Here is a 49,110-nt window from a genome sequence, read left to right on the forward strand (position 1 = left end):
CGGACCGCCCGAGCAACCCTCGGACGCGCAGTGTAGGGTGAGCCACCTCACCGGCAGAAGCGGACATACGGTCTTACCGATAACTGATGTCTTTCCTCCGTGAATTTCTAAACCTACCTCAAGGTAGGTCGTCCGTAACGCAGAAAGCAGTCGTTCTGCATCACCAACAGTTTCAGTTCCTATTACCCAATCATCCTGCAGGCGATCGGCTGCGCCGCGCTGAAGACCGGTCCTCAGCATCGGTCTGCTGTCGATGTAGCCTGAGAGAATATCCGCGACTATACGGGATGTATCGGGCCCTATCGGGATGCCCACGGACTGACCTCGATTACATTTACGGAGAAGTACGTCGATTCGATCACCCAAGCTGTCGTTATACTTCTTGCGGTTTTTCTTGACCCGTTCCTTACCATAGGCCGCCCAAAGCACCGAGTGGGTGTATATGGATGGATAGAAGCGAAGAACGTCTGATTTGACCTCTACATCGTAGGTAGCTCGAATGAGTTGTTTGTGCACCGCGTTGCTCTTGAAGTCGGGCTCCTCAATCGCCCTGTACGATTTGGATGAGATCATGGTTCTGGAGAAGCTAAATCGCTGCCGGTCCAGCCAGCGAGATATAGTCGCCCAGTTCCTTGTCATAACCGAAGCGAGCAGAAGCTGGGGCACTGGGTTTGTAATGTGCAGTTGTCGACGCTCGTTCTTCGCTTTTGGCGTCGAGTAGAGTTCGGGTTCAGTCTCGCTTATCTCCCAAAATTTCTGATGCTTTGCATGGCTGGGCTTCAGCGGGCCGCTCGCGGCCCATATCGCCAACAATTCCCGCGCATACTCGCCGAAATCCTCGGTTATAAAGGGGGCGGCAGCTCTTTTGGAAAGTAGCCCTTCGATAGCATGACTTGAAGCTTGTCCAAAAATACGCTCCCCGAGCCCACGATACGGAAGATCAGGGTAATTCACATGGGTTTCCTAAAAATTGCCAACGCCAAATGATGGGTTTCCAAAGGTGCGCTGGACTTGCCGACCTCGCACATGATGCTGAAGACCGAGGACGCCTTCACCGGACCCATGTTCGACGCCATCAACGGGATGCTGGTCGACATGCTCGCGGCCATTGTCCGCAAGTACTATGACGACCGACGCGCAGGCAGGCTCAAGGGGATCGCCAAGGCAAAGGCCGAGGGTCACATGAAGGTCCGTCCCGAAGACGCCGAGCGTAGCGAGGCGATCATGGACATGCTGCGGAAGGGCCAGAGCTGGGACACCATTGTGCGAGAAGGCGTCTTATCCTATCCGCACCAAGGGCGGGGCGTTGGCGGACAGCTTGTAGAGCCGCAGGCGAACGGGACGGCCAGCCCCTCTGACACCAATATGTCGCCCACATCTTGGCCATCGGCAAAGAGTGAGCCGCAACTTCGCCCGTAGTTGCACCTGTCGGTGCCCTCAGTGCCTGCCGGGCAGGAACATGGAACCATCTTCAGCTCAAGCTTCGCCGCAGCAACCAACTCTTTGAGGCGTGCCTTCGCTCGACGCCCGAGGTTTCCCTCAGAGTCGCACCTTGGCTCGATGCTTTCGGGTGCGTTGAAGCCAACCAGCCGGGTCCCCTTCGCGGAACTGTTGAGCCGAATGGTATCTCCGTCCGTTACGGTGAACTGGGTTCTGGCAAGTGGCACCCTGTAGCCTGCTGCGTCTGACCTCGCGAAGGAGGGCATGCTTGGCCAAGTGATTTGGCCGCCCTTGACAACGAACGAATAGATCAGGGACCCGACGACCAATGCGAGAGCGATCCCAAAGGTTCTGACGAACCTGCCTGCCAAGTATCGAACCTCCCGAACGAGTGGGTTGCGCCAACGGCGCGGTCGCCAACGCGGCGATGGGGGCTTGTAGGTGCCTGGATGTGCGGGTCCTATCGCCTCATAGAGCTTCGCCCACTGCTTCGCGCTCAACCGCGTGCGCGGGCCGTATTTCACCAATCGGTCACGCATATCGAGGAGGAACTGGCGCTGCCATTGGCTAAGGTGGCCGCGAACCAATGCAGCCTCGATACGGGATTTCAGATCGTCCTCAGGCTCCATTTCGGTGGCCCCGCCCCTTCGCAACAATACTGGGCGGCCGGTGCAGCATACAAGTCCGATGTGGGACGCGGGAGAGGACCGAAATCATGTGCGCATGGCCCAAGGAGGCCTAGAAGAACGGCTGTTGCTTGATGATCGGAATTGCCGGATTGGTATTGTGCACCGTAACGCCCCTGCACGATGCTGCTGACGCCGCCGGTTGCGACGGCATTGGCGACCGAGAACGGGCCGATCCACGGGAGCGATGGTTCCGTCCCACCGTTAAAGGCGAACGCTACGCCAAGCTCGGCATGCAAGAAGAGATAGTTGTCAGCGGACGCGTTAAGGGAGAGCGCATTGCGCTTGGTGAGCGCTCGCCACGGTATTGATGGCAACAACGTTCGCAGCAAAGGAAGCCTTCTCGCGCGCGATGGCAGCTGCGGACTCATCCGCGCTAATTGCGCCGATCGCCTGCGCCATCTTAATGTTTTTGAGACTCCCAAGTATGTTTGCTGGGCGGCAAACAGCGGGCTGTATTTCGTTCGCAGAGCCTCAAGCTCACGCCCCTGGTCCGCTAGGACGCCGTTCCGCTCCTTGCTGGCCCTTCGCACCGATACCGACCATGTCGTTGATGCGCGCCTGCAGCGTAGAGAGGTCGGTCGAAATGCTAATTAGCAGGTCGTCGCTACTTGCAGCCATTGCTTACTCCATGGCGGTCGATCGCGCCGGGCGCGGTGGGTATTTTGACATCTGCGGATTGCTGTAAAAAGGAAATGATGGCGCGCCGCGTTCAAAGGATTGGGCGGACCACGAGGTAGTGACGATACGACAGCAAAGCTGACTATCTCAGCGTCACTATATTGTTAACAAAACGTTACTGGCCATTTACTGGAATGCCATTTTTGCATAAAAAAGAGGCAGACGGTGATTCGCCGTCTGCCTCTGTCTGTTGCGTACTCACGGTCTTGTGGTGCCGAGTGGACGAACAAGACCGCGTGTCCGCTCCATAGCAGGTCGGTAACTAGCGTCCTGAGGCGTTTTTGACAAGCCACAGGAGCTACGTAATGGTCAGACATCCTCCCAAGCCCTGCCATTCCCAATTGCTCCGCAAAGCGCTCGAAAGGAGCAATTGCAATGGCAGACGTGCAGGTAACTTGCATCAACAAAGTCCCACGTGAGAACAAGCACGAGGCTATTACAAACCTCGGCAACTCCACCGGGAAATGGTCGAGATCACAAGTGATCCAATGGATCGAAGCGGGCACGCATACTTTCTACACATCGGTAGGCGGAAAGCGCGCCAACGTCGCTGTGGTCAATGGCCCCAACGAGAAATACGTCCGCACTCACGCGGATGGCCAGTGGAACGATAATTTGCTGGCGCTTCCTGAGTGTCCGTAACGCTCTAACGATGGCGGGTTTCGGCCCGCCATCACTTTCTTCTCGGAGATTATCCTATGACCAAACTGCCGACATACACTCTGTCGTTTGACAAGAAAAAACAGGACTGGAAACTGCATAAAGATGGTGCCGACCGCGCTACTAAGCGGTTCGAAACTAAAGCGGATGCCACCGCTGGCGGCGTTCTATCCAGCGCGATTGGGAAAGATGGCGGCTCTGTCCGGATTGAGAAAAAGCGCGGCGGATATGAAGAGGAGAGAACGTTCCCCCGCGATCGCGACCCTAAGAAAACGCCCGGTTAGCCGCATAGAGAAAGCCCTCGGCATGGTGACTTCTGATTGGATTGCCGCTGTCGCGGTCGCTGTTTCTTTGATCTCCGCCCTGCTAGCATGGCTGTCGGCCGCACAAGCCAAACGGCAAGCTGACGCCGTGCTTGGTGAGGTGAATCCTACGTTTGGCGTCTACCAGGCTGAGTATGTTGAGTATTCACGGCAGGCTAGCCTAAAATTCGAGATTCTGAACCACAACAGACGAGCGTTGCTTGTCCATGAGTTGTCGTTTCAATACCCGGACGATGTAATCGTGTTTACCGATCATGACGACCTGACCGGTGTGATTGGGTCTATCATCGAGGCAGTCAAACAAGGCGGGCGAACAAAGAAATTTGCAATCCCGCACCGTGTGAAGGGATGCGGGATGAACGCTGTGCCGCATGAACTGGTCATACCCTTTAGATGTGGGTGGAGAACTGACGTGAAGCCGAAGTCATTTCGCTTTTGCTTCAAGGCAGAATATAGGCAGGAAGGCGGCTTGGCGACGGACCGCGCCTATGGCTGCGTTGACGTTGAGCCGCCGAACATTCTCCCTTGAACGCGCCTATCGAAAGTACTCGGCTGCAGAATCGTCGTGGTCATCCGAAGGCGGCGCCCAACCTACCTTTGGGAACGACGCCGGCGTGGCTCCAAGTGAGCCCAGGCATTGGTTGAGCGCTCTCAGGCCCGCAACACCCAGATCTCCGCTGCGCATTTTCCCAACTAGTAGCGCGGTAAGACCGACAATCCCGCGGCGGCAATACCGCAGCAAAGTCGGCGCCATCTCTTTCCAGGCCGCTTGCCCTGGCGCCGACAGCCATTCGTATGGCTCACCGATCGGCCGATCGTCGGGCGGCTCGAAGTGATTGACGTATCCGGATTCTTGGCAAGCGTCCCGGAAAGCCGCAATTGCTCAACGCTTTTTGCAGCCACCACCGGTCCTTAGGACCATCGGCCCTAGATATCCGACCACCCTACACCGTGGGCCAGATCCTACCTTTCCAAACATAACTTTCGGATTAGGTCTTGCGCGCTTCTCGTCGCATCTAGTTCATCAAGATCGTACCCAGCCCTCCCCTCCTTCAGTAGGGAAACAGGTGCAAGATACGACATGCCACCAAAAAGGCGGACACAAACATCGTTCCTAGTGCGACTTGCGAGGACCACAGCAAGTGTTCGCTACTGCTCTTCATGGCAGCCTTGTTGGATTTCAGCATCTCATCGTAATGGGCGCAGACTTCAGCTAGGGCGATGTGGAGCGGCTTCCCACTTTCTGCATCAGATGCCCAGCCGGAGGGATAATTGCCCACAGCATCAAAGTCTATCGGCTTGGCCGCCTCAAAAGCGTAAAAGGATGAAACCGACATCCCAAACGTCGCAAATAGTCCAACGGCACCAAAGAAGATGTCGACGTGTTCGGACTTATAGATAGCAAGCGTGCCAGCGACGACTACGGCGACAACCGCAACCATGAAACCGAGCAACGTCATCGCCCTCAAATCTGCTGCCAAAGCCATTGTTAGTTGTGCATCAAGTCGGCTCTCAGCTTCCCGCAAGATTTCCTTTAGCGTATCGTTGTCTGCCTTTTCGAGGCGAGAACTAAGTGAGGAAGCCATGATTCCATCTTTCGAATTTCAACCTGAGAAACCGCCGGGAGAACGCAAAGGTGTTAGGCACGAGGCCCCCAGACCTTCTCCGCCACCGCCACCCAAGCCTGCGCCGCCGCCACCGCCCAAGCCACCTAAGAAGTAACCTCTTACACTAGTCTTCCACAAATAACTCCACCGCAGTCGGCTCTGGCGTGCGTACGTTTACGCACGCGAAACTCCGGCGCTTGCCGGTTCATCTATGGGAGTATGCGAATGGCAAAACGAACTGTATTTCACTCGTCGCCGTCAAAGAGCGGTTGGAAGGTGACGCAAGGCGGAAACACCGTATCCGATCACAAGACCCAGAAAGCATCTGAGGCCGCCGCAACGGCCGCAGGTCGCGCTGTTCATAAGGCTGGCGGCCTCGCCCAAGCGGTTTTGCACAAGGCAAAGGGAACAATTCGCGAGGAACGCACCTACGGTGCAGACCCACGAAAAACCAAAGGTTAAGTTGCGGCGTCAGAGCTTGCGTAGCACAAAGTGGTCAACCTCTGGGTGCGCCAAACAAAGCCAACTGGCCGACGCTCAACTAAGCGGTAGACCTTGTTGCCTGCCGCATCGTAGAGGCCCGTAAAGATTGGCGCCGCGTCAGCCTCACAAGGCGGCCCGGTCAAATAGCTGAAGCGAGCCGTGGAAGACCGGCAGGCCGGTGACGCTAGACCATGACCTGATCAAGGCCCTGAAGGCCGAGGGACGGTCTGTGAGGCAGCCAAAGAGGCCCGGTGTTCACCTTCTGCGGTCCAGAAGGTGCTGACGTCGGCGTGAGGGGGCTTACCCAAGCCATAGCAGCGGCGCGACAGGCGCACGGGCTCTAGTTCCGTCCGGCGCTGACGGCGCCAGATTCTGGCCGAGGATAAGATTGGTGCAGTTCCCACACCGGCGAGCGAGACCTAGACGGCCCTCTTGTTACCCCAGAGCAGAACATGCAGCTGCGGCAATACGCGGGCTTCGAACCATCTGTCTCGCGTCACCTTTTCGATCAGCCACTCCATGCGCCTCATGATTCCGGCAAGGTCGACAGCTGCGTCTTCCTCGCCACGGCGCGGTGGCGTGTGATTGCCGGGTTGCAGATAGACCGGGAGACGTGGAAATCGGGCGGCGGCGTCTTTGGCGAAGGCGTAGTCACTCTCGTCGAAAACGACGAGCTTGAGCACGACTTGCGGCTTCTCCCGCGCCGCTTCGATGCAAGCCTCGAATGCAACCCAATCGGTCCTCATTTCGCTCGACGGCGGCTTTGGGCTGAGGACCAGTACGTCAAGCTCGGCAAACCAGTCCTTGGCCACCGAAGCTTGGGTTTCCAGCGCGAAGCGGTAACCTTCAGCATGGCCCCGCTCGATCAGGCCGCCGAAGGGCTGAATGGCGGGGTTGCCGCCCGACAGGGACACCATAACTGGCCGGGCGCCGGAAAGCGCAACCACGTTTTGCCACACCGCGTCCACTGGCATCATCTTCCATTCATCGCGGAATTGGTTGTCAACCGCATGGAGGCTGTCGCACCAGGAACAGCGGTAGTCACACCCGCCGGTTCTGATGAAGACGGTCGGCAAACCGATGAGCACGCCCTCGCCCTGGATCGTCGGCCCGAATATCTCGCTGACCCGGATTGCGGGCCGCGTGTCGGTCACGGCCGGTACTCCGCCCAGGTTTTAGGGGTTTCGCTCACCCTCACGGCGGCGGTTTCCGGCAGCCGTGCCTTGCACCATTCATAGAAATGCCTGGCCAGGTATTCCGCTGTGACCTGCTCATGCGCGAGCGCGTCGTTGAGGTGCCGGTGGTCCAAGCTCTCGTCGATATAGTGTTTGAGCGGCGCCAGATCGTGATAGTCGCGCACAAAGCCGTGCGAGTTCAGCTCCTTGGCCGAGAGCTCCACTACGACGATGTAGTTATGCCCGTGCAGTCGCGCGCACTGGTGCTCGGGTGGCAAGGAGGTGAGCTGATGCGAGGCCGAGAAGTGGAATTCCTTGGTAATGCGGAACATCAGGCGCTCCGCCTCCGCAGCGCCTCAAGCCAGAAATCGGTGTCCTCATAGTCGGTCGGGTCGGCGTGCTGCGCCAGATGAAACGCTTCGCGCCGCTCGACGCAGGTCCCGCACCGTCCGCAGTGACGTTCGCCGCCCTTGTAGCAGGACCAGGTCTGCGCAAATGGGGTCCCGTGCCTTGCTCCATCGCCGACGATGTCCGCCTTGGTGAGGTTCACATAAGGCGTATAAAGACGGATCTGCGCGTCTCCGTCGAGCGCTCGGTTCTGCATCGTCTGGAAAGCCTCGATGAAGGCCGGACGGCAGTCTGGATAGATGAAATGGTCTCCGCCGTGAGCGGCCATCCCCACTGCTTCGAGCTGCTGCGCGGCGGCGAGTCCGAAGGCGATGGCCAGCATGATGGCGTTTCGGTTCGGCACCACCGTGATCTTCATGGTGTCTTCGGCGTAGTGGCCGTCCGGCACGTCGACACCATCGGTGAGCGCGGAGCCGCAAAGGCCGCGGCCGATTTGGCGGATGTCGATGATCTGATGCGCAATGTCCAATCGCTGCGCGCACATCGCGGCGAATTTCAGTTCTTTGCTGTGCCGCTGGCCGTAGTCGAAGGACAGCAGCCCGACAAGTTCGTGCTCCGCTGCCACTTTGTGGGCAAGGGAAACGGAGTCCAATCCGCCGGAGCAGATGACGAGAGTCTTCATCGTGGTATCCTTGTTTTGACCGGGTAAGGCTGCGACCGGAGATTTCTCTGCGCTCCCCCTAGCCCAGCCAGTCAACTTTGTGAACCCTGTGGCGCTGACTCGCCGAGGGTGCGGCTGGGTCGCGACACCGCGCAGCCTCCTTAGGTCAATGTTCAAACCCGGGCATACGCTTAGAATCACAAATGCGAAGCCTCGCGATATGGCTTGGGAAGAATTCCCGTACTCGTGGGAGAGCGGAGGCTGCGGAGGCCACGCGCTGCCTAACAAGAGCAAGGGAGTGAGCGTGGTGCCGAGAGGTAGTTCAGTGGGCGTGCCCCCTCGCTTCAGCATCAGTCCGAATCGGACAGCACGATGGGCGGCAGAACCCCGGTTAGGATCGGTCGTCAGCCGACATCTGTGAACAAGCCGCATGCGTCGTTGCAATCACCCCTCTACTACGCGCAATTGCCGACATGGCCTCGCAGGAACTGGATTGGGCGATTTTCCAGATGGCGGTCGAAAGCGTCCGCTCTCTCTCATCAAGTTTCAGCGAAAGAGCCGCGGAGATAGCCGCGAGGAGCCAGGGTACATTGGTTTTCGACGTGCGGGTCGACGATGACCCGCAGGTGCAGCGAATCGCGGCAATCCGGTATCGAGGCGAACAAACTGGCGTGGTCGCGTTGGACAGGCAGGGCCTTCTTACCCACTATTGCATGGTGAATGACACGTTCTCAGATCTGATGGCGCCTTTGGAGAACTGGACAAGCATGCCCCTCTCAACGCAGGCAAAGATCGATATCACCGTCCATGCCGGCCCCTTCCTCGCCGCCCTACGAAATGCCGGTCATCTGCTTGGCAGTTAGCGTGACTGGAATGCATGTGTGATCCTGCATTCCCCCCGAACGCGCCGCGAGCGGCGCCCGAGCTAGGCTCTCCGGGCGCGTATGGCACCTGCTGCTCGCGTTGGTGATATCCTGGGCAAACGGACCTGTGGCGCAAACGCTGGGTTCCAACAATGCGAAAACGAGAGACCTGTTTCCCGGCAACCAACGGGAAACCGGCCTTCCACCGATCAGGCAGCGTCCAATATGTCCGCCTCCGTCTCAAGAATTCCGGCGGGTAGGGACAGCGATTTTGCGATCCGGTCCCTATAACCCTTGTTGTATCTCAGACCGGACTCAATGTTCAGGATTTCCTCAGCGGCAAGCCCGCACGCCACTGCCAGGTCCTCGACGGAATATCCAAGGTGCTCACGATAAGCACGGGTGATGTGGGTCCCCGCCGACATGGCCGTCAACACCGGCTCGGGAATGCGTGAATCTTTCATAAACACCTCGAAGAAGAGCAAAGATGCCCGGCACCTCGGGAGAGTTCCTCTGGACCCGGACAGTCAAATGAATTGACTCAATTCAGCCTGGAGGTCTGGTGCATGAGGCACCTAAGACCAGCGGCCGGAGGCGGTATATGGTGGCTCAACCGGGTCCGATCAAGTCGTAACAAACTGACCGCCGCAACATGGTCTGATCGACTGCGCCGACCATGCCCGCGCCACCCAGTGGGGCTGATCACCGCCGACGTTCCGGGGCAGTAGTTCGGCTTGCTCAACCCTGGATTCGGTGTTCCTGCTGGCCTGCTAGCCATGTCGAAGCAGCCGCCCCGGGCCAACGGGAACGGGCAAACGAGAGTGCGCCCGAGACCCGAGCTGATTGGTGCCATAGATGACGCCACGCTCGCCGCAGACGGCCTATCCACGCCATGGATGATCATCATCCATACAATCACTTTGGCCAACCATTGCCGAATGCGTTACTCGGGCCTCGCACAGACCTCCCGAAGGCATGGATGAGAATTGGCCTCTTTCACAATCGTCATCCCTTTTTATCAGAAAAAAGCGGGGATTCTTCGCCGTTCGCTACAGAGCGTATTTGAGCAGACTTATACGGGCTTTGAGGTTCTGGTTATCGACGATGAGTCCCCTCTTCCGGCTGAGGTCGAGCTGGAAGCGCTTGACGCCGATCAGAGGTCGCGCATCACGGTCATAAGGCAGGCCAACGCCGGCCCTGGTGGCGCTCGCAACACCGGGCTTGAGAACGTTTCGCCTTCGACGCGTCTCGTCGCTTTCCTCGATTCAGACGACACCTGGCTGCCACATCATCTGCACAACGCTTTTGAGAGCATGTTGTGCTTCGGAGGGGACTGTTACTGGGCCTCAATTCAAGCGAGCGAAGAGTTCTATTACCACCTCGCAATATCCGAACTTGCAGGGGCGGACGGGTGATTCGATTGGGGGAGCAGCCGCTTGTCATCGAAGTTCCTGACCTTGCAAGCGCAATGCTGAAGGACTGGAGCTTTCTCCATCTTTCTGGAATGGTGATCGGCCGTACCATCTTCAAAAAAATCCGTTTCGACGCCACTCTTCGGCGCGCCGCAGAGGACGTGCTTTTCTTCTGCGATACAATCCTCGCCTCTCGGCGCAGCCTGCTCTGCGGTGATCCGGGCGTCGTGCGCGGCTTGGGCGTCAATATCTTTCACCGCATCGACCGCACATCGCGCCGCTTCCTGCAGCAGCAATTCAACACCTGGGCAGCGCTCGACGCGCTCGAAGCTTGCTTTGCCTGACGGCCAGAGGAAGTTGAGTCAATCGCCACCCTCCAAGGGCAGAGCGCGTCGCCAGGCGCTTTGGAGCCAGGCCGGACTTCTTCGTCGCGGCAAAGTGCCAAACGTCGGCCTGCTCGCGCGTTGGGCGTGGCGTGACCCTGAGTTGCTGCTGACACTGAGGGAACTCGGGACAGCTAAGTTTGCGGAGGCGAAATGACTCCATATCATTGGGAATCGAGCCACGGCAATTTGGTGACGACCTCAATCTCTGGCTATGGGACTTTCTGTTGCCTGGATTCCGGGAGGTGCACCAACAAACAATGCTCGTGGGCGTCGGCACGGTCCTGAATTCGGGCCTGCTTCCGCGCGGTGTGCACAAGCTGGTTGTGGGAAGCAGCCGCGGGGAACCGCAGCTTAGTCCCGATGGCTCGCTCGACGGCTTGAAAAGTCGCTTTGGTGAGGTGCTGAACGGAATCCGCAAAGATTATCTTTAAGCAACGGGACGCTCCAGCAAATGTCGAAAATCAGCGTGGCGTGCTGCTCGCGGCCAGACGAGGTCGCGCGATTGAAGACACGCGATGACAAAGTCCGCGAGCAGCGACTCGGGCCGGAAATTCCGGAACTCCGTGGTGCTGAGACTTGGCGAGAGGTGCGTTGGCGGGTCCCACGCAAGTCACGCCGTTCTAGCGCGAGGAAGCTTTGATCGCATCCATGGCGAGACAGGCGCGGTGCCGAGCAGTTGGGCATAGAGGACACCGACAGAATGGGGCTGCAGCCTGGGGCAGACCCGGACCCTGTTCGTGCGTGATACACAGATGCTTCTTGTCCGCATACCGGTGATTTCGATCGGTTTGGGGTGCTGGGGGCTTCCGGGGCTGATATTCAGCCGGGTGCTCACCGGTCTGTTCAGCGCTGTCGTCAACATGGTGGTGGTGGAGCGGCTCATCAATGTCTCGGTCAGGGCGCAGTTGTTGGCGAATTTCAGGGCGCTCGCCAGCTCGGCCGTTCTGGCCGCAGGTGTAACGCTCGCCGATCATTGCATTGGCGCTCAGACCACGCAGACCGGCTTGGTTCTCCAACTCGCCGTCCTCATCTGCCTCGGCGGAACTCTCTATTGCGGTTTCAGTCTCTTTCTCTGGATCGTTATGGGCCGTCCGGATGGGCCGGAAACCGAAGTGAGAAAGCTCGCTTTCAAGGTGCTGTCCAAAGTCAGCCACGCGTGATCTCCAGCTCGTCAATTCAAAAGAGAGGTACGATGCCAGGTGCTCAGGAACTAGAACTGATTGCTGCGCTGCAGGACATAACGCATGATTGCCTAAAGATGTTCGTCAGGCCCGATGAGCCGATAGCGATACTGGATTTTCCCGACATCAAGAACTGTGGCGACTCGGCAATATGGCTGGGATTGCCTATTTGAAGGATCGTTACGCAAAGCGGCCTTCCTATGTCTGCACGACGGACGATTTTTCCCATGATGAACTCAAGGGGACGGCTCCGAGTGGGCCCATATTTATCCATGGGGGCGGCAATTTCGGCGACTTATGGGTATCTCACCAGGACTTCCGGGAACATATACTGGAGTTGTTTCCCGACCGGCAGATCGTCCAGTTTCCGCAATCGATCCATTACAGCTCTCCGGAACGGCTTGAGCAAAGCAGACGCGCCATTGGCCGACATAAGAACTTCGTGCTGCTGGTGCGCGACGAGGAATCCCTTCTGTTCGCCCGGGAAAAGTTCGATTGCCAGGTGCATCTCTGCCCCGACATGGCTTTTTGCATCGGCAGTGTGCAGCCTGATGCGCCCCGCTTCCCGGTGCTCGCGATGCTTCGCCAGGACAAGGAGCAGGTCGGAGCGGTCGATTTCTCTGTCTATCCCCATATCCCAAGGGAGGACTGGATCACCGAGCGCCACTCGAGGGTGGGCGTTGCAAAAGCGCTCGGTGCGGCATCTGCGTTGCTGCACCTCAGCCCCTCAGAAGTGCGGTTGCGCAAACTGAATGCCGCGGCCAACAACCGCTTTCGACGCGGCATCCGGCAGATTTCCCGTGGCAAGGCCATCCTTACGGATCGCCTGCATGTGCACATCTGTTCGATTCTCATAGGGCGCCCCCACGCGGTGCTGGACAACAACTACGGAAAAATTCGCCGGTTCATGAACGCTTTTTCAGGGGGTACCGATCTATCCTACAAGGCAATGTCGAATGACGACGGCATTAGATGGGCAAGAGAACAGGCGGTTGGCACAGTCAAAGACTGGAGACTGTCATGACTGCCGTAACGTTCATTGTTCCTGTCAGGCATCAGGATAACGCGCGTGATTGGGGCCTCCTGAAGAGGAACCTCGCCCAAACCGTCACATCCATTGCCAATCAAACCAACCCCGATTGGCGAGGCATAGTGGTTGCCAATGACGGGGCCGATCTTCCTGTCATGCCCGATAAGTTCTCGGTGGTCCGGGTGAGCTTTCCACCGAACGACATTCATGAGCGAGGCGATGCAACTGAGAACGACTTTCTGGATTCATTCCGCGCCGACAAAGGCCGCCGTGTTCTTGCCGGCATGCTCAATGCCGCTGGCAGCCGCTTCTTCATGATCGTTGACGACGACGATTTGGTAAGCTCTCGTATCGTGCAGTATGCTTCTAAGCATCCGAACGAAAACGGCTGGAGGATTGACAAGGGGTATCGCTGGGACGATGGCGGCAATGTTCTGCTCTGTCGTGACCAGTTCAGTCACTATTGCGGAACATCGCTGATCATTCGTTCGGATCTGTACGGGCTGCCGGCAAAAATCGAAGATGCCCCCATCGAATGGATCAAAGATACGCTTGGCAGCCACGTCCGTATAGCACCAGCTCTGGCCAAGCGCGGAACTCCCTTGAATTGCCTCCCGTTCCGGGCCGCTGTGTACCGTGTTGCACACCAGGGGTCGCACAATAAGACTCCGAGCCTCATGCAGATGTATTTCGTAAGCAGAAGCGCTCTGAAGCGCCCCTTCCGTGTCGCGAGAAATCTCGCCGGGTTGCGTCTGTTGTCAGCTCGCCACAGGAAAGAGTTCTTCGGACGACCGGAATAGACGGGCGGCTGCAAAGTTGTAGCAGGGCTTGAGCAATATTGGCGTTTGCGGCTGCGCTCTACGGCCTTAACGCGCGAGTTCGACATGCCTGATTGGTTGCCTGGCCTGAATTGCGTAACCCATTGTCAGCCCAGGTAAGGGAATCGACTCACTATCGGTCAGGGGCAATTCAGGAGAATCTTGGCCACCGCTTCAGCATGAGCGGCCATTAGGCGGGGACTCTATTCTCCAGCTTCTGACATCCGCAAAGGAGGGTATCGCATTCGCGATCGAGGGCCGAAGGTCTCTCGGTGGCACCGGCTGCGCCAAACCATACCTTAGCAAGCCAGGCCGAAGCGCTCTGTCAGTTGGCATGGCTTTTGCGCTTGAACCGTCCAAGCCGACGGGCGCTTTGCATCTACGGTATGGATGAACACCATGCATAGAATCAGTTTTGTCGATCGTACCCGAACCGACATAAGCGACAGCACCTGCGGTGCATCGGCCCGTATCGCTGCTTCAATCGCTGAGGCACGAAACGTCCGAGTCGGGCAACGGCACGCCCGGGAGTCTGAGGCGGCATCGAGGAGTTCAACCAATCGGCGTCGGCGGTCAAGGACGCCGCGACCTGATCAGACATTCGAGAGCGCCGTCCTTTGCGAAAAGATGGAGAAGCCGTTGAAGCTTGCCGGTAAAACCGTTGTCGTAACCGGTGTCTGCTCCGGGGTCGGCGCCGAAGTCGCCCGTCTCGCCCGGTGCGAAGGCGTGCGTCTTATTGGAGTCGATCTGGAGGATCCCGTCGTGATGCTGGACGCGTTCTTTCGCATCGATCAGGATTCTCCCGAAGAAATTGATGCAGCGCTTACCCAGTTCCCCGAACGCATCGACGGCCTCGTCAATGCCGCAGGCGTCTCGGGCACGCTGGATCGGGACATTGTCGCACGCGTGAATTATCTCGGGATACGTCATCTGTCACATGCACTTGCCTTCCGAATGCCCGAGGCCTCTTCGATCGTGAATTTCGCCTGCCTGCATGACCCCGAATGGCCCAAGCGGGTTGATCTGCATAAGGAACTTGCCGCTACTCAGAGCTTTACGGATGGACTGGCTTGGCCGGCCGCCAGCCCGGTGCCGCAGGAACCTGCTATCGCTATTTCAGGCGCCAGCATTGACTGGATACAACTGGCCGGCGGCCTGATCTTCGCCGCGCTCATGGCATACCCGCCAGCGAAGACCGCCGCCGGGTCATCAGACCTGACGGCAACTCCATTCGACTTGACGATCGCGAAATGGATGCGATGGCGGACAATTCACAAACGAGCACAAGGAAATCCTTACATGAGATCCTCACCGAAAGAGACCGCCACCGCGGCCATCCCGATTCATCGAGTGCATCCCCCGTCTTTCTGGAAGGGGATGATCCTTGCTGCGACCGTGATCGTCCTCGTACCGAGTAGTCAGGTTTCGGCTAAGGGCAAGGGACAAACCGTTCACCACATAGATCAGGCAGCCTCAGTTGGTTGGGAGAGGAAGAAGATGGAAGAACTTCCGGCGGGAACAAAGTTCAACCACGCTAACAGGGATGGGGTGTGGGGCGGTCGCGGGCAAAGCGGGCACACGGGCGACGCAATTTGGATGACCTCAGAAAACGATGTAAACACGGCACGCGGCTATGCAGGTAGTTCTGGAAAGTACTTTGTTGTCGAGGCGAAAGAGCCCCTGAAATTAGCGGTCATGGACGAGCAGGGTAATCAAGTGTTCCCCGATGAACTAGGCGCATGGGCTCCCTTGGCGCAGAGATACGGCTTGGATGGAGTGAAGACGGAATATGGAAGCTCGTACGAGGTGATTTTATTTCACAGAAGCAAGATTGCACCTGTGGAAGAACGTGGTTTCGATTAGCACAGACGCCAGCGCACGACGCCATCGAGATAGGTGCCGTCCTCGTTGAGGGGGATGAAGTTTGCGAGTTCGGTCATGGTCTGTGTCCTGAGTGTGTGTTTCCCGACGGGAAAGCCCTTTCGAGCGAAGCCTCCCCGGTCTTTCCGGGGGGATGGCGAGAGCCCGCCCCACTGCGGCGGGCGGGACTGTCAAGTGGCGTGGTGCGGAAGGTGGGGGACCTTCTCGGTCCGCTCGCGGACTGGGCAGAAGATTTTCCACCTTCACGGGCCGCTTGACCGGCCCGGCCGGCGATGCCCCCTCCTCGTCATCGCGCAGTGGCGCGCTGCATCGCTTCACGTAGGTATCAAAGCCGTAAGGCTGATTCCTTTAGTAGCTCCGTTGGAAAGCGCGCGGGCGGTGATTGAGGTCAGCTTCCTGTTGCGCACCGCTCCCTTGCTGGAGCCGCCAGCCTTCGCCGCAATATGGACCCCCCGGACCGTCGATAGAGGCCTCATGTGAGCTTCTGAAACGCCTTTGGCCAACGGCAGCGCGATGACGCCTTCAAGCGTGGGAAGATCTTAAGCGTATGCCGACAGGCCGAGAACCGGCTGCCATAATACAGGTCCGTTCAAACGTCCCCTCCAGCGGATGCGCATGAGGCTAGCGTGCGAAACCTCGAGAAAGCCGGCGACCGCCTCCGTGTTGCCCACCGCCTTGGGATGCCCGATGCGCGCCAACGGCCAAGTTGCAAGACGCAGGATCCGTTCCATGCGCGTATCGGTCACTGTCACGATCCGAGTGAGTTCGTTCGACAAGCCGAATTCGATCATGCCCGCGAATAGCTCGTAGGTTGCTTGGGCCAGCCCTCCAGCCTTGGGCGTTGATGCAGGGAGATCGAGTGCGAAACGACTGCTCTCCCAAATGCGGGCACTCGCTGGCGCCGCGGTCTCGCCAAGCAGCATCGGAAACGTGTCGCGCAACATTGTCGGTCCCGTCGTCGGCAAAAAACGGACGCAACCGCGAATGCGCCAGTCGGATCCTTTGAGAAGGAGATAGACGGGCCTCAGCCCGTCATATGCGTCTGTTTCCAGTTCCTCTTCGGTCTGAACATCCCAATCCAGCCTTTCCTTGAAAACGCGATGCCTCAGTCCGTACATTTCTTTGAGCTCGCTTGAAAACTCATCGTAGAGCTCAGGTGTGATTAGCTGCATCATTTGTCGCCTCCGTGCAGGATGTGGTCCCGCCATCGAAGAGCAAAGCCGACAATCATGCAGCCTGTAGACCTTTACAGGTATCCGCAGAAAGGAATCAGGATCTCGAATGTCGGGAAGAAGCCAGCCGTGCTACGGCTTGGTTGATGGTTCGCACGCCAAGTTTTGCCTTGGCGTTTTCCAGATGGAAGGTCACGGTTCGTTTCGAGACGCTGAGAATCTGGCTGATATCCCAGGCCGACTTGCCGTCCGCCGCCCATTTCAAGCATTCGAATTCTCGCGGGGTCAGGATTACGCCATTGACCACGCAATCTTCGGCGAGCCTGCGCCGGGCAAATATATGAAAGCTGATCGCGACCAGCTGCAATGCTTGCTCGTACCGTGTCAGTGACCGCAAGAGAGGCGGACGGGGCTGGTCGGAAGCCAAGGTCAGCGCAGCAAAGCGGCCGCGATGGTCATGTATCGACATGGTCAACCCGGAACGAATGCCAAATCGAGCTGCTTCTTCCAGAATCCGTTGCTGTGAAGCCGGGAGATGTTGCCGAGCTAAATCCACACCCCAATCAAAGGTGTCCCAGCCTTGAAGCCCGCGCAGGATCACCGGATCATGCCTGTGGTAGCGCAATTGCATATAGCGCGATGTCCAGGATGGGGGATAATTCGAAATCAAGCGCGGCTTCCGGCCGGAAGCTGACGGGCAACTGAAATAGGCAAAGAGCGGAAAGTCTAACGCGGCTGCGGCAGACGCCATTGTCTCACACAGATCGACAGCATCGACGCTTTCGGAGAGTTGCTCGAGGAAATTTTCAAACACGCGATGCATCTGCGCTTTGCATAAACCTCCGTGCCGTTGCTCGGCGCAGACCTTCGTCTAAATGATTGGCGATCCATTCGACGTTTGCGAGCTGGTCGGCTTAATCGCGGGCATTGCTCTGCTCCTGGTCAATGAGCCTGTTGTGCGGCGATGCAGCGCCGCGAGCCTCTAATTTGTTGCACCAATTGGTGACATTCCTATGTTGTCGATAAGCCGTATGTCGCCTAGCCATGCCGCGACAAGCAAGCGTGCCGGTTGGTCAAGGCTCGTCAGCGGTTGCAGATCTGCCTCGCGGCGAAGTTCCAGGTACTCGACTTCGCGATAGCCGGCAGCCAGGATTGCTGCGCGCGCTTCCGCAAGAGTGGGAAGGACAGGAGCGCCGCGCGCAAGCCGATCGGCCACCCCCAGCAAGACCGCTGCCAACTTTGGGGCAATGGCGCGCTGTGCTGGCGAGAGCCGAAGATTGCGCGAGGACAGTGCAAGACCGTCGGCTTCGCGGATTGTCGGACAGGCCAGGATGGTGATTGGAATGTCCAGGTCGCCGACCATGCGCCTGACCAGCTGAAGCTGCTGAAAGTCCTTTTCGCCAAAACAGGCCAAGTCAGCGCCGGTCTGCAGGAAGAGCTTGGAAACGACTGTCGCCACGCCGTCGAAATGGCCCGGCCGAAAGCTGCCGCACAGGCCCTCGCTGATGCCGGACACCGAAATGCTCGTGGCGAAGCCTGGCGGATACATCTCTTCTGCATCCGGCAGATAGAGCAAATGCACGCCGAGCGGCGCAAGCCTTGCAGCATCTTGGTTTTCCGTGCGAGGATAGGCATCAAGATCGGTGGCACTGTTGAATTGCTTGGGGTTGACGAACAGCGTCACGACTACCCGATCGGCCTTCTGAAGCGCAGCACGCACGAGACTGAGATGACCTTCATGCAAGGCCCCCATGGTCGGTACAAGGGCGACCTTGGCGCCTGAGCGACGCCATCGCGCGGTAACAGCGCGGAGCTCGGCAGTGCTTCGAACGATCGGCACGCTCATGTGACGTCTCCGGCCCTCGCCTCGTGTGTGTAGAGATGTTCCGCCGCCGGAAAGCACCGTCTCCTGACGTCAGCGGCATAAGCCGCAATCGCTGCATCGGCCTGTTCGCCAAGTTCGGCGTAGCGCTTGACGAATTTCGGCCGGAAGGAGCTGAAAAGCCCGAGCATATCGTCGCTCACCAGAATCTGGCCGTCGCAGGCGAGTGAGGCGCCGATGCCGATGGTGGGGACGGCGATCTCCGCAGTGATGCGTTTTGCGAGGGGTTCGGGCACCTTCTCCAGCACCACGGAGAATGCGCCGGCCTCCGTAACCGCATTGGCATCGCGCCTGATGCGCTCGGCATCTTCTCCCCGCCCCTGGACGCGGTAGCCACCGAGCGTATTGACCGCCTGAGGCGTTAAACCGACATGCGCCATGACAGGGATGCCGCGGGCGCAGAGGAAGCGGATGGTCTCGGCCATTTTCTCACCGCCTTCGAGCTTCACAGCCGCACAACCGGTCTGCGCCATCAGGCGCGCAGCGTTGCCGAAGGCCTGCACGGGGCTCTCTTCATAGGAGCCGAATGGCAGGTCAACGACCATCAATGATCGCACCAGACCGCGGCGCACCGCCTGGCCGTGCATGATCATCATGTCGAGAGTGACGCCCAGCGTCGATGAGAGGCCGTGCAATACCATGCCAACGCTGTCGCCAACGAGAACGACGTCGCAGTGTGGATCAACCAATCTGGCTATCGGCGTGGTGTATGCCGTCAGGCAGACGAGTGGAGCCTGGCCTTTCCGCGCGCTGATATCCGGCGGTGTGATCGCCTTTGTCTCACCCGTTGCACTCAACGATGCATCCTTCCCTAGCGTTACCCCCCGCGGGTGTCGCGTTTGGCATATTTTTGTGCGAGTGCGAAGTGCAAAAAAGATCGTCCAGCTGTGCGGTGTTGACGTTCGTGCAGCAACGCTTAAATTCAATCGATTGATAACCCCGAATTCGGGAACAACTCACCTTCGCGAACATGAACCATCAGGCAAAAGGAACCAGAAAAGGCAGAGCCGCGGTCAAGGCCGACGAAGCAAAAGTGGACCTGATCGCCGTTGTCGTCGCCGTAACTGACAGTGATCCCTGTCTTCTCACCATCGGGAACGCGGATACCCTTCCGTCCGGCCCCTATGCGCTGGAGCATCGATCGCTGCAATCAGGTCTGAGGGGTTGGGTCGAGCAACAGACCGGCCACCCGCTCGGCTATATCGAGCAGCTCTACACCTTCGCCGATCGGGACCGCATAGGTGCCGAGCCCCAGGAACGCGCCATCTCAATCAGCTATCTCGCACTCACTCGCAAGGAACAGGCAGCGGGCTCCGCTAGTTGTGGGTGGCGCAGTTGGTACGAGTATTTGCCCTGGGAAGATCATCGCTCCGGCACGCCGGTGGTGCTCGATATCTTACGACCACGCCTGAGTGAGTGGGCTGAGGGCGCCAGCGACGCCACCACGCGACGCGAACGCCTGCAGCGCGCCGCGATTGCCTTCGGTTTCGACCACCGCAATTGGAATGAGGAACTCACCCTACAGCGTTATGAGTTGCTCTATGAATCTGCCCTGATCGAAGAGGCTGGCCGCGGGCGGGACGCAACGCCTGCGGTGACATCTGGCAAGGCAATGGTCGCTGACCATCGACGAATCCTGGCGACGGGCATTGCGCGGCTACGCTCCAAGATCAAATACCGGCCGGTGGTTTTCGAGCTCATGAGGCCGTCCTTCACGCTGCTTCAGCTGCAGCGGACCGTGGAGGCCCTCGCCGGGAGGCTCATCAACAAGCCGAATTTCCGCAGGCTTGTTGAGCAGCAAGAGTTGGTCGAGGAAACTGGCGAGACCTCCCTCGAGACGGGCGGGCGACCGGCAAAGCTCTATCGGTTCCGGCATGCCGTCCTCGACGACAGGGCTGGGGCCGGGACAAAATTGCCGCTCGCGCGGGCTTGACATACTTATAGTCAAGGTAGACATATTCCCCTTATTGTCAGATCGAATATAAGCGGAGGCGCTGATGACTGGGGCGTTACCTACGGCTGCGTCCCTGTACGAGCGCGTCCGGCGGGTGATTCCGCCAGTCGAATGGCCGGCGTTTACCGACGACCTTGAAGCCATCCTTGCGCTGAAGCGCGATCGAAACGCGGTCATCCTTGCGCACAACTACCAAACGCCGGAGATCTTCCATTGCGTGGCCGACATCGTCGGCGACAGCCTCGCACTGGCCCGCAAGGCGGCCACGGTCGAGGCGCAGGTCATCGTGGTTGCCGGCGTGCATTTCATGGCCGAGACGGCCAAGCTGCTCAATCCTAACAAGATGGTCCTCATTCCGGACCTCCGCGCCGGTTGCTCGCTGGCCGAATCCATCACGGCAGAGGACGTGCGGCAGCTACGGCAGCGCTATCCGGGGGTCCCGGTTGTCACCTACGTCAACACTTCGGCAGCGGTAAAAGCGGAGTCGGACATCTGCTGCACCTCGGGCAATGCCCGCGCGGTGGTGGAATCTCTCGGCGTGCCGCGCGTGATCATGGTGCCCGATCAATACCTGGCGATAAACGTTGCGGCGGACACGGATGTCGAGATCATCGCCTGGAAGGGCCACTGCGAAGTGCATGAGCGCTTCACGTCGACCGACATCCGGGAATTGCGCGATGCACATCCTGGGGTCATCGTGCTCGCCCATCCAGAATGCCCGCCCGAGATTGTCACACAAGCGGAATTCTCCGGCTCGACTGCGGCCATGTTGGATTATGTCGAGCGGGAGAAACCAGCGCGCGTCGTCCTGCTGACCGAATGTTCGATGAGCGACAATGTCGCGGTCGCGCATCCCGAAATCGAGTTCATCCGCCCTTGCAATCTCTGCCCGCACATGAAGCGCATCACCTTGGCCAACATCCGCGCCGCGCTCGAAGAGAACCGGCATGAGGTTCGGATCGCCGCCGGGATTGCAGAGCGCGCGCGCCACTCAGTCGAGCGAATGCTTTCCATATGAGCCTCGACGTTCATGACATTGGCGGGGCACCGGTGATCATCGGCTCTGGTTTGGCAGGCCTGATGACCGCGCTCCATCTGGCGCCGGAACCGGTTGTGCTTCTATCTAATGCGGGGCTGGGAACCGGAGCCTGCAGCGAGCTCGCCCAAGGCGGTCTTGCTGCAAGTGTCGGCGGCGAAGACAGTCCCGAACTTCATCTTTGTGACACCCTGGCGGCCGGCGACGGCCTCTGCGACGAGGCAACGGTGCGGCGAGTGGTCCGAGCTGCACCTGAAGCGATCAGGACTCTAGAGCGGTTTGGAGTCGCATTCGACCGACGCGCTGATGGCGCCTTGCGGCTGGGGCTCGAGGCGGCGCACTCGCAGCGGCGGATCGTGCATGCGGCGGGCGATGCCACCGGTCGCGAACTGGTGCGCGCGCTGGTCGCGGCAGCACGGCGCACAGCCTCCATCACTGTCCTGGAAAACGTCGAGGCCCGCCGGCTTGTCGTGGAAGACGGGGCGATCATCGCCGTGGTCGCGGCCGGGTGCACGGGCGCAATCGCCTTGCCAACGCGCCGCGCGGTGCTGGCGACCGGCGGCATCGGCGCCTTGTTCAGCGAGACGACAAACCCGCCTGGCTCATGTGGACAGGGGCTCGCGCTCGCCGCTTGTGCCGGGGCGGAGTTCGCCGACCTGGAATTCGTGCAATTCCACCCGACCGCCCTCGAGGGCCCGCGGCGGCCGATGCCGCTGGTGAGCGAGGCGGTGCGTGGCGAGGGTGCTGTGCTCGTCGACGAGCAGGGAGAGCGTTTCCTGGGTGATACCCCAGGGGGCGAGCTTGCGCCTCGCGACGTGGTTGCGCGCGCGGTTTGGCGCCAACTCGCTCTCGGACGCCGTGTGTTTCTTGACGCCAGGCAATGTCTGGGTCCCAGATTTGACAAGCGCTTTCCGGCGATCGCCGATTTGTGCCGCCAGGCCGGCATCGATCCGGCGACCGACCTGATCCCGGTGCGCCCGGCCGCACATTATCACATGGGCGGTGTTGCAGTAGACGCTGCGGGCCGCAGCTCCATCGAGGGACTGTGGGCATGCGGCGAGGTCGCTTGCACGGGTCTGCACGGCGCGAACCGGCTCGCCAGCAACTCGCTTATCGAAGCAGTGGTGACGGCGAGCTGGGTTGCTGAAAGCGTCGCCGACGCATCACACACCCGGCGACCACGCGTGTGTTCGGCATTCGTGCCTCAACGGCCGGACGCCTCCGGCATCCGTCCAATCGTCTCCGCCGCGCTCGGCATCGTCCGCGACGGCGAGACGCTACGCGACGGGGTGGCTACCCTGTTGCCGGTTGCAGCTCACGACAGCGCGGCGTCTGACCCCGCCATGGTCGCGCTGATGATCGCCATTGCGGCTCTGCGGCGCGAAGAGAGCCGCGGCTCGCACTATCGTTCCGATTTCGCCGGACGCGATGCAGATGCGCGCCAGTCACGACTGACACTGCGCAGCGCAATACAGACCGCCGTCGCACTCAGCTGGCGAGCGCCGATGCGGAGTACCCTGACATGAAATTCTCACCGCTTCCCTCAACCCTGATCGAACCGATCGTGCGCGGTGCTCTTCTCGAAGACCTGGGCAGATGCGGCGATCTGACCAGCGAGGCCGTGATCCCGCGCGATCGCACCGCCACGTTGGTGCTGAAGTCGCGACAAACGGGGATCGTTGCCGGGCTCGATCTGGCCGCCTTCGCCTTCATGCTCGTCGAACCTGCGATCGACATGCAAATCTGGAGAGTTGACGGCAGCGATGTCGCGGGGGGCGAAATCATCGCCATGCTGTGCGGACCGGCGCGGGGCCTGCTCACCGCCGAGCGCACGGCGCTCAATTTTCTGTGTCATCTAAGCGGCATTGCCACTGCCACGGCAGCGATGGTCGAAGCCGTGCGTGGCCACAAGGCGAGGATCGTGTGCACGCGAAAGACGACGCCCGGCCTGCGCGCGCTGGAGAAATATGCGGTACGCGTCGGCGGCGGCGCCAATCACCGCTTCGGGCTCGACGACGCCTTCCTGATCAAGGACAACCACATCGCGATCGCCGGCGACATTCGCACGACAATAGAGCGGGCGCGCGCTGCCGCGGGGCACATGGTGAAGATCGAGGTCGAGGTCGAGACCCTCGAGCAGCTCGATACAGCGCTCACGCTGGGGGTCGACGCGGTGTTGCTCGACAACATGTCGGTTGAGGACCTTGCCCGCGCCGTGGCAATGGTTGGGGGCCGCGCCGTCACGGAGGCTTCCGGCCGGGTGACACCGAAAATGGCACCGGCGATTGCTGCGACGGGTGTTGATCTCATCTCGGTCGGATGGCTGACACACAGCGCGCCCATTCTCGACATCGGCCTGGACATGCCAACTCGCGGGAACATCAGCACTCATTTGAACTAACGGGAAACACAATGGGGAGCAACGTGCTCGGGCTGCGCGCACCAAAAGGCGCGAAAGAGCACGCTTCATGCGGCTCACCCTTCATTACTTCCGGATCCCAATATTGCGCCCACCGACGAGCCAATCGGAAGGGGCTCCCACTCGACGGACTGGTGAGTGCGCTCGCTGATCGGCAATAGAGGCTTTGACGATGACAACGGAAATGAACGAGGAGTGCGACTCGGACTTTGCCACGCAGTCGATGGAGGCAGCACTAGCCCGATGGAGCCGCAAAGAGGCCGAGGCTATATACGGAATGCCGTTCAACGATCTGCTCTTCTTGGCGCAGACGGTCCATCGCCAGAACTTCGATCGCAACCGGGTGCAGCTGTCGCGGCTTCTCAGCATCAAGACCGGCGGATGCCCGGAGGATTGCGGCTATTGCAGCCAGTCTGCGCATCACCAAACCGGCCTGAAGGCCTCGAAGCTGATGGAGGTCAAACATGTCGTCGAGGAGGCGACCAAGGCACGAGATGCTGGCGCAACCCGCTATTGCATGGGCGCTGCCTGGCGCAGTCCGAAGGAGCGCGACATGGACGCCGTGCTCGCCATGATCGAAGGCGTGAAGGCGCTCGGCCTGGAGACCTGCATGACTCTCGGCATGCTCGACCTCAGCCAGGCGCAGCGCCTGAAGGCGGCCGGTCTCGACTACTACAACCACAACATCGACACCTCTGCGCGCTATTACGGCAAGGTCGTTTCGACCAGGACCTTTGCCGACCGGCTGGAAACGCTTGGGCGCGTGCGCGAGGCTGGGATCAAGGTCTGCTGCGGCGGCATTGTCGGGATGGGAGAGGAAAAGGCCGATCGCATGGACATGCTGGTGACGCTGGCGAACCTGCCCGAGCCGCCCGAAAGCGTGCCGATCAACATGCTGATCCCCATCAGGGGGACGCCGCTCGCCGATGCCGAACCCATCGATCCGATCGATTTCATCCGCACCATTGCGCTCGCCCGGATCATGATGCCGAAGTCTGATGTAAGGCTCTCCGCCGGCAGGACGGCGATGAGCGACGAGACCCAGGCGCTGTGCTTCTTTGCCGGCGCCAATTCCATTTTTGTCGGCGACACGCTGCTGACTGCGGACAATCCCGGAGAGGACAAGGATACTCGTCTATTTAGACGTCTGGGCATCGAACCGATGCGAGGCGAGGCGAAATGAACGAGCCACCGCTCGCCCGCTTTGAAGCAACCTTGCAGGGGTTGGCACGCAAGGACCGGCTGCGCGCACTGGCGCCGCGGGTCGGGCTCGACTTCTCGTCCAACGATTATCTCGGGCTTGCTGCCTTCAAGAGACTTGGCGATGCAGTCGCGGCGGCAATCGAGCGGGGCACCCCTGTGGGCGCTACCGGATCGCGGCTTCTGCGCGGCAACGCGCCGGAGCATGAGGCGCTGGAGTCAGATGCTGCCGCGTTCTTCGGGGCCGAACGGGCGCTGTTCTTCGGCAGCGGCTACATGGCCAACTTCGCCCTCCTGAGCACCCTGGTGAAGAAGGGCGACCTGTTGATCCTCGATGAACTCGCCCATGCCAGCATGCATGAAGGGGCCCGGGCAGGACGCGCCGAGTTCAGGCTGGTGGCACACAATGACATTGATGCTTTTGAGGACGCGATCAGGCGCTGGCGCGCCGAAGGCGGCATTGGCCGCATCTGGATCGGCGTTGAAAGCCTCTACAGCATGGATGGCGACTGCGCGCCGATGGAGAGCCTGGTTGAGCTTGCCGATCGGCACGAGGCCTTCATACTGGTCGACGAGGCACATGCCACAGGTGTCTGGGGACCGGGGGGCCGCGGGCTGGCCGCCGCGTTCGAGGGCCGCGACAACATCGTGGCTCTCCATACATGCGGCAAGGCACTCGGCGCATCGGGCGCGCTCGTCACCGGGCCGCGAGTGCTGTGCGACTATATTGTCAATCGCTGCCGTCCGTTTATCTACGCCACCGCACCATCGCCGCTGATGGCAGTGGCTGCGCGCGAAGCGCTCGCAATGCTGGTCGACGAGCCGATGCGCCGCGTTGATTTGCACGAGCACGTTGCCTTCGCAAGCCGGCAACTGGCCGAGCATTGCGGAGCCAAGCCCAGCGGTTCGCAGATCCACCCATTTGTCATTGGGGACGTGGCGCGCACCATGGCTGTCGCGGCGGCTCTGCAGGCTCGCGGCTTCGACTTACGCGGCATTCGTCCGCCGGCGGTGCCGGAGGGTACCTCGCGGCTGCGCATTTCGCTGACGCTCAACGTGGGCAAGGCTGACATTCGCGTCATGGTCGAGACGCTTGCCGAAGTATTGGCCACCACGGCATGAGCAAGCGCATCGTCGTCACGGGAACCGATACGGGAATTGGCAAAACCGTTTTCGCCGCGGGGCTCGCAGGTCTGCTCGACGGCTTCTACTGGAAGCCGGTCCAATCGGGTCTCGAAGGTGAGACCGACAGTGAGGTGGTCGAACGGCTCGCTGGCCTGCCATCGGGGCGGGTGCTGCCGGAGGCCCACCGCTTGAGGAGCCCCTTGTCGCCGCACCGTTCAGCCGAAATCGACGGTGTCTCGATCGAGCCTGCCGATCTTTCATTTCCGGTCCTGCCCACACCGCTCGTCATCGAAGGCGCTGGCGGACTGATGGTGCCGATCAATCGACAGACAAGATTCATTGACATCTTCGCTGAATGGCGGCTGCCGGTGATCCTGTGCGCCCGCACTGAACTCGGCACGATCAACCACAGCCTGCTGTCGATCGAAGCCCTGCGGGCTCGCTCGATCCCGCTGATCGGCGTTGTCTTCATCGGTGAAGAGGCGGCCGATACGCAAAAGACAATCACCGAGTTGGGCGCGGTGCGTCAGCTCGGCAGACTGCCACACCTCGCTCCGCTCACGAGCGAAACTCTGAGAAAGGCGATGTTTGCAAGCTTCGACCTTGCGCAGATGGCTGGAGGCGAGTGATGCCGCGGTCGCGCGTCTGGCATCCCTTCACCCAGCACGCGATCGAGCCGCCCATGCTGTCCGTCGTCCGCACCGACGGAGCTTGGCTGGAGACGAATGACGGAAGGCGTATCCTCGACGCAATCTCCTCCTGGTGGGTGGTCACTCACGGGCACCGCCAGCCACGGATCATGGAAGCGATCCGGATTGCGACCGAGATGCTTGACCAGGTGATCTTCGCCGGCCTCACCCATGAGCCGGCAGAGCAATTGGCGTCGGCGCTGATCGAAATGGTGCCGCCAGGCCTCGACTGGGTCTTTTATTCCGACAGCGGCTCCACGAGCGTTGAAGTCGCACTGAAGATGGCGCTCGGCTATTTCCGCAACACAGGCGCGCCGCGCTCGCGCATCGTCGCCATGGAACACAGCTATCATGGCGACACGATCGGCACGATGAGCGTCGGCGCCCGGGGCGTGTTCAATGCCGCCTACGAACCGCTGTTGTTCGAGGTCGACACCATTCCTTTTCCGGCCGCGGGGCGGGAGCAGGAAACGCTGGATCGTTTCGAGACCCTGTCTCTTGACCGCCGCGCCGCCGCGCTGATCATCGAGCCGCTCGTGCTTGGCGCCGGCGGCATGCTGATGTATCCGGCCTGGGTGCTGGCGGAATTGAAGCGGATCGCTGAAGCGTCCGGCACGCTCTTGATCGCCGACGAAGTGATGACCGGCTGGGGGCGCACCGGAACCATGTTCGCCTGCGAGCAGGCATCGATCTCACCGGACATATTGTGCACCTCGAAGGGCTTGACTGGCGGCGCCGTCCCGCTGGCAGCCACGCTCGCCAGCGATGCCATCTTCGAGGCCCACTACTGCGTGGACCGAAAGAAGACCTTTTTCCACTCAAGTTCCTACACCGCCAATCCGATCGCCTGCGCGGCCGCGCTTGCCAATGTCGAGGTCTGGCGGTGCGAGCCGGTCGCCAAGCGGATTGCGGCCTTAAGTGCGAGACAGGCCGATGGCCTGCAACGCTTCCAAAACAATCCCTTCTTCGCCGAGGGCCGAGCAAACGGCACGATCCTAGCCCTCGATCTGCGCACCGGCTCGGCCGGATATCTGGCGGAGATCGGGCCGAAACTGCGCGCTTTTTTCCTCGAACGTGGCATGCTGGTGCGCCCGCTCGGAAATGTCCTCTATCTTTTGCCGCCCTATTGCATCACCGGCGACGAACTGGACGGGCTCTATGACGCCATAGAGGAGGCCGGCGAACGCTTCGGTTCGCGATCATGATCCGGTCGTCGCGCATCGTCGGTTTCGGTCATCACGCGCCGGCGCGCAAGGTCAATAACGCGGAAATCGAAGGTCGTCTCGGGCTCGAACCCGGCTGGATCGAGCGGCGCACCGGGATACGGTCGCGCTTCTGGGCAACGGGCGAAGACACATTATCGGGCCTTGCCACGCGCGCCGGCGACATGGCGCTGGCGAATGCCGGTGTCGACCGTGACGATATCGGCCTGCTGTTGCTGGCCACGTCCACGCCCGACCATCTCCTGCCACCGAGCGCGCCGCTGGTGGCCCACCGGCTCGGGCTCGACCGCGCCGGTGCGATTGACCTGACGGGTGCCTGCGCCGGCTTCATCTATGCCTTGATGTTGGCGGATGGGTTCACCCGCCTCCATGGCAAAGCGAGCCTGGTGATTGCCGCCAATATCCTCAGCCGCCGCATCAATCCGGCCGAGCGCGCAAGCGCGGTGTTGTTTGCGGATGCCGCCGGCGCGGTGGTGGTTGCCCCGTGCAAAGAGCCGGACGGAGGCATTCTCGGCGCGGCGATGGCCTCGGACGGCTCGCGCTACGGGCTGATTCAGATTCCCGCCGGCGGCAGCAACACGCCGTTTCATGGCGAGCTGGACCTCGAGCAAACCCGTATGACCATCAGTGACGGGCGTGAAGTGTTCGCCAGGGCTGTAGAGATGATGACTGACTGCTCGAGAGGTGCGCTCACGGCCGCCCGAATGCCGCCGCAACACATCGATCGTTTCGTGCCGCACCAGGCCAATGCCCGGATCTTCGATGCGGTCGGCAGGAATCTGGGCATAGCGGATGAAGCAATTGTCAAGACGATTGCCGATTACGGCAACTCTTCGGCCGCGACGATCCCACTCTCGCTCTCGCTTTCGCATCGGGCGCAGCCGTTTCGGCCAGGCGAAAAGATTCTTCTTGCCGCGGCCGGTGCCGGTCTCAGCGGAGGCGCACTCGTCATAGGAATTTAGCCGTACGCGGTCATGCACAGGATCCGTCACCGATGACACGAACGAACGGGCGCACGAAAAAATGGTCGCCGACAAGCTTCATGGGCGCTGGCGTGGTCAGGCCAGAGCGATCAAAGTTGCAGATGATTCTGTCGATCAGCACGATCGGCAATGCTGTCTTTCGAAGGTTGTCGGCGCCAGCATGGGAGAGCGGAGCCAACAGAGTTCATCACCCCTCCTCACCTCGACGAAGTCGTCCTGGTCGATAAGTCCGGCCCTTCTGGTCCATAGATCAATATTGTAGCGGCAGCACCGGCAGCCGAGAATTGAACAAGCGGCCCCTCGAAGGCATCAAATGATCATGCAGTCCGAAAACAATACCCATCTGCCTGCCTCAGCAACGCTCGCTCCCTTTCGAAACCCGGTGTTTCGCTCGATCTGGACCGCCACACAAATATCCAGCCTCGGTTGGCTCGTGCAAACGGTGGCCATCAGCTGGCTGATGGCCACGATTTCCGCTTCGGACCTGATGGTTGCGCTGGTGCAGGCTGCATCCACCTTGCCGGTGTTCCTCCTCTCAATCGTTGCCGGAGCCATTGCCGACAACTTCAGCCGCCGATGGGTGATGTTTGCGGGGCACTGCCTGATAGCATTGGCTTCAACGACGCTGATGATATCCGTGGGTCTGGGATTTGCCGGTCCATGGCTAATTCTTGCATTGGGTTTCCTGGCTGGCTGCGGCTTTGCCTTGAATGATCCGGCCTGGCACGCATCTGTTGGCGATATCCTTCACAAAAGGGACATCCCGGCCGCGGTCACCCTCATGTCCGTAGGATACAACATTGTACGCAGCGTTGGTCCGGCTTTGGGGGGCGTGGTCCTGGCATTTCTTGGACCGCTTGCCGCTTTCGCCTTGGCAGCGCTGAGTGATCTGGCGCCGCTAACCGCGATATGGCGCACACGATGGAAGGTTCGCACTTCCCCTCTCCCTCGTGAACGCATGACGATGGCAATTCATGACGGAGTGCGCTTCACTGTGATGTCCCTGGAGATCAGGGCAGCGATTGCCCGTGCAACCCTTTTCGGCCTGGCAAGCATCTCCATCCTTGCATTGCTGCCTCTATTTGTCCGGGACCAGCTGAAGAGCGGCCCGATCATCTACGGCATCTTGCTGGCCGGCTTCGGGATGGGTGCTTTCATTGCGGGCATGAGCAATAGCTTTCTAAGGCGGATGACGTCTCAAAACAGGCTGGTGTCCTTCGCCTCTGTCGCTTGTGCGGCATGTTGCCTTTCGCTTGCACTCACATCATCGGTCCCCGTGGCGGTCGTTTCGCTGGCACTCGGCGGCGCGGGTTGGCTCATCACCTGGACTGGGATCGACGTGTCGGTGCAACTGGCAAGCCCCAGATGGGTGGTCGGCCGGACACTGTCGATCTACTACGCCTTGAGCGCAGGCGGGATGGCGGCTGGCAGCTGGATCTGGGGTACTGTCGCACAGAACTACTCCTTAGGCTGGGCTTTGGAGGGCGCCGCCGGCGCTCTGTTGCTGGTTGCGGCTGCGGGAATGCTGTTACCGGTCGGTCCATGGGAGGAAACGGATCAGGAAAGTTCGGATTTTCGCCCGCCGGAGCTGGCACTCGACTTGAAGCCCAGAAGTGGACCCATAGTGGTCAAGGTGGAGTATCGGATACCCGAAGAGAACATCGAGACCTTTCTGGGCTACATGCGCGCCAGGCGGCATGTTCAGAGCCGTGCCGGTGCGCGAAACTGGACACTGCAGCGAAATCTTCAAACGCCTTCGATTTGGACAGAGACATTCCGCACGCCGACCTGGATGGACTTTCTTCGCCTGAATCATCGGCTCACGGCAGCGGATAAGGAAATCGGTGACCATCTCCTGTCACTGCACGATGGGGAGGATCCTCCTCACACAGTGCTTTCCATTGAACGCACGACTGAGGCCGCGCGTACCCGTTCCCCAACACTCTTTTCTCGCCCTCCGAGGTGACGTGACCACGCGTCGAGCATTGGGGTCTGGCCTTTGGCGCTTCTGGCGGACCGAGAGACCTACTTTGCTGCAAAAGCTCCGAATTCCGCGCGGCCAACCAGAAGCTCGGCATACAGCAGTTCGCGTGTGAAACAGCATTGGCCACACGATCCCAGGCCCGAAACCCAGCAGTCATTCCCAGTCCAGTCGCTCGGAACTCTGATCGTGGCGATGTGCTTGAGCCTCATAATTGTCCGCTAGCGTGTCGAGAGCCTTGGCCGTATGCGGATGGTCGAAAGAGATCGCATTCGACCATCCGCGGTATTTAGCGGCTTCCTTCCGTTCCAGCTCCCCACCGTCGCGCGGCGATCGCATTGTTACGCCACGTCGGTTCATCTTACCGGTCAAAAAGCCATTGATCATTGGTTTGCTGCGGAAAAGATCGATTGCGTCGCGGACCGCTTCGGCCGGCCAGTTGCCGTCTGCTCCAAAAGGAGAGGCAGCCAAAACGTTGCCAATGCGACTGTCGGCGATATCTTCTCGGCCGGCGGTCTTAGCGAGCGATCGAGCTTCCTTGATCCACCCCTCAAGAGCAACGTTATCGATCGTCCCATCATCTTTTGTACCGGGAAGCCGATCCCATTCCTCAAGAAGTCGGTAGGCCTGGGTGGCGATGGCGCGTGCTCGCTCGGGATCCTGCGGCTCAACGTCGACGACACCGCTTTCCTCGCTCGCCTTGAATACCGCGCTGAGTATTTGGACAAAGAAGGATGGCTGCTCCGACAGCGCCTTCATAAGCACCTTGGGCGGACGGCGCGAGCGAGTCAAAATCGGTAGATAGGCCCACTCGACCTTGACCAATGCATTGCTGTCGACGTCATCACGTTTGTCAAGCACCTGGAGGATTTCGGCGACGTAGTGCTGGAACATCGTCGCTTCGTTCCTGTCGCCCTCGCTCTCGAACGGCTGTCGGACGGCCTCAAGTAGCACCTCGATGAGAAGATCTGAGAGCAGATCAGTTCGGCTGTCGCGTGCCGCGAGCGGCAGAGCGTGACGCGCGCGACCAACGGAGATGAGTTTGCGGATCGCGAAACCGACCTCGTCACGGTCGTCGCTCATCCAGAACACCGGCGTCTGACGCCAATACGTTTCTTCGATTTCAGCGCCAGCGCTGGTAGCCTGGTCCCAAGTCCAACGCCGCCCAGGAAGCGCGCGCAGGATCGTAAGCAATGCGGTGTCGCCCCAAGAGCGACTGGTTGCCTTAGCGATCAACTCAGCTGCCCATGGCTCCTTTCGCTCTGCAAAGGCAGAGACGATCAGGCCGTGGGCAAGAGCACGCTCATGCGCATCTTCGCTTCGAATTGCCGACTCCAACAGCGCTTCGAGATCGGGTTCGGAGAGACCGCCAGCAAAGAGCGCCTTGCCGATGTATCCCGCTGTGCCAACCTTGCGGGAGAGCGCGAGGATGGCTGGAATGCCGTCTTTGGAGAACAGGGCGTGTGCGGCATCTTTCCTCGCTAGATCGACCTCACGCTCATTCGTCTTCCAACCTTCGGCCGAAGGCCGTGGCAAGCCCGCATCTTGTTCAAAGAGCCATGCCACGCGCTCTATTGGATCAGCGGGTGCGAAGCGCTCGTAAATCGCCTCAAGTCGGTCGAGCACTTGACTCGGCATGGACCATTCGGCGTCTGGAAATTGCCGATGGTGATGGAGGACACGGCGCATGGCGGCCCATATTGCTGCGCGGTCAATCTGCTTAGTAATCCTCGGCTCAGCCGCCTCCAGTGTAGAGAACCCACCTTCCGTGTCCGGTGAAAGGTCAGCGAATCGGTCGAGCAGCGCGGTCCACCTGGCGGCATCGAGGCCGACGTCGACGAGCACACGCTCCGTGATCGCCACAGCTCCGCGCCCGATGGTGGCCCATGTAGCCACCTCGACTTCATCGACGGTAAAATCACGCCACAGCGGCATCGGCGACGGGATGGAGGTGTCGTGCCCCTGCGGTAGCAGGCTCAACATGAGTTTCCAGGCGGCGTCTCGCTCGTGCTTGCGAATGAGGTCGAGCGCCCGAAGCCGCAGGTCGAGCGTCGCATAGGTTTGGGGCAGCCAGAGAAGATGAATCGCGCGGAGACTGTTGGCCGGTCGGTTCGCGTATTGCCCGGGCGGGTTGTCGATGGCGTCCAGCCGAGCCAGGACATGGGTCACTTTCGGCATGAGCTCTGGCGACCAGGCCAGGGACTCGAGCGCCCACAAAAGATCCGACAAATGCTCTGCCCCAAAGACACCTTCCCCGTCTCTGCCGAATAGGGCGCGGATTGGCGGGTCGTTCAGATCAAGGCTATCCTCGATGGCCCGAAGAAAGGCGCTCGGTGAGGCCTCGGCCAACAATCGGAAGTCTCGAGATAGGGACCACCATCTCTGTTTGGTGGCATTCGCCAGCAGCTTCGCGACAATATGATCAGCACGGCGTGCGGCGTCCGGTATCGTCTTAATCTCCTCGCCCCACAGAGCAAGCAGGATCAGTACTTGTCCGATCCCATGGCGCAACATTCCCGAATAGTCGCGCTGGACGCCGCGAACACTCGCCATCCAGCGCTCGTCTGGGTCCATCTCGAACCGCGGATCTACGGAGCCGAGGACAGCATGGGCTGCAGCCTCGAAGCGCTTGATGTCGACCCCTGTCAAATGCCGCGCAAGCAGGAACCATGCATCTTGCGGCGAAGCGATACGCCAGGTCGAGCCGATCTTTTGCAGTGGGCTGTCAAATCTTCCGACGTAAGGCATCAGATCGCGGGCGATTGCGTCATATGGTTCGTCAGCGAGCTCTGCAAGGCGTGCCTTATCCGCCTCTGCGTCCTCATCCCAGCCGCCCGCGAGAAGTGCTGCCAACAATGCTTGAGGCGGCCTAACCTCCGCCCACTGTGGCCGTCGCCCCGGCGCGCTGGGAATAAGGCGACGCAGGACAGCCAAATTGCGTGCGCTGTCGCGCGCGTATGCCTCGGCACGAGGTTGCGCAATGCCAGCGGCAACCAGAGCGCTAGCGATCCCCTCGCGCGACGGTCGCGGTAGGGCACGGACGTCACCTCGGGAGATCGGCCGCTCGTCATAGGCTTGCAGGACATAGTGGCCGCGTCCCGCCAGCGCGTGCGCGATGCCGGGGTCTGGTTCAGTCATGACGACAATCAGAGGACCTGGCGCGTTTGCCAATGCTCGCGCCGCCGCAGCGGTCGTCGCCACCAGGCATCGGGCCTTGTAAGCGGCCTTCACTTCGTCCGGGAGCATCGCAAGTGTTGCGTAAAAGAACGACACGACCTCATCTGTGGTCGTAGCTTGGAGCGAGAAAACGGATGGCTTGCTGCGAAGCCAGCGGAGAAGGTCAGCTGCTTCCTCGTCACGATCACTTAGGACCAACTCCTCGGTCAGGGGCCACTTCGCAGCGAGCGACCACTCTTCCCAGACTTCCTCGAGCTCTCGAGTGTCCTCCGGTCGCTTCCCCAGGCGAACCGCCAACCACAGCCCAACCACCGGTGTTTGTTCGATCCAGTGGACAAGGTCGTCGGCGTCATAAACACGAACGTTTGCCCAAGGCCCTTCCGCCTCTCGGGCCTTTGCCCATTTATCCTTGCCGGGCCAGTGGCGGGGAGTGACGAACACAAAGCTAGCATTGGCTGGATCGAACGGCGCCGGCTCGTCGGTTCGCTTCCGGTAATCCTCGGTCACCTTTCTTTCGATGTCGCGACGCTGGCTTCCGATCTCCCAACCAGCCTCACCTTTCGGCACGTAAGAGTTTCCTGTGTCCGTGTAGGTCTGTCCGTCCCAGCCCGGATGCTGGACCCCTTCGTCAGCTGGAAAGCGGAGGTGAACTGCGGTGCCGGCGGTAGCGCGTATCAGATGTGAAACAAGGGTTGGCATGCTCAGCACGCCTTCTGTTCGGTTTGCCCAGACCGAAAGATCTTCCGCATCCACCCAGCGGATAGGTGCGCCTGCTCGCTCGGACGGGGTGATATTCGGGATAGCTGGTCCGATTACCGCACCCGTCGGCAGGAAACGGATGCCGGCATTTTCGAGCGCCGTACGAATTGCTTGGGCATTGTTGGCGACGGGGATACGTTGACCCCGCTCGAAATCCGCAACGGTAGAGGTCGCCACGCCGGCTTGCTTGGCCAAGTCGTGCTGGGACCACGCCAAAAGAGCCCGGGCGGCCCGGACGTGCTTTGGGGTAAGATCAAGCGGGGAAACCTGTTGCGCCATGGTCATATGAAATATATGACATCAGTTGAGTTTTCCCAACTGTTCTTTTCTGTCGACAAATCTAAATTTTTGCCGACAATAGATAACAAATGCCTCGAAATCGTATGACCCACCGTGAGACCGCCCTGAATCTCGTTCGAGATCGCGGCATCGTGCGTGCGCGCGACTTTACGGCGGCCGGCATCCCGCTGGTCTATCTCAGGCGCCTTACCGAGGCCGGTGATATCGTACGTCTCAGGCGCGGTCTATACCAGCATCCCGAGCGAATGGGCGAAGACACCGATCATGATCTGGCAGAAGCGGCACGTATTGTGCCGAACGGCGTGGTCAGCCTCATCAGCGCGCTTCGTCACCACGGTTTGACGACCCAGCTTCCGCACGCGGTGTGGATGACGATACCACACAAGGCAAGGACGCCGCACACTCCAGGCCTGCGTCTGGAGATTGTTCGGGCGACCTGCGAAGTCCTGGCATCCGGAGTCGAGTTCATCCGCGTCGAAGGCGTCGATGTAGCGATCTATGGCGTCGCAAAAACGGTTGCCGATTGCTTCAAGCATCGCCGTCATGTTGGCGAAGACGTCGCAGTCGAGGCGCTCCGCGACGCTCTGCAACAACGAAAGACCATAGCGAGTGAGCTGATGAAGTACGCGGTCATTGATCGAGTGACCGCCCGGATCGAGCCCTATATCAAGGCCGTACAATGATGGCTAAGGTTCTCAAGAATCCTGCCGCCTCAATAAGAGACCGCCTTCTTCAGCACTCTAGGCAACAGGGTGACGACTATCAGCGCATCCTGACGCGGTATGCGATCGAACGCTTGCTTTTCCGCCTCAGTATGACCGAAGCGTCCGAGCGCTATGTACTCAAGGGCGCAATGCTGTTCGTGACCTGGCCCGAATACGTCTTCAGGCCAACCGGCGATCTTGACCTGCTCGGCCAAGGCGACCCTGACCCCGGCGCCATTCACGACCTCTTCACCCGGATTTGCCAGGTCGAAGCTCCCGACGAAGGCATCGTCTTCGATGCGGCCTCCCTGACAGTCGATCCCGTGCGCGAAGGAAAATACCAAGGCGTTCGCCTGAACCTGAAGGGTTGGCCGAACAGCCTTCAACAGCGGCGCCAAGTTGACTTCCGCCTGGATCCAGCTTGGTGGCCTGCGTGTCGGGAAGGACGACTCGGCCTTCGACACGTTTGCCGGATACTCCGGGAACGTCTTCAATAATGCACTCGTTGCGTATTGGCGATTTCGACACCAACGTAGCTCAGTACTATCTGGATTCCGACAATGGGTTTTCAGCTCTGGTTTCACTTGAATAAGGGGCGGGTGAGGTCGGTTCTCTTGACGGCCATGTTCCCCACGTCGTCTTAGGCGTGAGACAGACACAGGCTGGCGGAGCGATCACCGGCGTCATCGCTCGTGACAGCAACTACAACGCTTTGGCTGGCAAGGTCCGCATCGACCTCAACGTCACAGATGATTGTCGTTATTCGGTATGTTCGGCTACGGCTCCCTTGGCAATCCCAACGACGACCCAAGCAGGGCGATCGCCGCTCAGGGTCGCGGCTTCTACAAGAATGGAGCGGCGACTGGGCTTTGTGGGTAGGGGCCACTTACAGGTTTCGACGAGAAAACGTCGTTGAACCTCCAGGTCTCAGGCGATCAGCTCAGCAACTGCGGACTGGCTGCAATTCGCCTATATGGCCATTCCAGGGTTCACAATCAGGGCCGAAGTCGATTATGCCCACTACGCCAAGCTCACTCCCGTCGCCTCGAACCCGGCTAACGTCGGCAAAGCGGACAGGCTCGGCGGCGTTCTGCGATTCCAAAGCTCGTTCTAACGGAATGAATTTGAACGGCGGCGCCCGACGGGTGCCTCGCTGTCTGGCCTTTCAAGATGTCGTCCCGCATGATCATGCCCGGACTCCGTTGCTGGGCTTCAGAACCTGCTCAGCGAGACTCCCAAGCTCGGTAACTCAACAGCTGGTCCGCGACATCGCCGGTCGATCTGCATCTCTGTTGGGCTACTACCTGGCGATGAAGCTGCCGAATCGAGAGCACGCAAGGGCTGAGAACACCTAGACACTTCGTCCAGGCACTTGAACCTTCTTCAGTGGTTCAGGATGAGTTTCGGCGGGCGTCGTCGCAACATCAGTGAGAATTTTGTTCTGCTGGGCCGTCTTCAGGGCAACTCAATCTGAATCGCAGCCGACTGCCCAGGCTCGCAAGCCTTTGGTCCCGGAAGCCGTGACAGCATAAGGTCTAGCCAAATTTCGTGCCGCCTCGCCCAGTTCTCAGCCGCGTTGTTGTCGCCGGGAAATGGCCGACCCTCCTATCCGTAGCCGGCGTCCCAAGCAGCACCGCAAATTGGGCAATGGCAATGTATGCATCCACGTCATGGATGCTTCTTTATCTAAGCAATCGATTTCTCCGGCTGTCCGATGATGAATATGAAGCGTCAGTTGGCCTGGTGGGGCCATCGGAGTTGTTGCGTGGAATCGCTTACCCAGTGCGGCCCGGGTGCCGCCATCTTCGGTGGAGTTGCCAATGTGATCTGCAGCCGAACGGCAAACGGCGGTCGTGGAGACAATGAGCATGGATACAGCCGGCTAGCTGGGACTATCCTCTACCGGGGGAAAATAGCTGTCACAACCGCATGTGGCCGGCGAGCACGGCCGTGCGCGGGACCGTCGGTCGCCCTGAGGCCGCGATGGTGGCGTGCCGAACTGTTCGGCCCCTGTCGCCCACATCACAGCTGCGCCCGCAGTTCCCATGCCACGCCAAATTGAAGTGTTCAGTAGGAGCCACAGCAACATGCACCGTCGTAATCTGATCAAAGGTTTCGTTGCACTCGGCGCTTGTCCCATTTGCGCTGAAGCCGCGCGGGCGGCCAGCACCGAATGGGGATATGCCGGGCCGGTCGGCCCCGAACAATGGGGGCATCTGGACAAGACGAATTTGGTCTGCTCGGCGGGCATGCAGCAATCGCCGGTCGATATCAGGGGCGCGGTCAAAGCGGATATTCCGCACATCGCCATAGGTTGGCACAGGGGCGGCGGCAGAATGGTGAACAACGGCCACACCATTCAGATCAACCTGCCGCAAGGCAGCACGCTCACTCGGGGGGATCGTGTCTATGAGCTGCTACAGTTCCATTTCCATGCACCAAGCGAGCACCACGTCGCAGGTAAGAGTTTCCCGATGGAAGCGCATTTTGTCCATAAGGGCCGCAACAGCGATACTGTGGGTGTTCTGAGCGTGTTTCTGACGCCAGGCGCCACAAATGCCAGCTTTGCCCGGCTTGCTGCCGCATTTCCTGCAACGTCAGGCGAAGAGGCAGCCGTCGATGAAGTCGACCCGAACGAGCTTCTGCCGGCTTCGCTTGGCTACTGGACATATGAAGGATCTTTGACGACGCCGCCATGCACGGAAAACGTCGACTGGATGGTGGCGACGGAACCGGTTGATGTCGACCCAGCAGACATAGAGCGATTTACCTCGCTATATCCCGAAAACGCGCGCCCTATCCGCGCGCCCAATCGGCGCTTCATCCTGGGCCTAAGCTGACGCCCCGGCGTAAAAACCGCCTGCGCGTCATGTTGATCTGCTTTCAGAATCGTAAGGATGTGCTCCGCGTCGCGTAGGCGCTTTGGGAGCTCATTTCGCGCTGGAAGCGCACCAGGACCAAGTTCGGTAACGGTGTTAAGCCATTCTCATAAGGGGGAGAGGTAGGCGTGGCTTTCCTGTTCCAGCAGCATCCGGCCGCATACCGAGCCCATGAACTGGAATTCATGTCGGACCTTCGCAAGGGGTCCATCGCGGATCAAACGCCGTTTCCTTGGCTCAGTTCCGACAAAGCAATTATGATCGCCCTAGCCACCTCGATTGCGCTCTTGGTCGGGACGCAGGGCCAGCCCCCGCAGATCGATCACGCGATCCTAAGCCAGCTGCGAACGATTCAGATCAATGACGCATTGCTCCGGCGCGACGTCGCCCGCGCTGGGATGGATATGACATTGGACTACCGTTCGGTTGCTTCTATCGGGCAAGCGTTGCAAAAGACTCGTGTAAACTTGCAACGTTCTTTCGAGATTTCGTCCGATGAGAGATCAGAGCAATCCAGATTGCTCGCGCAGCTCATAGATTCGATCGAAAGCAAAAAGGCTGCCGTCTCAGTCTTGGTCGAACAAAATCAGCTCATGCAAAGCTGTCTTGCACAGCTAGCTCGCTCGATTGGCCGCCTTGGGGGAGCACCGTCGGGCATGGTTGAACTTTCGATGCTGATCGTGCTTTCGGCTGAACCGAGGCTCGTTCTGAGCAAGGCTGGAGCTGCCTTATCTTCTTCATGGAGGTTGGACGAAGCTGCCGATCAGATCGCATCTCCGGACACGTTCTCCAAGGCCGCCGAACTGGAGCGAGAGCATCTGGAGGGCTACAGCTTGGCCAGCGCGCACGCGCAGCGCATGCGACTTTTCCTCGGTTTGGTGTCCATATGCCTCTGCTTGTTTGCGATGATTCCGCCCTCCAGGCAGCCTCTGCGGACGAACCGGCTGAAAAGGCGGTTGGAGCTTGAAGAGGCAATGAGTGAGATCGAAACTCGCCTCAACGAAAGTAAAGCAAAGGACGCCTCGGCGCGCTTTTCCACCGAAGAAGCGCTCAGAGTCGTTCAACGCGTTTTCGATGCGGATCAATGCGCGCTCGCCCTAGTGGATCCGAGTCTCAGCAGGCATACCGAGTGCTTTGTGGCGAACACGTACACACCCGTCTGGAACGTGCCGCTTATTGATGAAGTCGTTTCACTTGTCCGCGCCGGACGGCCAGTGTTTCGCGTCGTTCGGACCGCCTTAGGGCTTTCCGGTGTTTGTCAAATTGTTGCCTGCAGGGCTTCCGATCAGCAGGTTGTGGTTTGCATCCTTGTTTTTGAAGGAGATCGCTCACTCCCCTCGGCAGACGACCTGCGGGTTCTTGCCAGCGCCATTGTGCGTTTGAGCAACCATCTTGAACTGCAACGTATAAATACGGAACGCGACCTTCTGGTGAGTCGATGGGAGCATGTGGAAAGGCTGAGGACCGTGGGCACGATCGCAAGCGGCGTTACACATGAGTTCAACAACATTTTAGGGGCAATAATCGGCTATTCAGAGATTGCCCAAAGCCTTGTGCGTCGCCCCTCCAGAATCCGTAATCACATCGACCAGATCATTTTAGCTGGACACCGAGCCAAGCTGATCGTCGACCAGATCCTGTCACTAAGCCGAAACCGACAGCGCGTGGCAGTGCCATTCAACGTCTCCGAAATTGTCATGGATCTTGCGCCATTGCTGCGGGTCACAGTTCGGTCGGATGTTCAGTTGAACTTCAAGATCAACGAGTGGCAAACGGTGGTCGAGGGCAGCCCAACCGAGATACAGCAGATCCTCATGAATCTATGCAAGAACGCGTCGGAGGCTGTCTTGAACGAGGGCCGTGTCGAGGTCAGCGTTTCTCGCGCTCAGGTGCGCCAAACCAAGCCGCTGGCTCAGGGCACCTTGAGACCTGGAGATTACGTTCTCCTCTCCATCAGCGACGATGGCCCGGGAATCGCAAGTTCGATACTTCCGCATGTCTTTGAGCCCTTTTTTACCACGCGCTCTGTCGTCGGCGGGACCGGGCTGGGTCTTGCTGCGGTTGACAGGCACGTGAGCGCGCTCGCAGGATGCCTTGATGTCACCTCGGCTGTTGGCCGAGGGACGCGGTTTGATATCTACCTACCGGCCTCCGACGAGGAGCCAGTCACCGCTGACATCGCTTTCGGTCGGTACGACGGACCACTTGGCAACGGAGAAATCGTTGCAGTCGTGGAGCCCGATCCAGCAGAGTTGGAGATCTACAGGGACCAGATCGCCGCGCTGGGTTATGAGCCGGTCGGCTTCGCGAACCTTGAAGGTCTTTGCGAGTGGACCGAAAGCGGGAAGGCAGCAGACCTGGTGATTTTAGGTAGAACGCCTTTCCTGGAGCGAGGACAGGCCGAATCCGTATGCCCCACCCTCATGACGGTGCCTGTCATAGTCGTCGGCCAAACCGACTCCATGCCGGTCATATCCGCTAATCAGGCCCTCGTCCTTTGGCTAGCGAAGCCGGTCTCATCCCGGACAATGGCGCATGCGGTTCGTACAATGATGATGGCATGATACCGCCGAATCGCTCAGCCTATCCAACCACTGCGAGAAGGCCCGTCAAAAAGATATCGAAGCAGAACAGAATAACGCGTCGACACCGGCTTACCGATCCCGAGACGTTGTTCCAGCCTTAGTGCTTGTTGAGAAGGTCGGCTACTGTCTCTCCCCGCCGCCGGGCATCGGCGGCGAGCCATACCTCTCCTACCTCATACACGTCGCCTTGGGTACGGAACGGTATGATGACGTCAATGGCAGCCGACAGCATGTCAAGAAGCGTGCGGTCTTCGACAGCGGCTCCTTGCGCGCTGCTCTTGACGAGTGAAAAGAGCTTTTTGAAACCTTGTACCGGATCAGCCCCATGAATCGTTGATATCGATCCCGCATGGCCGGAGACGACTTCACTAAGGTAGGCCCAAGCGGCGTCATCGCGCATCTCGCCAAGCAATATTCGATCAGGCCGCATGCGCAAACTGGCTTGCAACAGTTGCTCGGCCGTCACCGCACCTGCGCCTGCTCGGTCCTTTGGATAGAGTAAGCGGACATGGTTCTCGTGCGGGATTGCAAGTTCGAGCGTGTCCTCGATGCTGATCAACCTCTCATGCGGGGGTATAGCGTTGATCAAAGTCTTGCTCATTGTCGTTTTGCCGCTTCCAGTCGGTCCGCAAAGCAGCATTGTGAGCCGCCCGCAGACGCAGGCTCGCAAAAATTGCTCCAAGTCACCATGGTCGTAGTGCTGAAGAATCGTTTCGTCCTGCCGCTCTTGGCGCTCTTTTCGTGACCGCCATTGATTCCAACGCGAATATTCGTAGCGAGAAGAAACTTCCTTGAGTTCGGTCACACGACTTGAGGGACGCCGTATCGTCAGGCTTATTGTTCCTGAGGGTACTGCGGGGGGCAAACAGATCTGCAGCCGCTCTCCGTTCGGCAACTCAGTCGCACAGAGGGGGCTTTGCGGTCCGACATCTTGCTTGCGCAGCGCTCCGGCGAGGATCGCGATGTCCTCCAGATCGTCATAAGACAGCGGCAGTGGATGTTTCGTGAAAACGCCGGCCTGTCGGACAAAGGCTTCCCCAGGCCGGTTGATAGCGACCTCTTCGGTTCTTGGCTCCTCAAGCCATTTCAGAACGGGATCGAGAAGCAAACGCAATTGAGGATCAGCCTCCGATTGCATTGTTGTTTCTCCGGCGTTCGCGATGTTGGGGGGATGGCGCTGCGGCAGTCGCTCTAAGATCGTATACATCCGAGAAGTCGAGGTCCCGAGCCACAAAGATGGATACGGCGTCTCCTTGGTTTTTCTTCAGGGTTGGGGGAAGGTTGATCGTCGCTCTCAATGTCGTCTCGACGGCTTGTCCACCATTGCTCTGGAAGCTGTTGGTGCCGCTTCCTCCGCCAGAGCTGGCCGCATATTGACCAGCCGCCTGAAACGCGCCTTGGATGACGCTCATGAGAATCGCTCCGCCAAAGCGTTCCCGGAAGTGATTGTCCACCGTGCCAGGCATTCCGGAGCGGCCGAGCTCGTCAGCGCCCGGCGATGCTATCGAAACGAGGGCATGGTCAGGTGTTTCGATGCGCGTCCACAGCACGAATACACGCGCATCCCCCTGCTGGAGACCGCGCTGGATCTCGCCAATCACGGTTGTCCCGCGATCCAAGAGCACGACGTTGTTGGTGGCGCCTCGGACGGCTTTAGGTAAGACGCACTTCACATAGCCGGGTAAATTTGTGTCGACCGCAGTTTGCAAAATGCAGGGAATGATCGTTCCTTGAGTAATCACGAGATCAGGGTGCGGCAAAAGTGTGGCCCGGCTCGGCTCCTGTATATCTGGCTTCAATCGGCCTGACAGATCGCCACCGTTTGAAATCTCATCCGCTGTCCCCGGAGCATCATTTTGCTTGTCTTCGCTCCGCTGATCGGCATTGGGCATTTGACCGCTGCCGCTGTAGGCGAAAATTGGTGATTCCTCCGGCGGCGGATCATCTGCCGCTGGTGGGGGCGGCGTGGATGGCGCAGGCTCTGCCGCCTTGGCCGCCTCTGCGGGTGCTGGAGGTTCTGGAGCAACCTCGATTGGCACGGGACGGAATGGCTCGACGTTGGCGACAATTGGCGGCTTTGGCTGAGATGGTTCGTCTTGTGTGCTGGAACGACCTCCGAGCCAGATGAGCGATAGAGACGAGATGAGAACAAGAGCAGCGACGGCCAACTTCTGCGATCCCGAAACATGCCGGCGGGCCGGCTCCGAGACCATCGATCCGGATGCATGGACATCATGTCCCGCCTGTGGGCCGGTTTCATTCATCGTCCCGAGCCTTTCAAAACGCGCCACACGTCGGGTGTCACTGTACCGGTCGCTGGCGCTCGTCCCACAGGGTCATAAGCTCTGTTGAAAATGGACAAGACCGTGTTGCCATCTCTCAGACGCCATTCCCGGGCGACGGCGGATACTTCAACATAGTCGCCTTTGACCGTGTAATTGGCAGCGGCTTCCTTGCCGTCGGGATTGATAACGTAGAGGGAGGGTATGCGGGAATTGCTTGCGAATCCAAATACGGTCGTAAAGCCATTATCGAAGACTTCCAGCGGCGCCAGCGACCGATCGCCCTTTGCGACGTAGTGAAAATTGCTTTCGTCCGGACTGGCAGCTGCGGCGGGCCGATTCAACAAATCCCGAACTCTCTCGTCTTGCAGCACTCTCGCCCGGGCCTGGCCAAGAATCGAGCGCCTTTCCGCTTCCTTTCTCTGAGCAGCAGCCTCATCAGCAGGATAGGTGAACTGCACACTGTAGTATAGGTCTGGTTGCTCCTCATCGAGTTTGGGCATCGCTTTCGTTGAAATACTGAAGACGTATCTGCGTGTACCGGACTCGCTCTCGGCCAGCACGACGACCGGCTGCGGCGACAGCATCCGGCTAGCCTTGAAAAAGAGATAATTGGCGCGCGGGAGCGCAGCCAGGTCTTTGCTATTGGAAACAGCCACGGCTGCGACGGTCTCGTTTGCCGCGAATGTGACAACCAGCGTTGCCCCAACTGCGGTCGATAGGCGCACCACTTCGTCGGGGCGGTAAGCCAGGTAGCGCATCCGCGCATCATGCTTGCCGGCAAGTGGCGTGTCTTCGGCGCACGCTTCCATCGTTAGGAAGAGTGAACAGGCCAGCGCCAGAAATGCTCTTTTTGTCATGGCTGCACGAAGCCCAGGTTCGATACGGTGTCTTGCGAGGCTTGGTAGGATGTGACGAGTAGACCTCCCGGATTGGTGAGCCTCGATTGCCCAGGCAGACCCGTCAAGCGCTCGTAGCGGATGGTAGCAGTCCAGGAGGTCACTATCGGCGTCTGCCCATCGATAACAAGCGTACGTTTGTATCGGATCTGCTGAACGTCGGGACTGATGTCATTTGATGAAATATGCCCGACCTCGAGCTTGCCGCGCTTCCCAACCGTGACCTGCGGCGAGGTGGGGTTGGGATAGTTGAAGAAATCTTGATATTGCTGTTGCACAGAAGGTGCGCTGAAACTGGAGACGAGGTCATAGGCGTATTGGGCTGTATCTGCCGTGTAGCCCTCGCGCAGGCGTACATATTCCCACAGCGAAGCGTTTATGACGGCTCGGTCTTGGGTTGCCGGCAGTCGAGAGATTGACACTTCGCTGTCAACGGTACCGTCCGGCCGCACCCAGAGGAACACAGGTACGAGCTTGGCCAACGGGACCATGGCAGCGATGGTAAATGCCTGGGCGACATTTCCCAGGACCGCCGCTGCGGCAAAGGCTATAAGCGCCTTTGACAAGCGCCGCGCAGACTTCGCTCGTGAAGTTTGAAACGCTTCCACCTTCTTGTAGTGAGCGGCTAGCGTTTCTCTCTCCACCAGAAGGGCATGTTCAGGAAATTTCACTTGGGCTCTTCCGCGCACTCGACCTGAAGATCCTCAGGAGTGGTTTCCCATTGTCCCGCGTTCAGTTGGAATGGCGTACCCGTGCAGGTCGCAAGCCGATCGGTTGTCTTGCAGGCCGCCAAAGCGAGGATTAGCAACAGTAGATAGCGTTTCATGTTTTTGGCACCGGTTGATTGATTAACCACCCGCCGTTTTGGCAAAGTAGCGGTTGAGGTTGCTAAGAGGTCGGTTCTCGCCTGCCAAAGAGCCGCCGGCGATGCTGCTGGCGATCGTCGGAAGCGCGATGATCAGAGCGTCGCCAGCGAGGAAGAGCATGTCGAGCTCGTAAAGCCCGATGATCTTGGCTGCTGTCGTGCCCGACATTTTGATTATGATAAGCATTGCTGTCAGCGAGACTGCTTCGGCCGCAATAACTATCGTCGCAACGATGTTGAGAAGGAGAAGCAGCAGCCCGTACGAGAGCAGTTGGCCGATCCATCTGGTGGCCATGTCTCGCGTGCGATCAAAAAGGTAGCCGACAAGGACCAGGGGTCCGATCGCCAAGAGCAGCTTCGTCAGAATTCCAACGGCATCGTAGATCTCGAACGCCGTCCACAGCGAGCCGTAGAAAATCCATTGCGCTCCCTGGAAGGCAAGTATGTCCTGGCCATTCATTGTCCCAATTTCGGAAGCAATCATCTGAAAAGCATACTGACTTGCAGCAAACATAAAGTCTAGCTTCCGAGGAATATCGACGAATGGCAAGTCGCTGCTACTTATATGGTGAGCAAACCTTGGAATCGTGTCGTCGAAGAACGTTTCAATGTACTGCTGGTAGTTGGACTGGTCCAAGATCAGGGCAACGACAATCGACACCATGATTACGCGCGAGATACTCCCGCGCGCATCGACTTGACCGCGCATGACCAGACAGCCTTGTATTATTATCCAAAGCGTTACACACGCGACCAGAGGTGCGCTGACCGCCTCTTGGATCTTTTCAAGCACGTTGTGCAGCCCTGAGGTAAAGGCCAGATCAAAGATCGTGTGTATGGCCGTGAATGGCGCGGCAATCTTGAAATTCATGGCCTGAGCCTGATTTGTCCCTGATCAGCCCAGTTGAGCCGGACGAACTTTGCGTGGTTCACGGCAGTGTGCCAAACATCTTGGCGGTGTCCTGGCGCTCGCGACGCTGCGTGGCGGCCTCCTCCACGGCGTGAAGGCTGCCTTGTGCAGTGGTCATCGTCAGCAGACTCGTGGCCTCGACATTTTGGATGACCGCATCGTGAATCTGCTTGAGGACCAGACCGTTGGTCACGGTGGCCTGCACAATATTTCGCGAGCGCGAAAGCTGACCAGGCGTGTTGTCGTTAGCCTTAAGGCGCTTGTCCATTACGTCCAGAGTGTCGGCTGCAAGAGCTGCCGCATTGGCGGCACCAGTGATTTGCTCCTCTAACAGTTTCGCTTCTGAATCGGTGCCGGTGACTCTCCGGGTTGGGTCTTGCACAATGGTACGCGCCATGGTCGAAACCGGCGCCCGAGCATCAAACATCTGCCCGTCCAGCTTATTGCTCGATGGGTAGTGGTTTCCCTGGTTCAGTGCGCCCAGCAGTCCCGTGACAGCAAATGACGACTTCAGTATCTCTACCATTTCGATCGTGGTAGCGAGCGTCTGAGCCGATTTTATAAGCATCGCCGCAGTGGAACCCGCTGTTAGTCCCGCTTGTACTGTCAATGCCGGGTCGCTGACGATAAATTGCGACCTGGCCTGTGTGCTAAGCAGAAAGGAAACAGCAAGCGTCGTCACTGCAAGCTTGGCAAATCTCATGAATATTCCTCCTTCAGTCTTGAACTTCGTGGTAACGAGCCATGAACTCGTCGAGCCACCCGCTTGGGGCATCTCCGTGCTGGTCACGAAGCTGGTCGGCAAAGCGCACGGTGTTGGCCCGCCCCGAGAGTACGGCTACGTACTCGCGCATCTGGCCAAGGTCGAATTCGCAAACAACACTCCCGCTGTCGCGCTTGAGCAAAAACTTGCGGCTGCCAATTGCCATTCCGTGGCGGATCGCCTCGAACTCCTGCGTGGTGCACTTCAAACCATCGACATACGCAGCCCGGTCCGCCGTCGGTGACGGGTAGAAAATCTTCGTCATGCATTGCGCAACGAGACTGGCTCCCAGCGGCGATTCCAGCACGTGTTCGGGCTGCTGCGTTGCAAGTATCAACATCCCGTTGTTCTTGCGGACGGTGAGCAAGAACTTGTCGATAACAGCCGAGAACTGCGGGTTGAGCAGATAGAAGCGAAATTCGTCGCAGCTCATGACGAACCGACGGCCATCGACAACGGCGCCCACGCGGTGCAGAAGATATGCGGCGGCCGGCGCACAGACCTCCTCATATTCCAGGAGCTGCGTCATGTCGAAGCCGGTGATGGAGGCATCAAGCCTTACTTCGTCGACATCGCCGTCAAAGGCCCATCCAAGCGCATTCCCTCTACACCACCGCTGCAGCCGTGCTCCTGCGCCCTCGGAGGGGCCGTGCAGCAGGAATTCGCGCAGGCCCGCAATTGAGCGCATCACGGGTTCGAACGAAAGTTGACGAACAATGCCACGTTCTAGTCGACGGCTTTCCTCCGGCGAGATCGGACCGCGGCCGTCACTCTCGATAAGGGCCATCAACCATTCGCGCAGAAAGTCCAACGAGGCGGAGGTGTTGTCCAGTCCACGCAGAGGGGCCAAGCCGCTCGGAGCGCCTCTGCGCAAGGCTAGATATGTCCCCCCCGTGGCCCGCACCAGCAGTTCACCACCCCGGTCCTTATCGAAAAAGACGATGGCACCATCGCGATCGACCACGCTTTGCTCAAGCATCGCGAGGATAAAGGTCATCAGCGTCGTCTTGCCTTTGCCGACTGGCCCGAATATCGCCGTCATGCCCACGTCATTCTCATGGGGGATGTAGTCGAAAGAAGTTCCACCGTTCGTGCGGAAGCGCGCAACAGCTTTGCCCCAGTGGCCGGATGCGGAACCGTTTGGGAAGTTCTCAAATGACACAAGCCCGGCAAAATTGTGCGAGGTGATGGCCCCGGGGCGTGTGCGCCACCTGTTGTTCCCCGGAAGTTGGGACCAGTACGCGGCCTCCATACCGATACCCTCTTGGACGATGACGGCGCCCGCATCGGCCAGCCTTCCGCGGGCATTTGCTGCGCGATCTGCAAGGCTGTTGAGGCTCTCGGCATAGACGCACAGGCTCAGATGATGCGAACCCATGACGAACTCGTTGCTTGCCAGTGCGTCCTCTGCTTCGGCAAGTTCATTGATCTGGGTGAGAGCCTTGTCGCCGGCGCTCGTCATCTGGCTGGACTTAAGGCTAAGCTTCGCATGAGCTTGGGGCCGAGTGAGGAAGGAAAAGCTCTGGCTGAGCACAAGCGGGAAGTTGGCCGACAGCAAGGGATTTAGCATGCCGGGCCGCGTCGTCGCCGGATATTCACGGAACGAAAACAATGACCCCACCGAGCTGCCCCCGGGCCGTCGAATCTCAAGCGCCCGCTTCCCGCAGATGACCTGGTCAGTGTAGATC

42 protein-coding genes and 4 pseudogenes are annotated in these 49,110 nt (G+C 59.4%); 25 read left to right on the forward strand and 21 right to left on the reverse strand.

The genetic code is table 11. The features are described from left to right. Both FJ419_RS29425 and FJ419_RS31600 read right to left on the reverse strand, forming a co-directional pair. A partial coding sequence (locus tag FJ419_RS29425) for an RNA-directed DNA polymerase (RefSeq protein ID WP_140700728.1) occupies positions 1 to 954 on the reverse strand: 954 nt, incomplete at its 3' end. 329 nt (positions 955 to 1,283) lie between these two features. Continuing rightward, positions 1,284 to 2,069: a thermonuclease family protein gene (locus tag FJ419_RS31600; protein ID WP_176479564.1), complete on the reverse strand. Its 786-nt coding sequence runs from the start codon at positions 2,067 to 2,069 to the stop codon at positions 1,284 to 1,286. Between the two features lie 1,113 nt (positions 2,070 to 3,182). Between FJ419_RS31600 and FJ419_RS29445 the strand changes: the two genes are divergently transcribed. Genes FJ419_RS29445 through FJ419_RS29455 form a run of 3 tightly spaced genes read left to right on the forward strand, consistent with a single transcriptional unit; the run spans position 3,183 to position 4,319 of the window. Further along, complete coding sequence (locus FJ419_RS29445) at positions 3,183 to 3,449, forward strand: DUF3892 domain-containing protein (protein ID WP_064993282.1); 267 nt, start codon at positions 3,183 to 3,185, stop codon at positions 3,447 to 3,449. A gap of 56 nt (positions 3,450 to 3,505) precedes the next feature. Then, positions 3,506 to 3,751 (forward strand): DUF2188 domain-containing protein, encoded by a 246-nt coding sequence (locus tag FJ419_RS29450; RefSeq protein ID WP_084015674.1) that lies wholly within the window; start codon positions 3,506 to 3,508, stop codon positions 3,749 to 3,751. A gap of 22 nt (positions 3,752 to 3,773) precedes the next feature. Next, the gene (locus FJ419_RS29455) at positions 3,774 to 4,319 is read left to right on the forward strand and encodes a hypothetical protein (protein ID WP_086081355.1); all 546 of its coding nucleotides are present in this window, start codon (positions 3,774 to 3,776) and stop codon (positions 4,317 to 4,319) included. Positions 4,320 to 4,842: 523 nt separating this feature from the next. Here the strand turns inward: FJ419_RS29455 and FJ419_RS29460 are convergent. Continuing rightward, complete coding sequence (locus FJ419_RS29460) at positions 4,843 to 5,376, reverse strand: hypothetical protein (protein ID WP_064993284.1); 534 nt, start codon at positions 5,374 to 5,376, stop codon at positions 4,843 to 4,845. Positions 5,377 to 5,622: 246 nt separating this feature from the next. Here FJ419_RS29460 and FJ419_RS29465 point away from each other — a divergent pair, with 246 nt between their 5' ends. Then, the gene (locus tag FJ419_RS29465; RefSeq protein ID WP_086081356.1) at positions 5,623 to 5,859 is read left to right on the forward strand and encodes a DUF2188 domain-containing protein; all 237 of its coding nucleotides are present in this window, start codon (positions 5,623 to 5,625) and stop codon (positions 5,857 to 5,859) included. 440 nt (positions 5,860 to 6,299) lie between these two features. Here the strand turns inward: FJ419_RS29465 and queE are convergent, their stop codons facing one another. Genes queE through queC form a run of 3 tightly spaced genes read right to left on the reverse strand, consistent with a single transcriptional unit; the run spans position 6,300 to position 8,085 of the window. After that, complete coding sequence (gene queE / locus FJ419_RS29470) at positions 6,300 to 7,034, reverse strand: 7-carboxy-7-deazaguanine synthase QueE (protein ID WP_064993285.1); 735 nt, start codon at positions 7,032 to 7,034, stop codon at positions 6,300 to 6,302. Beyond that, positions 7,031 to 7,387: a 6-carboxytetrahydropterin synthase QueD gene (gene queD, locus FJ419_RS29475; protein WP_013533306.1), complete on the reverse strand. Its 357-nt coding sequence runs from the start codon at positions 7,385 to 7,387 to the stop codon at positions 7,031 to 7,033. Before queD ends, queE begins: the two co-directional genes overlap by 4 nt. Beyond that, on the reverse strand, positions 7,387 to 8,085 hold the full coding sequence (gene queC, locus FJ419_RS29480) for a 7-cyano-7-deazaguanine synthase QueC (RefSeq protein WP_064993286.1): 699 nt from the start codon (positions 8,083 to 8,085) through the stop codon (positions 7,387 to 7,389). Before queC ends, queD begins: the two co-directional genes overlap by 1 nt. Before the next feature lie 452 nt (positions 8,086 to 8,537). Here queC and FJ419_RS29485 point away from each other — a divergent pair, with 452 nt between their 5' ends. Continuing rightward, positions 8,538 to 8,927: a hypothetical protein gene (locus FJ419_RS29485; RefSeq protein WP_064993287.1), complete on the forward strand. Its 390-nt coding sequence runs from the start codon at positions 8,538 to 8,540 to the stop codon at positions 8,925 to 8,927. Between the two features lie 209 nt (positions 8,928 to 9,136). Here FJ419_RS29485 and FJ419_RS29490 read toward each other — a convergent pair whose 3' ends face one another. After that, positions 9,137 to 9,391, reverse strand: a complete 255-nt coding sequence (locus FJ419_RS29490; protein WP_064993353.1) for a helix-turn-helix transcriptional regulator — start codon at positions 9,389 to 9,391, stop codon at positions 9,137 to 9,139. A gap of 522 nt (positions 9,392 to 9,913) precedes the next feature. Here FJ419_RS29490 and FJ419_RS29495 point away from each other — a divergent pair. From FJ419_RS29495 to FJ419_RS31345, 6 genes and pseudogenes are all read left to right on the forward strand, one after another. Beyond that, positions 9,914 to 10,879, forward strand: a pseudogene (locus FJ419_RS29495) (glycosyltransferase family A protein). Next, positions 10,876 to 11,057, forward strand: a pseudogene (locus FJ419_RS29500) (polysaccharide pyruvyl transferase family protein); the annotation flags it as partial. The pseudogenes FJ419_RS29495 and FJ419_RS29500, both read left to right, overlap by 4 nt. 405 nt (positions 11,058 to 11,462) lie before the next feature. Then, positions 11,463 to 11,885: a hypothetical protein gene (locus tag FJ419_RS29505; protein ID WP_224713362.1), complete on the forward strand. Its 423-nt coding sequence runs from the start codon at positions 11,463 to 11,465 to the stop codon at positions 11,883 to 11,885. Between the two features lie 32 nt (positions 11,886 to 11,917). Beyond that, positions 11,918 to 12,930, forward strand: a pseudogene (locus tag FJ419_RS29510) (polysaccharide pyruvyl transferase family protein). Then, positions 12,927 to 13,736 (forward strand): galactosyl transferase, encoded by an 810-nt coding sequence (locus FJ419_RS29515; protein ID WP_064993289.1) that lies wholly within the window; start codon positions 12,927 to 12,929, stop codon positions 13,734 to 13,736. The pseudogene FJ419_RS29510 and the gene FJ419_RS29515 overlap by 4 nt, the downstream one beginning before the upstream one ends. Before the next feature lie 657 nt (positions 13,737 to 14,393). Next, positions 14,394 to 15,617 carry a hypothetical protein gene (locus FJ419_RS31345; RefSeq protein ID WP_224655955.1) on the forward strand — a complete coding sequence of 408 codons (1,224 nt, stop codon included), beginning with the start codon at positions 14,394 to 14,396 and terminating at the stop codon, positions 15,615 to 15,617. A gap of 557 nt (positions 15,618 to 16,174) precedes the next feature. On the opposite strand, the gene FJ419_RS29530 is transcribed toward FJ419_RS31345, so the two are convergent. The 4 genes from FJ419_RS29530 to panB form a co-directional block, all read right to left on the reverse strand. Continuing rightward, entirely contained in the window at positions 16,175 to 16,810 is a 636-nt protein-coding gene (locus tag FJ419_RS29530) for an acyl-homoserine-lactone synthase (RefSeq protein WP_064993291.1), read from the reverse strand. A 94-nt stretch (positions 16,811 to 16,904) separates the two neighbouring features. Beyond that, entirely contained in the window at positions 16,905 to 17,630 is a 726-nt protein-coding gene (locus FJ419_RS29535) for a LuxR family transcriptional regulator (RefSeq protein WP_064993292.1), read from the reverse strand. 159 nt (positions 17,631 to 17,789) lie between these two features. Continuing rightward, positions 17,790 to 18,653: a pantoate--beta-alanine ligase gene (panC, locus tag FJ419_RS29540; RefSeq protein WP_064993293.1), complete on the reverse strand. Its 864-nt coding sequence runs from the start codon at positions 18,651 to 18,653 to the stop codon at positions 17,790 to 17,792. Then, positions 18,650 to 19,486 (reverse strand): 3-methyl-2-oxobutanoate hydroxymethyltransferase, encoded by an 837-nt coding sequence (panB, locus tag FJ419_RS29545; RefSeq protein ID WP_064993294.1) that lies wholly within the window; start codon positions 19,484 to 19,486, stop codon positions 18,650 to 18,652. Before panB ends, panC begins: the two co-directional genes overlap by 4 nt. Before the next feature lie 173 nt (positions 19,487 to 19,659). On the opposite strand from panB, the gene FJ419_RS29550 reads away from it, so the two are divergent. The 10 genes from FJ419_RS29550 to FJ419_RS29595 all read left to right on the forward strand — a co-directional run bounded on the left by FJ419_RS29550 (position 19,660) and on the right by FJ419_RS29595 (position 31,284). Further along, positions 19,660 to 20,622: a hypothetical protein gene (locus FJ419_RS29550; protein ID WP_064993295.1), complete on the forward strand. Its 963-nt coding sequence runs from the start codon at positions 19,660 to 19,662 to the stop codon at positions 20,620 to 20,622. 64 nt (positions 20,623 to 20,686) lie between these two features. After that, positions 20,687 to 21,661: a quinolinate synthase NadA gene (gene nadA / locus FJ419_RS29555; RefSeq protein ID WP_064993296.1), complete on the forward strand. Its 975-nt coding sequence runs from the start codon at positions 20,687 to 20,689 to the stop codon at positions 21,659 to 21,661. Further along, on the forward strand, positions 21,658 to 23,205 hold the full coding sequence (locus tag FJ419_RS29560; protein ID WP_064993297.1) for an L-aspartate oxidase: 1,548 nt from the start codon (positions 21,658 to 21,660) through the stop codon (positions 23,203 to 23,205). Before nadA ends, FJ419_RS29560 begins: the two co-directional genes overlap by 4 nt. Beyond that, positions 23,202 to 24,080 carry a carboxylating nicotinate-nucleotide diphosphorylase gene (gene nadC, locus FJ419_RS29565; protein WP_064993298.1) on the forward strand — a complete coding sequence of 293 codons (879 nt, stop codon included), beginning with the start codon at positions 23,202 to 23,204 and terminating at the stop codon, positions 24,078 to 24,080. The genes FJ419_RS29560 and nadC overlap by 4 nt, the downstream gene beginning before the upstream one ends. Positions 24,081 to 24,321: 241 nt before the next feature. Further along, positions 24,322 to 25,281: a biotin synthase BioB gene (gene bioB / locus FJ419_RS29570; RefSeq protein ID WP_246679425.1), complete on the forward strand. Its 960-nt coding sequence runs from the start codon at positions 24,322 to 24,324 to the stop codon at positions 25,279 to 25,281. After that, a complete protein-coding gene (locus FJ419_RS29575) occupies positions 25,278 to 26,420 on the forward strand; it encodes an 8-amino-7-oxononanoate synthase (protein WP_064993300.1) in 1,143 nt (380 codons plus the stop codon). The genes bioB and FJ419_RS29575 overlap by 4 nt, the downstream gene beginning before the upstream one ends. Next, entirely contained in the window at positions 26,417 to 27,052 is a 636-nt protein-coding gene (bioD, locus tag FJ419_RS29580; RefSeq protein WP_064993301.1) for a dethiobiotin synthase, read from the forward strand. Before FJ419_RS29575 ends, bioD begins: the two co-directional genes overlap by 4 nt. After that, the gene (locus tag FJ419_RS29585; RefSeq protein WP_064993302.1) at positions 27,052 to 28,317 is read left to right on the forward strand and encodes an adenosylmethionine--8-amino-7-oxononanoate transaminase; all 1,266 of its coding nucleotides are present in this window, start codon (positions 27,052 to 27,054) and stop codon (positions 28,315 to 28,317) included. Before bioD ends, FJ419_RS29585 begins: the two co-directional genes overlap by 1 nt. Next, positions 28,314 to 29,297 (forward strand): beta-ketoacyl-ACP synthase III, encoded by a 984-nt coding sequence (locus tag FJ419_RS29590; RefSeq protein WP_064993303.1) that lies wholly within the window; start codon positions 28,314 to 28,316, stop codon positions 29,295 to 29,297. The genes FJ419_RS29585 and FJ419_RS29590 overlap by 4 nt, the downstream gene beginning before the upstream one ends. 340 nt (positions 29,298 to 29,637) lie before the next feature. Further along, positions 29,638 to 31,284 carry an MFS transporter gene (locus tag FJ419_RS29595; protein WP_064993354.1) on the forward strand — a complete coding sequence of 549 codons (1,647 nt, stop codon included), beginning with the start codon at positions 29,638 to 29,640 and terminating at the stop codon, positions 31,282 to 31,284. Between the two features lie 171 nt (positions 31,285 to 31,455). Here FJ419_RS29595 and FJ419_RS29600 read toward each other — a convergent pair whose 3' ends face one another. Then, on the reverse strand, positions 31,456 to 35,520 hold the full coding sequence (locus FJ419_RS29600) for a helix-turn-helix transcriptional regulator (protein ID WP_084015682.1): 4,065 nt from the start codon (positions 35,518 to 35,520) through the stop codon (positions 31,456 to 31,458). 98 nt (positions 35,521 to 35,618) lie between these two features. On the opposite strand from FJ419_RS29600, the gene FJ419_RS29605 reads away from it, so the two are divergent. Beyond that, a complete protein-coding gene (locus FJ419_RS29605; protein WP_084015684.1) occupies positions 35,619 to 36,218 on the forward strand; it encodes a type IV toxin-antitoxin system AbiEi family antitoxin domain-containing protein in 600 nt (199 codons plus the stop codon). Between the two features lie 29 nt (positions 36,219 to 36,247). Here FJ419_RS29605 and FJ419_RS31350 read toward each other — a convergent pair whose 3' ends face one another. Beyond that, positions 36,248 to 36,733 (reverse strand): hypothetical protein, encoded by a 486-nt coding sequence (locus tag FJ419_RS31350; protein WP_064993306.1) that lies wholly within the window; start codon positions 36,731 to 36,733, stop codon positions 36,248 to 36,250. Here FJ419_RS31350 and FJ419_RS29615 point away from each other — a divergent pair. From FJ419_RS29615 to FJ419_RS29625, 3 genes and pseudogenes are all read left to right on the forward strand, one after another. Beyond that, positions 36,648 to 37,353, forward strand: a pseudogene (locus tag FJ419_RS29615) (porin); the annotation flags it as partial. The gene FJ419_RS31350 and the pseudogene FJ419_RS29615 overlap by 86 nt on opposite strands. Before the next feature lie 973 nt (positions 37,354 to 38,326). Beyond that, a complete protein-coding gene (locus tag FJ419_RS29620; protein ID WP_064993307.1) occupies positions 38,327 to 39,079 on the forward strand; it encodes a carbonic anhydrase in 753 nt (250 codons plus the stop codon). Between the two features lie 167 nt (positions 39,080 to 39,246). Beyond that, positions 39,247 to 41,682: an ATP-binding protein gene (locus FJ419_RS29625; RefSeq protein WP_064993308.1), complete on the forward strand. Its 2,436-nt coding sequence runs from the start codon at positions 39,247 to 39,249 to the stop codon at positions 41,680 to 41,682. A gap of 118 nt (positions 41,683 to 41,800) precedes the next feature. On the opposite strand, the gene virB11 is transcribed toward FJ419_RS29625, so the two are convergent. The 8 genes from virB11 to FJ419_RS29665 all read right to left on the reverse strand — a co-directional run. Next, entirely contained in the window at positions 41,801 to 42,841 is a 1,041-nt protein-coding gene (virB11, locus tag FJ419_RS29630) for a P-type DNA transfer ATPase VirB11 (RefSeq protein WP_013533334.1), read from the reverse strand. Then, complete coding sequence (gene virB10 / locus FJ419_RS29635; RefSeq protein WP_064993310.1) at positions 42,825 to 43,967, reverse strand: type IV secretion system protein VirB10; 1,143 nt, start codon at positions 43,965 to 43,967, stop codon at positions 42,825 to 42,827. Before virB10 ends, virB11 begins: the two co-directional genes overlap by 17 nt. Beyond that, the gene (locus FJ419_RS29640) at positions 43,964 to 44,845 is read right to left on the reverse strand and encodes a TrbG/VirB9 family P-type conjugative transfer protein (protein ID WP_064993311.1); all 882 of its coding nucleotides are present in this window, start codon (positions 44,843 to 44,845) and stop codon (positions 43,964 to 43,966) included. Before FJ419_RS29640 ends, virB10 begins: the two co-directional genes overlap by 4 nt. Further along, entirely contained in the window at positions 44,842 to 45,555 is a 714-nt protein-coding gene (locus FJ419_RS29645; protein ID WP_013533337.1) for a type IV secretion system protein VirB8, read from the reverse strand. The genes FJ419_RS29640 and FJ419_RS29645 overlap by 4 nt, the downstream gene beginning before the upstream one ends. Then, on the reverse strand, positions 45,552 to 45,710 hold the full coding sequence (locus tag FJ419_RS29650; RefSeq protein ID WP_013533338.1) for a type IV secretion system lipoprotein VirB7: 159 nt from the start codon (positions 45,708 to 45,710) through the stop codon (positions 45,552 to 45,554). Before FJ419_RS29650 ends, FJ419_RS29645 begins: the two co-directional genes overlap by 4 nt. Before the next feature lie 22 nt (positions 45,711 to 45,732). Beyond that, positions 45,733 to 46,620, reverse strand: a complete 888-nt coding sequence (locus tag FJ419_RS29655; RefSeq protein WP_064993312.1) for a type IV secretion system protein — start codon at positions 46,618 to 46,620, stop codon at positions 45,733 to 45,735. Between the two features lie 58 nt (positions 46,621 to 46,678). Further along, entirely contained in the window at positions 46,679 to 47,362 is a 684-nt protein-coding gene (locus FJ419_RS29660) for a type IV secretion system protein VirB5 (RefSeq protein ID WP_064993313.1), read from the reverse strand. 13 nt (positions 47,363 to 47,375) lie between these two features. Then, on the reverse strand, positions 47,376 to 49,110 hold a 1,735-nt coding region (locus FJ419_RS29665), incomplete at its 5' end, for a VirB4 family type IV secretion/conjugal transfer ATPase (RefSeq protein ID WP_140700730.1).

The sequence above is a fragment of the Mesorhizobium sp. B2-6-2 genome (assembly GCF_006440615.1).
Classification (GTDB): domain Bacteria; phylum Pseudomonadota; class Alphaproteobacteria; order Rhizobiales; family Rhizobiaceae; genus Mesorhizobium.

Bases quoted from the DNA above. Each gene is read 5' to 3' on its own strand.
- FJ419_RS31600 (WP_176479564.1), bottom strand. From the start codon at position 2,069: ATGGAGCCTGAGGACGATCTGAAATCCCGTATCGAGGCTGCATTGGTT.
- FJ419_RS29445 (WP_064993282.1), top strand. From the start codon at position 3,183: ATGGCAGACGTGCAGGTAACTTGCATCAACAAAGTCCCACGTGAGAAC.
- FJ419_RS29450 (WP_084015674.1), top strand. From the start codon at position 3,506: ATGACCAAACTGCCGACATACACTCTGTCGTTTGACAAGAAAAAACAG.
- FJ419_RS29455 (WP_086081355.1), top strand. From the start codon at position 3,774: ATGGTGACTTCTGATTGGATTGCCGCTGTCGCGGTCGCTGTTTCTTTG.
- FJ419_RS29460 (WP_064993284.1), bottom strand. From the start codon at position 5,376: ATGGCTTCCTCACTTAGTTCTCGCCTCGAAAAGGCAGACAACGATACG.
- FJ419_RS29465 (WP_086081356.1), top strand. From the start codon at position 5,623: ATGGCAAAACGAACTGTATTTCACTCGTCGCCGTCAAAGAGCGGTTGG.
- queD (WP_013533306.1), bottom strand. From the start codon at position 7,387: ATGTTCCGCATTACCAAGGAATTCCACTTCTCGGCCTCGCATCAGCTC.
- queC (WP_064993286.1), bottom strand. From the start codon at position 8,085: ATGAAGACTCTCGTCATCTGCTCCGGCGGATTGGACTCCGTTTCCCTT.
- FJ419_RS29485 (WP_064993287.1), top strand. From the start codon at position 8,538: ATGGCCTCGCAGGAACTGGATTGGGCGATTTTCCAGATGGCGGTCGAA.
- FJ419_RS29490 (WP_064993353.1), bottom strand. From the start codon at position 9,391: ATGAAAGATTCACGCATTCCCGAGCCGGTGTTGACGGCCATGTCGGCG.
- FJ419_RS29515 (WP_064993289.1), top strand. From the start codon at position 12,927: ATGACTGCCGTAACGTTCATTGTTCCTGTCAGGCATCAGGATAACGCG.
- FJ419_RS29530 (WP_064993291.1), bottom strand. From the start codon at position 16,810: ATGATGCAGCTAATCACACCTGAGCTCTACGATGAGTTTTCAAGCGAG.
- FJ419_RS29535 (WP_064993292.1), bottom strand. From the start codon at position 17,630: ATGCATCGCGTGTTTGAAAATTTCCTCGAGCAACTCTCCGAAAGCGTC.
- panC (WP_064993293.1), bottom strand. From the start codon at position 18,653: ATGAGCGTGCCGATCGTTCGAAGCACTGCCGAGCTCCGCGCTGTTACC.
- FJ419_RS29550 (WP_064993295.1), top strand. From the start codon at position 19,660: ATGAACCATCAGGCAAAAGGAACCAGAAAAGGCAGAGCCGCGGTCAAG.
- nadA (WP_064993296.1), top strand. From the start codon at position 20,687: ATGACTGGGGCGTTACCTACGGCTGCGTCCCTGTACGAGCGCGTCCGG.
- FJ419_RS29560 (WP_064993297.1), top strand. From the start codon at position 21,658: ATGAGCCTCGACGTTCATGACATTGGCGGGGCACCGGTGATCATCGGC.
- nadC (WP_064993298.1), top strand. From the start codon at position 23,202: ATGAAATTCTCACCGCTTCCCTCAACCCTGATCGAACCGATCGTGCGC.
- bioB (WP_246679425.1), top strand. From the start codon at position 24,322: ATGGAGGCAGCACTAGCCCGATGGAGCCGCAAAGAGGCCGAGGCTATA.
- FJ419_RS29575 (WP_064993300.1), top strand. From the start codon at position 25,278: ATGAACGAGCCACCGCTCGCCCGCTTTGAAGCAACCTTGCAGGGGTTG.
- bioD (WP_064993301.1), top strand. From the start codon at position 26,417: ATGAGCAAGCGCATCGTCGTCACGGGAACCGATACGGGAATTGGCAAA.
- FJ419_RS29585 (WP_064993302.1), top strand. From the start codon at position 27,052: ATGCCGCGGTCGCGCGTCTGGCATCCCTTCACCCAGCACGCGATCGAG.
- FJ419_RS29590 (WP_064993303.1), top strand. From the start codon at position 28,314: ATGATCCGGTCGTCGCGCATCGTCGGTTTCGGTCATCACGCGCCGGCG.
- FJ419_RS29595 (WP_064993354.1), top strand. From the start codon at position 29,638: ATGCAGTCCGAAAACAATACCCATCTGCCTGCCTCAGCAACGCTCGCT.
- FJ419_RS29600 (WP_084015682.1), bottom strand. From the start codon at position 35,520: ATGACCATGGCGCAACAGGTTTCCCCGCTTGATCTTACCCCAAAGCAC.
- FJ419_RS29605 (WP_084015684.1), top strand. From the start codon at position 35,619: ATGACCCACCGTGAGACCGCCCTGAATCTCGTTCGAGATCGCGGCATC.
- FJ419_RS29620 (WP_064993307.1), top strand. From the start codon at position 38,327: ATGCACCGTCGTAATCTGATCAAAGGTTTCGTTGCACTCGGCGCTTGT.
- virB11 (WP_013533334.1), bottom strand. From the start codon at position 42,841: ATGCAATCGGAGGCTGATCCTCAATTGCGTTTGCTTCTCGATCCCGTT.
- virB10 (WP_064993310.1), bottom strand. From the start codon at position 43,967: ATGAATGAAACCGGCCCACAGGCGGGACATGATGTCCATGCATCCGGA.
- FJ419_RS29640 (WP_064993311.1), bottom strand. From the start codon at position 44,845: ATGACAAAAAGAGCATTTCTGGCGCTGGCCTGTTCACTCTTCCTAACG.
- FJ419_RS29650 (WP_013533338.1), bottom strand. From the start codon at position 45,710: ATGAAACGCTATCTACTGTTGCTAATCCTCGCTTTGGCGGCCTGCAAG.
- FJ419_RS29655 (WP_064993312.1), bottom strand. From the start codon at position 46,620: ATGAATTTCAAGATTGCCGCGCCATTCACGGCCATACACACGATCTTT.
- FJ419_RS29660 (WP_064993313.1), bottom strand. From the start codon at position 47,362: ATGAGATTTGCCAAGCTTGCAGTGACGACGCTTGCTGTTTCCTTTCTG.